Source organism: Mycobacterium sp. NGS67 (assembly GCF_059812185.1).
Genome location: NZ_JCALCF010000035.1, coordinates 1 through 49,118, shown reverse-complemented (window position 1 = coordinate 49,118; position 49,118 = coordinate 1). Strand labels below are relative to the sequence as shown.

At 66.7% G+C, this 49,118-nt stretch carries 35 protein-coding genes and 2 pseudogenes; 18 read left to right on the top strand and 19 right to left on the bottom strand.

Features of this window, described 5'->3' with window-relative positions; genetic code table 11:
- The coding region (locus AC5Y4D_RS23885; RefSeq protein WP_500038387.1) for a beta-class carbonic anhydrase at nucleotides 1-473 on the bottom strand (473 nt) is incomplete at its 3' end.
- Nucleotides 474-631: 158 nt separating this feature from the next.
- Between AC5Y4D_RS23885 and AC5Y4D_RS23880 the strand changes: the two genes are divergently transcribed.
- The 4 genes from AC5Y4D_RS23880 to AC5Y4D_RS23865 are packed head-to-tail and all read left to right on the top strand — an operon-like array spanning nucleotide 632 to nucleotide 6,000.
- Complete coding sequence (locus AC5Y4D_RS23880) at nucleotides 632-1,609, top strand: ABC transporter permease (RefSeq protein WP_500038386.1); 978 nt, start codon at nucleotides 632-634, stop codon at nucleotides 1,607-1,609.
- Nucleotides 1,606-2,505 (top strand): ABC transporter permease, encoded by a 900-nt coding sequence (locus tag AC5Y4D_RS23875; RefSeq protein WP_500038385.1) that lies wholly within the window; start codon nucleotides 1,606-1,608, stop codon nucleotides 2,503-2,505. Before AC5Y4D_RS23880 ends, AC5Y4D_RS23875 begins: the two co-directional genes overlap by 4 nt.
- Nucleotides 2,502-4,337 carry a dipeptide ABC transporter ATP-binding protein gene (locus AC5Y4D_RS23870; RefSeq protein WP_500038384.1) on the top strand — a complete coding sequence of 612 codons (1,836 nt, stop codon included), beginning with the start codon at nucleotides 2,502-2,504 and terminating at the stop codon, nucleotides 4,335-4,337. Before AC5Y4D_RS23875 ends, AC5Y4D_RS23870 begins: the two co-directional genes overlap by 4 nt.
- Complete coding sequence (locus AC5Y4D_RS23865) at nucleotides 4,330-6,000, top strand: ABC transporter family substrate-binding protein (RefSeq protein ID WP_500038383.1); 1,671 nt, start codon at nucleotides 4,330-4,332, stop codon at nucleotides 5,998-6,000. Before AC5Y4D_RS23870 ends, AC5Y4D_RS23865 begins: the two co-directional genes overlap by 8 nt.
- On the opposite strand, the gene AC5Y4D_RS23860 is transcribed toward AC5Y4D_RS23865, so the two are convergent.
- Genes AC5Y4D_RS23860 through AC5Y4D_RS23845 form a run of 4 tightly spaced genes read right to left on the bottom strand, consistent with a single transcriptional unit; the run spans nucleotide 5,990 to nucleotide 12,040 of the window.
- Nucleotides 5,990-6,598 carry a class I SAM-dependent methyltransferase gene (locus AC5Y4D_RS23860; RefSeq protein ID WP_500038382.1) on the bottom strand — a complete coding sequence of 203 codons (609 nt, stop codon included), beginning with the start codon at nucleotides 6,596-6,598 and terminating at the stop codon, nucleotides 5,990-5,992. The genes AC5Y4D_RS23865 and AC5Y4D_RS23860 overlap by 11 nt on opposite strands.
- Nucleotides 6,599-6,623: 25 nt before the next feature.
- On the bottom strand, nucleotides 6,624-8,222 hold the full coding sequence (locus tag AC5Y4D_RS23855) for a GMC family oxidoreductase (protein WP_500038381.1): 1,599 nt from the start codon (nucleotides 8,220-8,222) through the stop codon (nucleotides 6,624-6,626).
- A gap of 48 nt (nucleotides 8,223-8,270) precedes the next feature.
- Complete coding sequence (locus tag AC5Y4D_RS23850) at nucleotides 8,271-10,892, bottom strand: AAA family ATPase (RefSeq protein WP_500038380.1); 2,622 nt, start codon at nucleotides 10,890-10,892, stop codon at nucleotides 8,271-8,273.
- Nucleotides 10,889-12,040, bottom strand: a complete 1,152-nt coding sequence (locus AC5Y4D_RS23845) for a metallophosphoesterase family protein (protein WP_499941133.1) — start codon at nucleotides 12,038-12,040, stop codon at nucleotides 10,889-10,891. Before AC5Y4D_RS23845 ends, AC5Y4D_RS23850 begins: the two co-directional genes overlap by 4 nt.
- A gap of 431 nt (nucleotides 12,041-12,471) precedes the next feature.
- Here AC5Y4D_RS23845 and AC5Y4D_RS23840 point away from each other — a divergent pair, with 431 nt between their 5' ends.
- Nucleotides 12,472-12,978, top strand: a complete 507-nt coding sequence (locus tag AC5Y4D_RS23840; protein WP_499941135.1) for a SixA phosphatase family protein — start codon at nucleotides 12,472-12,474, stop codon at nucleotides 12,976-12,978.
- Here AC5Y4D_RS23840 and AC5Y4D_RS23835 read toward each other — a convergent pair.
- Together AC5Y4D_RS23835 and AC5Y4D_RS23830 are read right to left on the bottom strand one after the other, a co-directional pair.
- Nucleotides 12,975-13,517 (bottom strand): DUF3558 domain-containing protein, encoded by a 543-nt coding sequence (locus tag AC5Y4D_RS23835; protein WP_499990946.1) that lies wholly within the window; start codon nucleotides 13,515-13,517, stop codon nucleotides 12,975-12,977. The genes AC5Y4D_RS23840 and AC5Y4D_RS23835 overlap by 4 nt on opposite strands.
- Nucleotides 13,514-14,059 carry a DUF3558 domain-containing protein gene (locus tag AC5Y4D_RS23830; protein WP_499941139.1) on the bottom strand — a complete coding sequence of 182 codons (546 nt, stop codon included), beginning with the start codon at nucleotides 14,057-14,059 and terminating at the stop codon, nucleotides 13,514-13,516. The genes AC5Y4D_RS23835 and AC5Y4D_RS23830 overlap by 4 nt, the downstream gene beginning before the upstream one ends.
- A gap of 154 nt (nucleotides 14,060-14,213) precedes the next feature.
- On the opposite strand from AC5Y4D_RS23830, the gene AC5Y4D_RS23825 reads away from it, so the two are divergent.
- The 6 genes from AC5Y4D_RS23825 to AC5Y4D_RS23800 all read left to right on the top strand — a co-directional run bounded on the left by AC5Y4D_RS23825 (nucleotide 14,214) and on the right by AC5Y4D_RS23800 (nucleotide 25,802).
- Nucleotides 14,214-15,962 (top strand): ABC transporter ATP-binding protein, encoded by a 1,749-nt coding sequence (locus AC5Y4D_RS23825; RefSeq protein WP_500038379.1) that lies wholly within the window; start codon nucleotides 14,214-14,216, stop codon nucleotides 15,960-15,962.
- Entirely contained in the window at nucleotides 15,959-17,866 is a 1,908-nt protein-coding gene (locus AC5Y4D_RS23820; RefSeq protein WP_500038378.1) for an ABC transporter ATP-binding protein, read from the top strand. The genes AC5Y4D_RS23825 and AC5Y4D_RS23820 overlap by 4 nt, the downstream gene beginning before the upstream one ends.
- Nucleotides 17,867-18,364: 498 nt before the next feature.
- Nucleotides 18,365-19,525 (top strand): ATPase/transcriptional regulator EmbR, encoded by a 1,161-nt coding sequence (gene embR, locus AC5Y4D_RS23815; protein WP_499941144.1) that lies wholly within the window; start codon nucleotides 18,365-18,367, stop codon nucleotides 19,523-19,525.
- A gap of 228 nt (nucleotides 19,526-19,753) precedes the next feature.
- Nucleotides 19,754-21,562, top strand: a complete 1,809-nt coding sequence (locus tag AC5Y4D_RS23810) for a serine/threonine-protein kinase (protein WP_499941145.1) — start codon at nucleotides 19,754-19,756, stop codon at nucleotides 21,560-21,562.
- 17 nt (nucleotides 21,563-21,579) lie between these two features.
- Nucleotides 21,580-23,658 carry an ATP-binding cassette domain-containing protein gene (locus AC5Y4D_RS23805; RefSeq protein WP_499941147.1) on the top strand — a complete coding sequence of 693 codons (2,079 nt, stop codon included), beginning with the start codon at nucleotides 21,580-21,582 and terminating at the stop codon, nucleotides 23,656-23,658.
- Nucleotides 23,659-23,798: 140 nt separating this feature from the next.
- A complete protein-coding gene (locus tag AC5Y4D_RS23800) occupies nucleotides 23,799-25,802 on the top strand; it encodes a serine/threonine-protein kinase PknH/PknJ (RefSeq protein ID WP_499941149.1) in 2,004 nt (667 codons plus the stop codon).
- Nucleotides 25,803-25,814: 12 nt separating this feature from the next.
- Here the strand turns inward: AC5Y4D_RS23800 and abmR are convergent, their stop codons facing one another.
- The 3 genes from abmR to AC5Y4D_RS23785 all read right to left on the bottom strand — a co-directional run bounded on the left by abmR (nucleotide 25,815) and on the right by AC5Y4D_RS23785 (nucleotide 29,217).
- A complete protein-coding gene (gene abmR / locus AC5Y4D_RS23795) occupies nucleotides 25,815-26,366 on the bottom strand; it encodes an ATP-binding transcription factor AbmR (RefSeq protein WP_500038377.1) in 552 nt (183 codons plus the stop codon).
- A gap of 255 nt (nucleotides 26,367-26,621) precedes the next feature.
- Nucleotides 26,622-27,737 (bottom strand): adenylate/guanylate cyclase domain-containing protein, encoded by a 1,116-nt coding sequence (locus AC5Y4D_RS23790; RefSeq protein ID WP_500038376.1) that lies wholly within the window; start codon nucleotides 27,735-27,737, stop codon nucleotides 26,622-26,624.
- A gap of 91 nt (nucleotides 27,738-27,828) precedes the next feature.
- Nucleotides 27,829-29,217, bottom strand: coding sequence for an amidase (locus AC5Y4D_RS23785; protein WP_499941153.1), 1,389 nt, complete (start codon nucleotides 29,215-29,217; stop codon nucleotides 27,829-27,831).
- A gap of 46 nt (nucleotides 29,218-29,263) precedes the next feature.
- Between AC5Y4D_RS23785 and AC5Y4D_RS23780 the strand changes: the two genes are divergently transcribed.
- Nucleotides 29,264-29,692 carry an HIT family protein gene (locus AC5Y4D_RS23780; protein ID WP_499941155.1) on the top strand — a complete coding sequence of 143 codons (429 nt, stop codon included), beginning with the start codon at nucleotides 29,264-29,266 and terminating at the stop codon, nucleotides 29,690-29,692.
- A 154-nt stretch (nucleotides 29,693-29,846) separates the two neighbouring features.
- Nucleotides 29,847-33,839: a diguanylate cyclase domain-containing protein gene (locus AC5Y4D_RS23775; RefSeq protein ID WP_499941404.1), complete on the top strand. Its 3,993-nt coding sequence runs from the start codon at nucleotides 29,847-29,849 to the stop codon at nucleotides 33,837-33,839.
- Here the strand turns inward: AC5Y4D_RS23775 and AC5Y4D_RS23770 are convergent.
- The 3 genes from AC5Y4D_RS23770 to AC5Y4D_RS23760 all read right to left on the bottom strand — a co-directional run bounded on the left by AC5Y4D_RS23770 (nucleotide 33,836) and on the right by AC5Y4D_RS23760 (nucleotide 36,953).
- A complete protein-coding gene (locus AC5Y4D_RS23770) occupies nucleotides 33,836-34,867 on the bottom strand; it encodes an LLM class flavin-dependent oxidoreductase (RefSeq protein ID WP_499941157.1) in 1,032 nt (343 codons plus the stop codon). The two genes, AC5Y4D_RS23775 and AC5Y4D_RS23770, sit on opposite strands and share 4 nt — an antisense overlap.
- 152 nt (nucleotides 34,868-35,019) lie before the next feature.
- On the bottom strand, nucleotides 35,020-36,138 hold the full coding sequence (locus tag AC5Y4D_RS23765; RefSeq protein ID WP_500038388.1) for an FAD-binding protein: 1,119 nt from the start codon (nucleotides 36,136-36,138) through the stop codon (nucleotides 35,020-35,022).
- Between the two features lie 2 nt (nucleotides 36,139-36,140).
- Complete coding sequence (locus AC5Y4D_RS23760) at nucleotides 36,141-36,953, bottom strand: uracil-DNA glycosylase (protein WP_500038375.1); 813 nt, start codon at nucleotides 36,951-36,953, stop codon at nucleotides 36,141-36,143.
- An 82-nt stretch (nucleotides 36,954-37,035) separates the two neighbouring features.
- Here AC5Y4D_RS23760 and tap point away from each other — a divergent pair.
- The 4 genes and pseudogenes from tap (at nucleotide 37,036) to AC5Y4D_RS23740 (ending at nucleotide 41,613) form a co-directional block, all read left to right on the top strand.
- A pseudogene (gene tap, locus AC5Y4D_RS23755) lies at nucleotides 37,036-38,327 on the top strand (multidrug efflux MFS transporter Tap).
- A gap of 20 nt (nucleotides 38,328-38,347) precedes the next feature.
- Nucleotides 38,348-39,667 carry an FAD-binding oxidoreductase gene (locus tag AC5Y4D_RS23750; protein WP_499941408.1) on the top strand — a complete coding sequence of 440 codons (1,320 nt, stop codon included), beginning with the start codon at nucleotides 38,348-38,350 and terminating at the stop codon, nucleotides 39,665-39,667.
- Between the two features lie 123 nt (nucleotides 39,668-39,790).
- On the top strand, nucleotides 39,791-41,032 hold the full coding sequence (locus AC5Y4D_RS23745; RefSeq protein WP_499941160.1) for a cytochrome P450: 1,242 nt from the start codon (nucleotides 39,791-39,793) through the stop codon (nucleotides 41,030-41,032).
- Nucleotides 41,032-41,613 (top strand): TetR/AcrR family transcriptional regulator, encoded by a 582-nt coding sequence (locus AC5Y4D_RS23740; RefSeq protein WP_499941162.1) that lies wholly within the window; start codon nucleotides 41,032-41,034, stop codon nucleotides 41,611-41,613. Before AC5Y4D_RS23745 ends, AC5Y4D_RS23740 begins: the two co-directional genes overlap by 1 nt.
- A gap of 11 nt (nucleotides 41,614-41,624) precedes the next feature.
- On the opposite strand, the gene AC5Y4D_RS23735 is transcribed toward AC5Y4D_RS23740, so the two are convergent.
- From AC5Y4D_RS23735 to AC5Y4D_RS23715, 5 genes are all read right to left on the bottom strand, one after another.
- The gene (locus AC5Y4D_RS23735) at nucleotides 41,625-42,884 is read right to left on the bottom strand and encodes a lysine N(6)-hydroxylase/L-ornithine N(5)-oxygenase family protein (RefSeq protein WP_499941163.1); all 1,260 of its coding nucleotides are present in this window, start codon (nucleotides 42,882-42,884) and stop codon (nucleotides 41,625-41,627) included.
- The gene (locus AC5Y4D_RS23730) at nucleotides 42,871-43,662 is read right to left on the bottom strand and encodes a GNAT family N-acetyltransferase (RefSeq protein WP_499941165.1); all 792 of its coding nucleotides are present in this window, start codon (nucleotides 43,660-43,662) and stop codon (nucleotides 42,871-42,873) included. Before AC5Y4D_RS23730 ends, AC5Y4D_RS23735 begins: the two co-directional genes overlap by 14 nt.
- Before the next feature lie 69 nt (nucleotides 43,663-43,731).
- Nucleotides 43,732-45,294: a DHA2 family efflux MFS transporter permease subunit gene (locus tag AC5Y4D_RS23725; protein ID WP_499990937.1), complete on the bottom strand. Its 1,563-nt coding sequence runs from the start codon at nucleotides 45,292-45,294 to the stop codon at nucleotides 43,732-43,734.
- The gene (locus AC5Y4D_RS23720; RefSeq protein WP_499941167.1) at nucleotides 45,294-46,433 is read right to left on the bottom strand and encodes an acyltransferase family protein; all 1,140 of its coding nucleotides are present in this window, start codon (nucleotides 46,431-46,433) and stop codon (nucleotides 45,294-45,296) included. Before AC5Y4D_RS23720 ends, AC5Y4D_RS23725 begins: the two co-directional genes overlap by 1 nt.
- Complete coding sequence (locus tag AC5Y4D_RS23715; RefSeq protein WP_500038374.1) at nucleotides 46,430-48,127, bottom strand: DEAD/DEAH box helicase; 1,698 nt, start codon at nucleotides 48,125-48,127, stop codon at nucleotides 46,430-46,432. The genes AC5Y4D_RS23720 and AC5Y4D_RS23715 overlap by 4 nt, the downstream gene beginning before the upstream one ends.
- 72 nt (nucleotides 48,128-48,199) lie before the next feature.
- On the opposite strand from AC5Y4D_RS23715, the gene AC5Y4D_RS23710 reads away from it, so the two are divergent.
- Nucleotides 48,200-48,781: an LppP/LprE family lipoprotein gene (locus tag AC5Y4D_RS23710; RefSeq protein WP_500038373.1), complete on the top strand. Its 582-nt coding sequence runs from the start codon at nucleotides 48,200-48,202 to the stop codon at nucleotides 48,779-48,781.
- A 2-nt stretch (nucleotides 48,782-48,783) separates the two neighbouring features.
- Here the strand turns inward: AC5Y4D_RS23710 and AC5Y4D_RS23705 are convergent.
- A pseudogene (locus tag AC5Y4D_RS23705) lies at nucleotides 48,784-49,118 on the bottom strand (hypothetical protein); the annotation flags it as partial.

The following is a 49,118-nucleotide window of genomic DNA, read 5'->3' as shown; positions in this document are numbered from 1 at the left end:
AGCTTGCCGGTCGCGACGTCGAAGATGAACCCGCGCAGCGAGGTGTGCTTGGTGACGAACGGGCTGTTCTCGATGCGGCGCAACGACTGCCGGACATCCTCGGCCAGATCCGAGAACGCCTCGGCCGCCCACGGCGGCTTGACACCGCTCTCCTCCTGGATGCTGCGCTTGAAGTCGTCGTCGGTGAAGGTGAGCATGCCGCAGTCGGTGTGGTGAATCAGGATGATCTCCTCGGTGCCGAGCAACCGTTGACTGATGGCCAGCGACCGGATCGCGTCGTCGGTGACCACGCCGCCGGCGTTGCGGATGACGTGCGACTCGCCCTCGTTGATGCCCAACACGCGATACACGTCGATGCGCGCATCCATGCACGCCAGCACCGCGACGTGTTTGCTCGGCGGCAGCGGCAAGGGACCGTTGAAGTCGCTCGCGTAGTTGGCGTTGTTGGCCAGATAGTCGTCGGTAACCGTCACGCAAGTCTCCTCGGGTTTGCTGCGTCGATCGCTGCCGCGCTGGATCTTAACAATCGGACCGCCGGATTACACTGGTGTGGATCAGCTGGATCGGAATGTCCGAGCGTGCTCGACGGCCTGGATCGTTACCCTGTCCCAATGCGGCAACAGGGTCGGGCATGACGCGATTTCTCTTGCGTCGGTTGCTCAAGTACATAGTGCTGTTGGCGCTGTCTTCCTTCCTGACCTACAGCGTGGCCTCACTTGCGTTTTCACCGTTGGACAGCCTGCTGCAGCGCAATCCCCGCCCGCCGCAGGCGATCATCGACGCCAAAGCGCACGATCTGGGCTTGGACCAGCCTTTTCCGATTCGCTATGCGAACTGGGTTTCGCACGCTGTGCAGGGTGATTTCGGCAAAACCGTCACCGGCCAACCCGTGGGCACCGAACTGTGGCGCCGCGTCGGAGTCACCCTGCGGTTGGTGGTCATCGGTTCGGTGATCGGCACGCTGCTGGGCGTAGCGCTGGGCGCCTGGGGCGCCATCCGCCAGTACCGACTCAGCGACCGTGTCGTGACCATATGGGCATTCGTCACGCTGAGCACGACGTCGTTCGTCCTCGCCACGCTGTTGATCATCGCCGCGCTGCGAGTCAACTGGGCGCTGAGCATCCAGCTCTTCGACTACACCGGGGAGACGTCGCCGGGGGTGGACGACGGGAGCTGGGCGGCCGTAGCCGACCGGTTGAAGCATCTGGTGTTGCCCACGCTCACCCTGGTGCTGCTCAGTGCGTCTGGCTATAGCCGCTACCAACGCAACGCCATGCTCGATGTACTCGGCCAGGATTTCATCCGTACCGCGCGCGCCAAAGGGCTGACCCGAGGTCGCGCGCTGGTCAAGCATGGCCTGCGTACCGCGTTGATACCGATGGCCACCCTGTTCGCCTACAGCGTTGCCGGTCTGGTCACGGGCGCCGTCTTCGTCGAGAAGATTTACGGCTGGCACGGCATGGGCGAATGGTTCATCCGCGCCGTTGCTACTCAGGACACCAACATCGCGGTGACCATATCGCTATTCACCGCCATCGCAACATTGCTGGCAGGCCTGCTGTCTGACATCTTCTACGCTGCGCTCGACCCGAGGGTACGAGTGTCATGACCGTCATCAACCAGGCGACACCGACGCAGTTCACCTCACGTCGCACCCTGGTACTGCGGCGGTTTCTGCGTAACCGCTCCGGGGTGGTGGCGCTGGTAATCCTGGTCATGCTGTTCGTCGGCTGCTATGCATTGCCCCCGGTGCTCCCCTACTCGTATCAGGATCTCGACTTTGATGCGTTGCTACAGCCGCCGAATACGCGGCACTGGTTGGGCACCAATGCGATAGGCCAGGATCTGCTTGCCCAGATTCTGCGCGGTATGCAGAAGTCGATGCTGATCGGTGTCTGCGTCGCGGTGATCTCGACCGGTATCGCCGCGACCGTCGGGGCCATCTCGGGATATTTCGGGGGATGGCGCGACGCGGCGCTGATGTTTGTGGTTGACCTGATGCTGGTGGTGCCGTCTTTCTATCTGATTGCCATCATCTCGCCGCGAACCAGGAACTCCGCGAACATCATCACGCTGGTGGTGCTGCTGGCCGGCTTCGGCTGGATGGTCAGCTCTCGCATGGTGCGCGGGCTGACCATGAGCCTGCGGGAACGCGAATTCATCCGAGCGGCAAGATATATGGGAGTTTCCAGCCGCCGTATCATCGTCGGCCACGTGCTACCCAACGTGGCTTCGATTCTGATCATCGACGCCACCCTCAACGTCGGAACCGCCATCCTCGCTGAGACGGGATTGAGTTTCCTCGGGTTCGGCGTCCAGCCACCGGACGTGTCGCTTGGCACCCTGATCGCAGACAGTACCCAGTCCGCGACCACATTTCCCTGGGTCTTCCTGTTTCCGGCTGGGGTGCTGGTGCTGATTGTGTTGTGCGCCAACCTCAGCGGCGACGCGTTGCGGGACGCGTTCGATCCGGGCGCCAGAACTCTGCGGCGTGGTGGCGCATGAGGCCGCTGCTCGAGATTTCCGGTTTGTCCGTCACCTTCCCTACCGACACGAAACCGGTCAGCGCGGTACGCGGCATCAGCTACCACGTCAACTCCGGCGAAGTAGTCGCCATGGTGGGAGAGTCGGGCTCCGGTAAGTCCGCGGCGGCGATGGCGGTGGCGGGCCTACTGCCTGAGTACGCCGAGGTAGGAGGCTCAGTGCGGTTGCAGGGCACCGAACTGCTCGGACTCGACGACACCGCGATGTCGAAGTACCGCGGCAAATCCATCGGCACCGTGTTCCAGGATCCGATGTCCGCTTTGACGCCGGTCTACACCGTCGGCGATCAGATCGCCGAGGCGATCCGGGTTCATCAACCCGACGTCGGCAAGAAGGCCGCGCGGGTGCGGGCTGTGGAGCTCCTCGAGCTGGTGGGCATCACCCAGCCGGAGCAACGGGCCCGGGCCTTCCCGCACGAGTTGTCCGGCGGCGAACGCCAACGCGTGGTGATCGCCATCGCGATCGCCAACGATCCCGACCTGTTGATCTGCGACGAACCCACCACCGCCCTCGATGTCACCGTGCAGGCACAGATCCTCGACGTGCTCAAGAAGGCCCGCGACGTCACCGGCGCCGGAGTACTCATCATCACCCACGACCTCGGGGTGGTCGCCGAATTCGCCGACCGCGCCCTGGTGATGTACGCCGGGCGGGTCGTCGAGTCAGCATCGGTGGGTGATCTCTACCGAGACCGTCAAATGCCTTACACCATTGGACTTTTGGGGTCTGTCCCGCGCCTGGATGCCGCCCAAGGTACCCGACTGGTCCCCATACCCGGTGCGCCCCCTTCGTTGTCGGGCCTGGATCCGGGATGTCCATTCGCACCACGCTGCCCGCTGGCCATCGACGAATGCCGCGCCGCGGAGCCGGAATTGATCGAGGTCGGCCCCGGTCACCGGGCCGCGTGCATTCGCACCGATCAAGTGATCGGACGCAGTGCCGCCGAGATCTACGGCGTCGACACCGGACGCGGCGACGCGGTACCCGACGACGCGAGCGTCGTGGTGCGCGTGCGCAATCTGGTCAAGACCTATCCGTTGACCAAGGGTGTGTTGCTGCGGCGCAAGGTGGGCGAGGTCCGGGCAGTGGACGGGGTGAGCTTCGAGTTGTCGCAAGGCCGCACGTTGGGCATTGTCGGCGAATCGGGGTCGGGCAAGTCCACCACGTTGTATCAGGTCCTGGAACTCGTTGCGCCGCAATCTGGTTCGATCGAGGTACTGGGTGCCGACGTCGCGACTCTGACCACAGGCAGCCGACGGGCGCTGCGACGGGACATCCAGTTGGTGTTCCAGGACCCGGCGGCGTCGCTGGACCCCCGTCTTCCCGTGTCCGATCTGATCGCCGAACCGTTGCTGGCCAACGGGTTTACCGAAAGCGACACCACGGCCCGCGTCGCGGAGTTACTCGACATCGTGGGACTGCGCCGCGCCGACGCCGACCGTTACCCCGCCGAGTTCTCCGGCGGGCAACGGCAACGTATCGGCGTCGCACGGGCGCTGGCCCTGCAGCCCAAGATCCTTGCTCTGGACGAGCCGGTCTCCGCCCTCGATGTCTCCATTCAGGCCGGCATCATTAATCTGTTGCTGGACCTACAAGACGAGTTCGGCTTGTCGTATTTGTTTGTCTCTCATGATCTTTCCGTGGTCAAGCACCTGGCCCACCAGGTGTTGGTGATGTTTCGCGGGGCGGTGGTCGAGCAGGGTGACAGTCAGCAGGTGTTCGGCAATCCGCAACACGAGTACACGCGTCGGCTGCTGAGTGCCGTACCTCAGCCGGAGCCAGATCATGCGTAGGGCAGTGGTGCACCGCCTGTGCAGCGCAGCGCTCATCAGCGCTTTGTTGCTTTCTGGTTGTTCCGCGCCGACCCAGACCACACCTCCGGTTGCCGGAAACGCCGGGCTGGGCACGAACAGCGACATCAACCCGCGCAACCCTGCGACACTGCGCGATGGGGGCAATTTGCGGCTTTCCCTCAGCGACTTGCCGCCCAACTTCAACATCTTGCACATCGACGGCAACAGCGCCGAAACCGCAAACATGCTCAAGGCCACCCTGCCTAGCGCGTTCATCATCAGGCCGGACGGGTCCAGAACGGTCAACACCGACTACTTCACCAGGGTCGAGCTCACCGGGACCAATCCGCAGGTGGTCACCTATACCATCAACCCCAAGGCGGTCTGGTCCGACGGCAGTCCGATCACCTGGCAGGACATCGCCAGTCAGATTCACGCCGTCAGCGGCGCCGACAAAGCCTTTCAGATCGCGTCGACCGGGGGCGCCGAGCGGGTGGCCTCGGTGACCCGCGGTGTCGACGACCGGCAGGCCGTCATGACCTTCGCCAAGCCCTACGCCGAATGGGAGGGCATGTTCGCCGGCAACGGAATGCTGTTGCCCGCCAGCGTGACCGGTACTCCTGAAGCGTTCAACACTGGCTGGCTCGACAGACCCGGTTTATCCGCCGGCCCGTTCATGTTGACCGGGCTGGACCGGGCCAAGCAGCGAATCACGTTGACGCGCAACCCTAGATGGTGGGGTCGTCAACCGCGCCTGGATTCGATCACCTACTTGGTGCTCGACGACATGGCCCGATTGCCGGCGCTGCAGAACAACACGATCGACGCCACCGGAACAGGCTCGCTCGACCAACTCGTCATCGCCGAGCACACCAGAGGCGTCTCGATCCGGCGGGCCCCCGCACCGAGCTGGACGCACTTCACCATGAACGGCGCCAAGGGTTCGATCCTGTCCGATCCGGCACTGCGCCTAGCCATCTGCAGGGGGATCGACCGCAAGACTATCGCCAAAGTCGCATTAAACGGCTTGACGGCTGATCCGGTACCACTGAACAACCACATCTTCGTCGCCGGGCAAGAGGGCTACCAGGACAACAGCTTTCCCTACAATCCAGAACAGGCTCGGCGAGAGCTGGACGCGCTGGGATGGAAGCTGAACGGGAAGTTTCGAGAGAAGGACGGGCGTCAACTCACCGTCCGATTGCTGTTCTACGAGACGCCCAACGCCAAGGTGTTCACGCAGACCGCCCAGCACAGCCTGGCCGAGATCGGCGTCAAGCTCGAGCTTCAATCCCGGTCGGGAAGTAATTTTTTCAGCAACTACGTCAACGTCGGCGCGTTCGACATCGCACTGTTCGGCTGGCAAGGCGACGCGTTCCCGCTGTCCGGGTTGACCCAGATTTATGCCTCCTACGGGGAAAGCAATTTCGGCAAGATCGGCAGCCCGCAGATCGACGACGTCATCGAACAAACACTCGGCGAACTCGATCCGGTCAAGGCCCGGGCCTTGGCCAACGAGGTCGATCGCCTCGTCTGGGCAGAGGGGTTCAGCCTGCCGCTGATCCAGTCCGTCGGCACCATCGCCGTCCGCAGCGATCTGGCCAACTTCGGCGCGCGGGGGCTGGCCGATCTCGATTACACCGCAATAGGTTTCATGCGCTGATCCGCAGGACCGCAACGAGGAAATCGGAGTCCTCGTCGAACGGCCGCAGATCCCACGTGGACAGCAGCAGATCGGGCGCCAACCCGGCGGCTGTTGCGTGGTCGAGGAAGTCGGCGAACTCATAGCCTCGGCCGGCGCCGAAGCCGACCGCTAAGCGGCCGTCGCTGGCCAAGTGGGCACGCAGTCGGCGCAGCACCTGGATGCGGGTGCTGGGAGCGAGGAAGGTCATGACGTTGCCGGCCGAGACGATCACGTCGAACGGCGCGCTGATGCCGCGGGCGGGGAGGTCGAGCTCGGCGAGATCGCCGACGAGCCAGCGGGGCCCCGGGTGGTCCTGTTCGGCTGCTTCGATGAGCACCGGGTCGGCATCGACACCCACGACCTGGTGGCCAACGGCCGCCAGATACCCGCCCAACCGGCCGGGACCGCATCCGGCATCGAGAATGTGGGCGCCCCGGGACGCAATCGCATCGACGAAGCGCGCCTCACCGTGCAGATCCTCGCCGGCGCGCGCCATCGTCCGGAAACGCTCGACGTACCAGTGTGAATGCCCCGGATCGGCCGCAACCTTCTGCATCCAGAGGCTTTGTTCGACCATGCGAACATTGTCTCAAGCGCTCTGGTCACCCGCGGATCAGGTCCGCGGCCTTTTCTCCAATCAGCACCGACGGCGCGTGCGTGTGTCCGCGGATCGTGCTGGGCATCACCGACGCGTCGGCGACGCGCAGCCCGTCGACCCCGCGGACCCGCAGCTGCGGATCGACGACGCTGGCCTCGTCACTGCCCATCCGGCAGGTGCCCATCGGGTGGTACAGGGTGTGCGAACACTGGTTGAGCGCCGTCTCGAATGTCTCTTCGTTGAGCTCGGTGCAGTTGCGTGGTCGCACGACGGATCCGAGCACATCGCGCAACGACGGGGCTTGCGCGATCTCGGCGCAGATCCGCAGGCCCGTCATCATCGCAGCACGGTCCACGCCGCCGGGATCGGACAGATACCGGGGGTCGATGATCGGTTTGTCGTGCGGGTCGGCCGATCGCAACGTGAGCTGTCCGCGGCTTTCCGGGGCGACCAGGATGGGCCCGAACACCACGCCGTGCCCCGCCGCGGGCTGCAGCGCCTCGTCATAGAAGGGCGCCGGCGCGAAGATCAACTCCAGGTCCGGCAGGTCGAGGTCGGGCCGGCTGCGCACGAATCCGTAGGCTTCGCCGACGTTGGAGGTGAGCATGCCGCGCCGCCGCAGCAGGTAGCTGATCAGCTGCCTGGGCTTTTCGGCGGCGAACAAGCTGCCGTCGTCGACGTCGAAGCCCACCGGCGTCACCAGGTGGTCGAGCAGGTTCTGGCCCACTTCCGGCGCGTGATGGAGGGTTTCGATGCCGTGCTCGGCGAGGTGGTCCCGGTCGCCGATGCCGGAGAGCATCAGTAGCTGGGGGCTGTTGACGGCGCCACCGCAGAGCACCACCTCTTTGCGGGCGTGCACCACCGACGTGTGGCCGCCGCGCTGATATTCCACCCCGACTGCCCGGTTGCCCTCGAAGAGGATCCGCGTCGCGGTGGCCTCGGTGAGCAGGGTGAGGTTCTTGCGGCTCAGCGCCGGGGTCAGGTAGGCGTCTGCCGTGCTGTACCGGGCACCGCGGTGCTGCGTGACAACTGTCTCGCAAAAACCCTCGGGGGCAATGGAATTGGGCTGCACAGCCGGGTAGCCGCATTCCCGGGTGGCGGCCAGCCAGGTCGCGGTCAACGGCCGGGGGCTGCGCTGACGGGAGATGTGCAGCGGGCCGGTGACTCCGCTGTCGTCGCCGCTGACGAAGTGCCACGCCGCGCTGACGTTCTCGATGCGGCGGTAATACTCGAGGATCTCTGTCGCCGACCACTGCGGGTCAGCCAGCCTGCCCCACTCGTCGTAGTCGGCGCCGAAACCACGCACCCACATCATGGCGTTCATCGACGAGCAACCGCCGAGCACTTTGCCTCGCGGCCAATAGATCTGGCGTCCGTCGAGTTCGGGCTGCGGCTCGGTGAGGTAATCCCAGTCGACCTCGGTGCGGAACAGCTTGGAGAATGCAGCCGGGATTCCGATGAACCTGTTGGTGTTGCCGGGGCCGGCTTCCAGCGCCGCCACTTCGGTGCCCGGATCGGCACTGAGTCGGTCGATCAGGACAGCGCCGGCTGAGCCGGTACCGATCACTACGTAGTCGCGCGAAATGTCCCGCGAAATGTCCATTGTGCATCCCCGTTTTGGGCTGAGTTTAGGCTTCGGGCGGGCTCGGCACTACACATTGAGATCGATGCGATTCGCGCCGGTGACGCCGTCGTACCTGGTGGGACTGCACGTCAACACGATCACCTGCGCGTGCGCCCCAACGGTGTCGAATACCTGGCTCATCTTCGCCAACCGGTCCGGGTCGGTGAACCCGAGCGCGTCGTCGATCACCACGGGAACGCAGTCCTCCTTGGCGACCAGAGCCGCACCCGCCAAGCGCGCCAGAATGCCGAGCTGTTCCTTGGCTCCGCCCGAGAGCGACTCGTAGGGCACGGTGACGCCGTCCAGGGTGCGGCTCAGGATGCACAGGTTGCTGTCCACCTCGACTTCGAAGGTGGGTCCGAAAACCGGGCGTCCCAGCCGCTGCAGTTCGTTGCGATAGGGCTCGACGTAACGCAGGCGGGTGGTGTCACGGTGTCTGGACATCACCGACCGCAGCAGCTGCGCGGCCCTTGCCCGCTCGCCGATTCGGGCATGCTCGCTGGTCGCGTGCTCGAGTTCGGTCTCGGCGGCGTCGAGCTTGCCTTTCCGTCCCTCGCTGCGCAGCACCGCGAGTTCGATGCCGATCTTCTCCAGCGCGGCGACCGCGTCCTCGTGACGCTTGCGCAGGGTGCGCGATGCATCCGTCGCCTCGGCCAGTTCGGCGGCAATCGCGTCGGGCGCCGCGGCGGCGAGTGCCTGATCGAGTTCGGTCACACGCAGCTCGGCGGCTTGCGCCGCCCGACGCTCGCTGTCGGCCACCGAGGCGAGCACCTCGTCGCTGACCCCGGCCCGGTCTCCGGCGAGCCGGGCGGTCACCGCGTCGAGTTCGGTGCGTTGTGTCGCCGTGTTCTTCTGCAAATTCGTTGTGTGAGCGGTTATTTCGGCGCATTGACGGGCGGCGCTGGCAGCGGCCTGCCGCCGGGCGTCGCAATCAGCCTGGGCTGTCGCCCGGGCCGCATCGGCTTCGTCGCGTTCGGTCCTGGCGGTCACGGTGTCGATGGCGAACAGATCGGACTGCGTGGGTTGCCCGGCTTGCAGCTGCGCCAGCCGGGCACGAAGCGTCTCGGCTTGCTCGTCGCCGCACAGTCCGGTCAGCGTTGCGGTCAGCCGGTCGCGGCTACCGTGTAGTTCGCGACGGCGTTGGTCGAGCGCACGGGCCGCAGGCACATCAGCGGCACCGACCGCTTGCAACGCATCAGCCAGATTCCGTTGCGCGGCATCATATTCCGCCTGAATATCGAGCGCGGTGGCACCCGGAATGACCCGCGCCGTCAGCACGCCGGGGACCTCTATGTCGGTGGACTGGGTGGCGGTGATCGACCAGCTCTGACCCGAGGTCAGCGAAACCCGTTCGGCGCCGACGGTCAGCTCGATGTCGGATTGGGCAGTGAACTCCACGACCGCGGAGATCAACTCCAGCTGGCAGCCGGCGCGATCCACGGCGGCGGCCGCGGTGTCGATTCGTTGCAGGAGTTCGTCGGTGAGCACGATCGCGGACAATTCCTGGTCGATGCTCTCGAGTTGACCGTAGGCGTCGTCGATCCGGGCGAGTCGCCCGCGCAGCCGCTCGGCCTCTTCGCGTTCGGCGATGCGGTCGAGGTGACTTTGTGCGGCTTTGGCGCGATCTTGCGCTGCCGTGAGGGTCTGAGCCGCGGCGTCGGCGGCGGCTTCCAGCTCAGCTGCTGCGGCGGACGCCGTCGCCATCGCGGCCGCGGCTTGTTGCGCTTCAGCACTTACGGCAGCGACAGCTACTGTGCGGCTTTCGATTTCGGCGACCAACGCCAGCCGGCCCGCGTGCGCGGCCAACGATGTGGCACTGGTTGCGACGGCGGCGGCCGCGACCAGTTTGGCTTCCTTGACCTGGTCGGCCAGTGCGGTAACGCGATCCGCGGCGGCTTGCGCGCCGGCAAGGCGGGGCGCGGCGGCCTCGCACTGCCGCGACAATTCCGCCACTTGCCCGGTCAGCTCGGCGTGGCACCGCACCCGTTCGTCGACCTCGGCCATGGCCGACACACACTCAGCCACAACGACTTTTGCTTCGTCCAATCGCTTGACCGCGGCAGCCCACTGCCCGGTGGCGCGCCCGGTGGCGGTGAAATAGCGCGCACACTCGTCATCGATGCGCTCGACGAGCAGCGGCTCGGTGCCCGAAAGCGCCGCGCTGTCACCGGCAGCGATGTCGAGCGCCCTCGACAGCGCATCGCAGCCGGACAGCTCGACTGCCGCCGTCGAGGTCGCCTGCAACACCCGCTGGGCACGCCACAATTCGGTGTCCACCGTCTCGGCCAGCATCGCCCGAACCCGGTCGTGCGCGTCGTCACCGGTCAGTTGCTCGCGCCGCGGCGCCAGCACCGTCAACTCCGTCTCCGGTTTCTTGTGGAACCGCTTGCGGTAGACGAAACGATAAGGGCCGCTGCTGATCTCGGCCGTGACTTCGGAGCCGACGTCGGCGTTGGTCGGCTTGACCTGCTTGACGTCTTTCTTCGTCGAGCGGTCCTTGGATTCCAGCAGGAGGTCCAGCGCTTCGATCATCGACGACTTGCCGATTTCGTTGGCGCCGTGGACGACCACCACGCCGTGGTCGGGAAACCCGATCTCGCGGTGCGCGACGCCGCGGTAGTTGTTCATGACCAACCGGTGCAGTTTCATGCGGCACCCCGGTCGGCGAGGCGCAGCAGCAGCGCCAAGGCGGCCTGGGCATCCAGCGCCGTGTCCGAATCGCCTGCCCGAGCCGTTGCGATCAGCTCGTCGACCGCGGCGGCCGCGAAGCCGCCGATGCCCAGGTCGGCGAACTCGCCGTCCGCGGGCACGACCGCGAGGTCGGTGTGACTCTCCCAGGGATGCAGCCAGGCAAATAGCCGGGAGTACCGGTCCAGGCTGGCATCGAGTTTCGCGCGGTCGGTGACCGTCAATGAGCCGGTGAGCGCCACTCGCACCACAGTGCGTTCCTTGTCGGTCATCAGGTCCAGGTTCAGGTCGAGGTCCGCGATGTCGCGGCTGTTGTCGACCTGGCGGTGCAGCGTGATGAACCGCCACCGGCCGACGCGACGGGCCTGGACACTTACCGGACGCCGCGGGTCGGTTTCGCCGATGTCGACGACGAGCACATGACCGGGGTCGGGCTCGACGTCGTCGTAGTTGGTGACCTCCGGCGAACCCGAGTACCAGACGCGGCCGCTGCGGCCGACCTCGGTGCGTGAATGCTTGTCGCCAAGGGCGACATAGTGAATCGTGCTGTCGGACAACGCCTTTTCGACGCCTGCCAGGCGGATCAGCGACGGCTTGTCGCGGTCCGGGTCGAGAATGTCGACACCGCCGTGCGCGACCAGCACGCGGGTGGCGTCGCCGGCGGGCAGACCGTCGAGCACCTCAGCGACGAGGTCGGTGGTAGGCACTTTGGAGCTCCACGGGGCCGCGACGATCTCCAGTCCCGGCCGGACTTGGTGAATGCCAGCCCGGTCGAGCACCTTGACGTTGTCCGGGCATTCGGCGGTGAACAGCGGACCGGTGTAGACCGACGATGCGTCCAGCGGGTCGTGGTTGCCGGGCAGCAGATAGACCGGAATCTTGATGGCGCGCATGGCTTCCAAGGACTGGCCGATCACCTGCGGTGCCAGTTGGTTGTGTTCGAAGACGTCGCCGGCTACGACGACGAACTCCGCACCCACTTCGACGGCCAGCGCGCCGAGCCCCGCCACCGCATCACGGCGAGCCGCCGAATAACGAGGCTGGGCATCGCCGGCCAGGAAGTGTCGCGTCATGCCCAATTGCCAGTCGGCAGTGTGCAGGAACCGCATGTCGGGGACCCCCTTCCGGAACCGTGATTTCCAAGGCACCGCGAGTGTAGGTCGGAGCTCCGACAAGTCCGGGGAAGTCGACCGGCAGGTCTGAACGGGAGTCCATGGATGACGCCCGATCCGACCCAGTTATCCAGAGTTCGACGTTTATCCACATTTTCGCTTCACGGTCGACGACGCGTCGGTGCCCGGCGATATCATTCGAACATGTTTTCGAATACCCGTGAGGATTGGACGGCGGCGTTCGATGCGCTGCGGGACGCGGTCTCGCGGGTGGTGTCGTTGAGCGCCGAGCCACTGACGACTCCGGAGTGTATGGGTTTCGCTGAGGCGTTGGATCAACTCCTTCCACCACCCCGAGAAACTGCTGATACCCGAAGACGACGAAGACCCGTAGCGCCGGCGCTGATCTGGTGGCTAACGTGTGTCCGGTGACAGGACGGCAGCTCACTCTCGTGCTGATGCGGCATGCCAAGTCGGACTACCCCAGCGGAGTGGCCGACCACGACCGGCCATTGGCGCCGCGGGGCCGGCGCGAGGCAGCGCTGGGTGGCGACTGGTTGCGCGCCAACCTGCCCACCATCGACAGGGTGCTCTGTTCAACCGCTACCCGTGCCCGGGAAACGTTGACATGCACCGGAATTGAGGCCGGGGTCAACTATGTAGCTCAGTTGTACGGCGCGACCCCGGGAACGCTGATAGAGGAGGTGAACAAAGTCGACGAGGCCGATGTCAGCACCCTGCTCGTCGTCGGACACGAGCCGACGATCTCGTCGGTGGCGCTGATCCTTCACGACGGCGACAACAATATCCAGGCGGCGGAACGCATTTCGGAGAAATACCCGACGTCGGGGATCACCGTGCTGCGCGTCCCCGAACGGTGGGCAGAGCTGGAACCCGGGAATGCCGCGCTAGTCGAATTCCATGTGCCGCGTTAGGCGTTCGTCGCCAGCGTCAGTTCCATCAGCTTGATCGCCTGCCCGCATGCGTCGATGCCGGGTGCCTGCGGGTTGACCCACCAGCCGACCACTCCCGCCGCGTCGCTGGCGACACCGCAGGCGCCGTTGGGATCGTTCGGCCGCATCACGATGGAATCGATGCCCTGGATGGAGCGGGTCTCGATCTGGTACTTGAGCCCCTCGGCGACCTTGCGTTCGTTGCTCAAGCTGCCCTGCTCGAACCAGAACCGGGTGATGTCGATCAGGCCGGCCGGATTGGCGGCCTGCCACCGGCAGATCGCGCCGACGAACGTGCTCTGAATGTCCAGCGGATCGGCGCCGACGGTCTTGGCCAGAATGTCGGTGGTCAGCACCTCACATTCCTTGAGCAGGTTCGGGTACTGCTTCTCGGAGTTGTCATTGCGCGGGACACCGGCCCCGCCCGCCTTGACCGCCGTCCCGTCGACGGACCGGGAACAACCCGTCAGCACCGCCAGCACGGCCAGCAACGCCGCGCCGAAACGCATCCACCTACTCATTTGGAGTTCGCAATCGACTGCCGGGTCAGTTCCTTGGCGATGTCGCAGGGCGGCGGGAACGGCTTCTGGCTGAAGCTGATCGACCATTCGATGAAGTCGTCCTGGAACTGGATGCCGACCTCACACAGCGAGTCACCCAGACTGGGCTCGTTGCCGACGGCGATGAAGCCGCTGTGACCGTTGATGTTGATGTCCTCGACACTGGCACGCGAGAGTTCCTCGGTCTTGCGTTCGCGCCCGATCGGGCTGCCGCGATACCAGGAGAAAGAGAAGTGCGGGCCCGAGATCCCGCCGCCCGCCAGCCACTGACATCCCACCGAGTTCTTGGCGGTGTTGATCAACCCGGTGATCCGGGTCTGCTGAGTCACCGTTTCGTCAGTGACACCGCCGCATTGCGGGAAGAACGGCCCGTGCTTGCCGTCGTTCTTGCCCGGCGTCGAGGAAATCGTCGCACCCGGCTTGTTATCTCCGGAATCCGAACACCCCGCAACACCGAGAATGAACGCGATCGCGGCCAAGCCCGCCACGAGTCGCGTCGCCAAATTACGCCGCACCGCTACCTACCTGCTGCCGCTCCACACGATGCACTGTAGCCGCAGCCCCGTAGGTCAACCACCGACACGCCATCTGAGCAGGCATTTCGGACTTACCGGCGACAGCGGTACCCGCACCCGGCGGGTGTGCGACAGTTACCCCATGCTCCTGGCACTGCTGCGCCAGTACATCCGGCCTTATCGTCGGCTGGTCGCGGTGTTGATGGCGCTGCAGTCGATCAGCACCCTGGCATCGCTGTACCTTCCGACGCTCAACGCGGCGATCGTCGACGACGGCGTCGCCCGAGGTGACACGGCCACCATCGTCCGGTTGGGCGTGCTGATGCTGATGGTCACCGGGCTGCAGGTGCTGTGCGCGGTGGGAGCCACCTACTTCGGCTCCCGGACCGGGACCGGGTTCGGCCGTGACCTGCGCGCGGCGATGTTCGAACACGTCATCACCTTCTCCGAGCACGAGACGGCCCGCTTCGGTGCGGCGACGTTGTTGACCCGAAGCACCAACGACGTCCGGCAGATCGTGTTCCTGGTCCAGACGGCGGCTACCGTCCTGGTCACCGCGCCGATCATGTGCGTCGGCGGTGTCGTCATGGCCATTCACCAGGAGGCCGCGCTGACCTGGCTGCTGCTGGTCAGCGTGCCGGTCATGGCGACGGCCAATTACTGGATCATCTCCCACATGCTGCCGCTGTTCCGCAACATGCAGCGCCTGATCGACGGCGTCAACCGGGTGCTGCGCGACCAGCTGTCCGGCGTCCGGGTGGTCCGGGCGTTCACCCGCGAACAATATGAGCGCGAGAAGTTCGCGCGGGCCAACCGGGCGTTATCCAATGCCGCTCTGGGCGCAGGGAATTGGCAAGCGCTGATGCTGCCCGTGACCACCCTGACCATCAACCTGTCCAGCGTCGCGCTGATCTGGTTCGGCGGTTTGCGCATCGACCAGGGCCAGATGCAGGTCGGGTCGCTGATCGCCTTCCTGTCGTACTTCGCCCAGATCCTGATGGCGGTCCTGATGGCGACCATGACGCTGGTCGTGTTGCCGCGCGCGTCGGTGTGCGCCGAGCGCATCACCGAGGTGCTGTCCAGCGCACCTGCGGTCCGCGACCCCCAGCATCCCGTGTTCCCGCCGCAGGGGATCACCGGCGCGATACGCCTGGACGGCGTCACCTTCAGCTATCCGGGAGCCGATTGCCCGGTGCTGCAGAATATTTCGTTGACCGCACAGCCCGGCACCAGCACCGCGATTGTGGGCAGCACCGGCTCGGGCAAGTCGACATTGGTGTCGCTGATCTGCCGGCTCTACGACGCCACCGACGGTGCGGTGCTCATTGACGAGATCGACGTCCGCGACTATCAGACCGAGCGACTCTGGTCGGCGGTCGGCCTGGTACCGCAGCGCGGCTTCCTGTTCACCGGCACCGTCGCCGACAACCTGCGTTACGGCGCGGCTCCAGGACAGGCAGTGGGCGACGAGGAAATGTGGGAGGCACTGCGCATCGCTGCCGCCGAGGACTTCGTGCGACCGTACGGGTTGCAGATGCGCGTGGCGCAAGGCGGGATGAACTTCTCCGGCGGGCAGCGCCAACGACTGGCGATCGCGCGCGCTGTCATCCGCCGCCCGGCCATCTACCTGTTCGACGACGCGTTCTCCGCGCTCGACGTGCACACCGATGCCCGCGTCCGGGCCGCGCTACGCGAAGAGGCGGCCGCTGCCACGATGATCATTGTCACACAACGGATTTCGACGGCTGCCCAGGCCGACAAGGTAATCGTCGTCGACAACGGCAGGATTATCGGCACCGGAGACCACGAGTCGCTGCTGGCCGACTGTCCCACCTACGCCGAGTTCGCCGCATCCCAGGCGGTGGGCGCCGAAGCCGGGAGGGCGCAATGACAGCGCCGATGAACGCCCGCCCGCGTGGTGCCGCCCCCGCCCCGCCCAACATGCGGTCCCGGGACTTCTGGGGATCGGCGGGGCGACTGATCCGGCGACTGTCCCCGCATCGTCGACTCAGCATCGCCGTCGTCGTGCTGGGTGTCGCCGGCACCGCCGTCGGAGTCGCGGTTCCGCGCATCCTCGGCCACGCCACCGACCTGCTGTTCAACGGCGTGATCGGCCGCGGTCTGCCGGCCGGCACCAGCAAAGCGCAAGCGATTTCCGCTGCCCGCGCCCGCGGTGACGACGCCTTCGCCGACCTGCTGTCGGGCATGAACGTGGTTCCGGGCACCGGCGTGGACTTCGGTGCGGTGCTGCGGACTTTGGCGCTGGCTCTGGTGCTGTATGTGATTGCCGCCGCGCTGATTTGGGGCCAGGCGCGACTGTTGAACAGCACCGTGCAGAAGACCATCACCAGCTTGCGTGCGGATGTCGAGGACAAGATGCACCGGCTGCCGTTGTCCTACTTCGACCGGCAACAGCGCGGCGAACTGCTCAGCCGGGTGACCAACGACATCGACAACATGCAGTCGTCGCTGTCGATGACTATCAGCCAACTGGCGACATCAGTCCTGACGGTGGTGGGCGTGTTCGCCATGATGCTGTGGATCTCACCGCTGTTGGCGGTGATCACCGTGCTCACGGTCCCCCTCTCGCTGCTGGCGACGCGGGCCGTCACCCGTCGTTCCCGGCGGCTCTTCCTGGCTCATTGGACCAGCACCGGTCGGCTCAACGCGCACATCGAAGAGACCTACAGCGGCTTCACGGTGGTCAAGACGTTCGGACACCAGGCGGCCGCGCGGGAACAGTTTCGTCGCCTCAACGACGACGTCTACCAGGCCAGCTTCGGTGCCCAGTTCTTCTCCGGCCTGGTCGGACCGGCAACGGGATTCATCGGCAACCTCGGCTACGTCGCGGTGGCCGTGGTGGGCGGCCTGCAGGTGGCCACCGGGCAGATCACGCTCGGCAGCATCCAGGCATTCATCCAGTACGTCCGGCAGTTCAACAACCCGATCGGCCAGGTCGCGGCGATGTACAACACCCTGCAGTCCGGCGTGGCCAGCGCCGAACGCGTCTTCGACCTGCTCGACGAACCCGAAGAAAGTCAGGACCGCCAGCCGATTTCGCCCGCCGCGCCCGACCGCCGCGGCAAGGTCGAGTTCCAGCACGTGAGCTTCGCCTACCACCCCGGGCACCCGGTGATCCACGACCTGTCGCTGGTCGCCGAACCGGGCAGCACGGTGGCCATCGTCGGACCGACCGGCGCCGGCAAGACCACGTTGGTGAACCTGTTGATGCGGTTCTATGACGTCGAGTTCGGCCGCATCCTGCTCGACGGAATCGACATCGCCGCACTGGACAGGCAGGCGCTGCGCTCGCGTATCGGCATGGTGCTGCAGGACACCTGGCTGTTCGACGGCACGATCGAGGAGAACATCGCCTACGGCCGCCCGGAGGCCAGCCCGGACGAAGTGGTCGCGGCCGCCAAAGCGGCCTACGTCGACCGGTTCGTCCACACGCTGCCCGCCGGATACCAGACCCGGATCAGCGGCGACGGCGGCAACATCAGCGTCGGCGAGAAACAGCTCATCACGATCGCCCGCGCTTTTCTCGCCCGCCCTCAGCTGTTGATCCTGGACGAAGCGACCAGTTCGGTCGACACCCGGACCGAAGTGCTGATCGCCGCTGCGACCCGCGAACTTCGCCGCGACCGGACGAGTTTCATCATCGCCCATCGTCTTTCGACAATTCGAGACGCCGACCAGATCGTCGTCGTCGAGGCGGGTCGGGTCGTCGAACAAGGTAGCCATGCCGAACTGCTGGCACGCCGGGGCGCCTACTACGAGATGACGCGGGCCTGAGCGTCGAAAGCTTGCCGAACAACCGGGTTCGGTTGTGACTGTCCCGGGCGGCGCTGGCTCTGCAGGACCTATGCTCAAGGCGGCAACCGACGTGATACGCAATGTCACCGGAATACACGGATTTGTGTTGCGACGGCGCTGTGTTAACCCTCGCCGGTGTTGAATGCCAGCACTTTTCAGCAGCACACGCGTCGAACCCGTCCATTCGGCCCGCACCAGACGAATCTCGTTAGCGGTCAGCAGGATTCGAGGGGAAGGCAAATGATCGTCTTGCCAGAACCGGCATTTCGGCTACTCCGGTGACCCGGCATGGCCGGCCTGTCCGGTCGCATCCGCAGAAAACGGGTGCGGCTGGATGCGCGAACTTCGCCGCGAAATGCCCCACAATGACAGGACCCAGTGAAACGATCCACGAAGGCCGAGACAAAATGATCAGGAAGGGCGCCGAATCGGCACCTTGCTTTTCGGAAGGCACCGGAATGCCGCGGAGGACCCGGAATGGCTGGTAGCGCGATGGTGGACAAAAGTCTCGAGTTCGGTGTGCTCGGACCGCTGGAGATGAAGATCGACGGCACATTGATCCCGTTGGGCACTCCCAAGCAGCGCGCGGTGCTGGCCACGCTGGTCATCAACCGCAACCGGCCCGTCGGGGTCGATGCGCTGATCACCGCACTCTGGGAAGAGTGGCCGCCGTCGGGCGCGCGGGCCAGCATCCACTCCTACGTGTCGAATCTGCGCAAGCTGGTCAGCGGCGCCGGTGTGGACCCCCGGGTGGTGTTGGCGGCCGCCCCGCCGGGGTACCGGCTGACCATCCCGGAGAACACCTGCGATCTCGGGCGGTTCATCGCCGAGAAGACTGCGGGTGTGCACGCCGCGGCGGGCAGCCGGTTCGAAGAGGCCAGCCGGCACCTGTCGGCGGCGTTGAGTGAATGGCGCGGGCCGGTGCTCGACGACCTGCGGGACTTCCAATTCGTCGACTCCTTCGCCACTGCCCTGGTCGAGGACAAGATCCTGGCGCACACCGCCAAGGCCGAAGCCGAGATCGCCTGCGGACGAGCCTCCGGTGTGATCGCCGAGCTCGAGGCGCTGACTGTCGAGCACCCCTACCGGGAACCTCTGTGGGCACAGTTGATCACCGCCTACTACCTGACCGACCGTCAATCCGACGCGTTGAACGCCTACCGGCGGGTGAAGACGACACTGGCCGACGACCTGGGGATCGACCCGGGTCCGACCCTGCGTGCGCTCAACGAGCGGATCCTGCGCCAGGAGTCCCTCGACACGAAGAAGAACGCCAAAGTCACTGCCGCGGCGACCGTCACGGCGCTCGACCAACGCACACTGGCCGCCGGGCAGAAGGTCTTGGCGTACCTGCACGACACCGCCACCGGTCACGATTACCAACTGCGCTCCGCGGCAACCCGGATCGGTCGGCTCAGCGACAACGACATCGTGCTGGACAGCGCGAACGTCAGCCGTCACCACGCGGTCATCGTCGACACCGGCACCAACTTCATCATCAACGATCTGCGGTCCTCCAACGGAGTACATGTGCGCCACCAACGGATCCGCGTCGCTGCGACGATCGGCGACGGCGACCACATCCGGATCTGCGATCACGAATTCACCTTCCGGATCGCCGCGCACACGCAGGCCTGACGATCTTGCAAAGTTGCGAATTACGCTGGCGGGCAACGGGATTGGCAAGCGTTGTCGACAAAGGACTACCCGGGCGGCCAGGCGTGTCGTTGCTGCGACGATCCCGTCGGTCTGCTGGTCGGCAACGCCCGGGCTCACGGCTGCTGGACTCGGTGTTCGCGCTCGATGCGATACCTGGAAGCTGTTGGTAGTGTCGGCGGGATTCGGGCTTTCTGAGGAGGATCAGCGATGAGCGAGGCACCAGACTCGCGGGTGGGTTCGATGTTCGGGCCCTACCACCTCAAGCGGTTGCTGGGCAAAGGCGGGATGGGTGAGGTCTACGAGGCCGAACACACCGTCAAAGAGTGGACTGTCGCCGTCAAGTTGATGACGGCCGAGTTCAGCAAGGACCCGGTCTTTCGCGAACGGATGAAGCGCGAGGCGCGCATCGCCGGCCGCCTGCAGGAACCGCACGTGGTGCCCATCCACGACTACGGCGAGATCGACGGGCAGATGTACCTCGAGATGCGCATGATCGAGGGCACCGACCTGGACAACATCCTCAAGCGCTTCGGCCCGCTGACCCCGCCGCGCGCGGTGGCCATCATCACCCAGATCGCCTCGGCACTCGATGCCGCGCACGCCGCGGGCGTCATGCACCGTGACGTCAAGCCGCCCAACGTGCTGGTCACCCGCGACGACTTCGCCTACCTGGTGGACTTCGGCATCGCCAGTGCCACCACCGACGAGAAACTCACCCAACTGGGCACCGCGGTGGGCACCTGGAAATACATGGCGCCCGAACGCTTCTCCAACGACGAGGTCACCTACCGCGCCGACATCTACGCGCTGGCCTGCGTGCTGTTCGAATGCATGACCGGCGCCCCGCCGTATCGCGCCGACAGCGCGACCACGTTGGTGACGGCCCACCTGATGGACCCGATCCCGCAGGTCAGCGCCGCGCGGGCGGGTATCCCGAAAGCCTTCGACGCCGTCATTGCGCGCGGGATGGCCAAGAGGCCCGAGGACCGCTACGCCAGCGCCGGCGACTTCGCCCGTGCCGCCCACGACGCGCTCAGCGACCCCGACCAGGACCACGCCGAGAACATCCTGCGCAAGAGCCGGGAATCCACGCTGCCGGGCACCGCCGCGGTTTCGGCTCCGCAAGCCCTCACCGGCAGCCCGCCGCCGGGTGCCCCGGCGCAGTATCAACCGCCGCCCGGCTACAGCGAACCGCAGGGTCAGCCGGTCGCCAGTGGGCCGAGCTGGACCCCGGGCGTCGGCCCCAGCCAGGCGCCGAGCGGTCCCATTTCGGGTCCGAGCGGTCCCACCCCCACCCCGGCGTATTTCCAGAGCGGAGGCTGGGGCGGCACCGGCGGCACACCCCCTCCGAGTGGACCAACCCCCTGGAATCAAGGCGGTCCGCCACCGGGCAAGAAGCGCAGCCCCTGGCCGTACGTGGCCGGCGCCGCCGCCCTGGTCGTCGTCCTGGTCCTCGCCGCTGTCGGCCTCTGGATGGCCTTGGGTTCCGACGACACCCGAAAGGCTGATGACACCACGACGTCGCTGACATCCAGCTCCGCAGCCCAGTCCACCTCCATCAGCCAACCGTCGTCCGCGACCAATACCCCGCAGGCCAAGCTGCTCTCGATGCTGCCACCCGGCTACCCGTCCGGGGTCTGCAAAGCGACCACGCCCAAGCCGAACAGCGTATGGACCGGCACGGTGGCGATGGTCGACTGTGGGCAGAACAGCAACTCCGGCGGTCCGAGCCGGGCGATCTACGGGCTGTTCCCGACCGTGGACGCGCTCAAGCAGGCTTTCAATGACGACGTCTCCGCGGTGCAGTTGGCCAACTGCCCAGGTGAGGGACCCTCTCCGGATGGCTGGCACTACGACCGGGATCCGTCGGTGACCGCCGGGATGATCGCGTGCGGCACGTACAAGAACCACCCCAACCTGATCTGGAGCAACGAGAGCAAGCTCATGCTCAGCGACGTGTTCGGGGACCCGGCCACTCTGGAGGACCTGCACAACTGGTGGGCCAAGTACGGCTGATCGGAACGGGCTGACATATGAGCCGGCCGCCGGGTTCTGCCGGCGACGGGTCACGGATCGAAGATGCCACCAGCACCGTGACCCCGGTTCCGCCAGCGCCGCAGCCGTCGGGCACGTCGACCGAGCGCACGCCGACGGCCGTGCACGCCATCGATCAGGTCGCGGTCACCATCGGGCGCGCTCCGGACAACACCGTCGTGCTGCACGACTTGCTGGTCTCGCGGCGCCACGCCCAGCTACGCCGTTCGGGTAGCCAATGGGAGCTGGTCGACAGCCACAGCGCCAACGGCACCTACGTCAACGGCAACCGCATCACCCGCGCGGTCATCGGACCCGACGACATCGTCGGCATCGGCCACCAACGGCTGCGGCTGTCCGGCGACCGCCTCGTCGAATACGTCGACACCGGCGACATCTGCTACGAAGCAGTCAACCTGCGTGTGGCCACCAAGAACCGAATCCTGCTCGACGATGTCAGCTTCGTGCTGCCGCAACGCAGCCTGCTGGCCGTGGTCGGACCATCGGGGGCGGGAAAATCCACTCTGCTCGGGGCGCTGACCGGATTTCGTCCCGCCACCGGCGGCACCGTTCGGTACAACGGCCGCGACCTGTACGACAACTACGAAGAGCTGCGCCACCGCATCGGTTTCGTCCCCCAGGACGACATCCTGCACACCGCGCTGACCGTGCGCCGCGCGCTGGATTACGCTGCGCGGCTGCGCTTTCCGCAGGATGTCGACGCCCGGGAACGTCAGGACCGTATCGACGAGGTGCTGGCCGAACTGGGTTTGACGAGCCACGCCGACCAACGCATTGACAGCCTCTCGGGCGGCCAACGCAAACGCACCAGCGTGGCCCTGGAACTGCTGACCAAACCGTCGCTGCTGTTCCTGGACGAACCCACCTCCGGGCTGGATCCGGGCTACGAGAAATCGGTCATGCAAACCCTGCGCACGCTGGCCGACGACGGACAGTCAGTGGTGGTGGTCACCCACAACATCGCGCACCTGAACATGTGCGACCGGCTGCTGGTGCTGGCGCCCGGCGGCCGTCTGGCCTATTTCGGCCCGCCCCAGCAAGCGCTGGCCTACTTCGACTGCACCGACTTCACCGACCTGTTCATCCTGCTGGAAAACGACAAAGACACCGATTGGACCGCCCGCTACCGAAAGTCGCCGCTGTACGGCGCCTCCGCTCCCCAAACTCCCGAGCAACCCGGTGCCCCCGCCGTCAGTACCGGCAAACCCAGGGCGCAACAGAACCCGGTGGCGCAATTCGCCATCCTGTGCCGCCGCTACTTGGCGGTGATCACCGCCGACCGCCAGTACGCCCTCTTCCTGCTCGCCCTGCCGGTGCTGCTCAGCCTGTTCGCCTATGCCGTCCCCGGCGGCGCCGGACTGTCACTGACCAAAGCAATCGAGAAGTCGTCCTCTCAACCCGGCCAGCTTCTGGTGTTGCTGATCATCGGCGGCGCGCTGATGGGTTGTGGCTCCTCGATCCGCGAAATCGTCAAGGAAGAAGCGATTTATCGGCGCGAGCACGGCATCGGCCTGTCCGCCGGCGCCTACCTGGCTTCCAAACTCACTGTCCTCGGTGCGATAACCGGCACGCAGGGTCTGCTGCTGGGGTTGTGCGGGGTCGCTCTGCTGCCGCCGCCGGACCAGTCGGTGGTCTTGCCGTGGCCGCGACTGGAAGTGGCGGTCGCGGTGCTGGCCGTGACGGTTGTGTCGATGATGCTGGGTCTGCTGATATCGGCGCTGATCGGACACGCCGACCGTGGTATGCCGCTGCTGGTGCTGGTGGTGATGGCCCAATTGGTGCTGTGCGGCGGCATGTTCGCGGTCAAGGACCACGTCTTGCTGGAACAGCTGTCCTGGCTGTCACCGTCGCGGTGGGCCTACGCGATGGCCGCGGCCACGGTGGATCTGAACGACCTGCGCCGCACCGTCGGCGGCGACCGGGATCCGTTGTGGACTTACAGCGTCAGCAGCTGGTCGATCGCCGCGGCGGTATGCGCCGTGCAGGCGGTGGTGTTGGTGACCTGCACAGCATGGCGGCTGCGCCGTCTGGGCCCGCAGCGTCGCACCCGCAAGTGAGTCAGATGTGCTTGAGCACGAATGGAACCCCGCCGACGGCTGAGAAGACGACAGTCGCGTCCCAAGGGAATTTGTTTGGCGTTTCGCCTGAGAGTTGTTGATAGTGTCGGCGGCATTGGGCTTGATTGGGAGGATCAGCGATGAGCGACGCGCAGGGCTCACGGGTGGGTTCGATGTTCGGGCCCTACCGCCTCAAGCGGTTGCTGGGCAAAGGCGGGATGGGTGAGGTCTACGAGGCCGAACACACCGTCAAAGAGTGGACCGTCGCCGTCAAGTTGATGACCGCGGAGTTCAGCAAGGATCCGATCTTTCGCGAGCGGATGAAACGCGAGGCGCGCATCGCCGGCCGATTACAAGAACCCCACGTGGTGCCCATCCACGACTACGGCGAGATCGACGGCCAGATGTACCTCGAGATGCGCATGATCGAGGGCACCGACCTGGACAACATCCTCAAGCGCTTCGGACCGCTGACCCCGCCGCGCGCGGTGGCCATCATCACCCAGATCGCCTCGGCGCTCGATGCCGCACACGCCGCGGGAGTCATGCACCGCGACATTAAGCCGCCCAACGTGCTGGTCACCCGCGACGACTTCGCCTACCTGGTGGACTTCGGCATCGCCAGTGCCACCACCGACGAAAAACTCACCCAACTGGGCACCGCGGTGGGCACCTGGAAATACATGGCGCCCGAACGCTTCTCCAACGACGAGGTCACCTACCGCGCCGACATCTACGCGCTGGCCTGCGTGCTGTTCGAATGCCTGACCGGTGGTGCGCCATATCGTGCCGACAGCGCCGGCATGCTGGTCACCGCGCACCTGATGGATCCGATCCCGCAGGTCAGCACCATTCGCGCGGGTATCCCGAAAGCCTTCGACGCCGTCATCGCGCGCGGGATGGCCAAGAGGCCCGAGGACCGCTACGCCAGCGCCGGCGACCTGGCACTGGCCGCCCACGAAGCGCTCAGCAACCCCGACCAGGACCACGCCGACAAGATCGTGCGCCGCAGCCAGGAAGCCACCCTGCCCGGTCCCCCGACTGTGGTCCCCCCGACCATGCCGGCCGGTGCCGTGGGGTCCCCGCCCAAGACCCCGCCGCCGCGGTCGACCCCACCCCCGACCACCCCGCCGCCGGGGCCCCGCCCACAGCCGCCGAACCCGCAATACGCAGGCGGTTCCGGCCCGTCGGGGCCGATACCGCAGCAGCGACCGGCCTCGCCCGGGTGGACACCGGCGAGCGGCCCGATCTCCGCGCCGACCCCGTCGTTGCAGAAACCTCAGCACTACCAGGGCGGCGGCTGGTCCGGTGGTCCACCGAGCACGCCGATACCGCAGCAACCCTCCGGCCCCGTCCCCGCCGGCCCCGTCCCCTCCGGCCCCGTCCCCTCCGGCCCCGTCCCCTCCGGCCCCGTCCCCGGCTGGCACCAGGGGCAGCACCCGCCGGCACCCCGCAAGCGCAACCCGTGGCCCATCGTGGCGGCCGCCGCGATCGTGCTGGTCGTCCTGGTCGTCGGCCTGATCATCTTGGTCATCCCGGATTCGTCAAAGCCCAAGCCGAAACCGCCCATCTCCGAAGAACGGCTGAGTTCTCTGTTGCTGAGCTCTTCGGAGATCAACTCGATAATGAGTTCTTCGACCATGCAACCGGGTAAGGCGATCACCACGATGGACAGCTCAGCGGTGACCCTGTCCGACCCTGACTGCCAGGGTGCGATGTACACCAGCCAGGGGCCGGTCTACGCCGGATCCGGCTACACGGGACTCAACGGGCTGATCCTGTCCGAACCGGGTGACAACAACGACCACTGGGTCAACCAGGCTGTGATCGCGTTTCCGACCGCCGACAAGGCGCGCTCGATCCTGCAGGCGCAGCTGACCAAGTGGAAGGCGTGCGCAGACAAGACAGTCACGGTCACCAACAAAGGCAAGACCTACCGGTGGACCTTCGCCGACGTGCTGGGCGCCGTGCCCAAGATCACGGTGCTCAACACCCAGGAGGGCGCCAACGGCTGGGAATGCCAGCGCGCGATGGCCGTGGAGAACAATGTGATCGTCGACGTGAACGCCTGCGGCTTCCGGATCACCGACCAGGGCGGCGAGATCACCGACAGAATCGTCGCGAAGGTCGAGAAAGAGAAGTAAGCCGGGAACGTATCAGCGCAGGTCTGGTCCCTGCGCACGGAGATCGTCGACGGCCGACATGGCCGAGCGCAGCTTGGCCAGCCATTCCTCGGTGTGCTCGCCGACTAGTCTGACCGACCATGCCAGGGCGTCGGCACGAGAGCGTGCCACGCCGGCATCGACCAGGGTGTCGAGCACCTGGCGTTCGGGTTGTCGAAGGCGCGTCATCACCGGAACGGCGATGTGGGTGAACAGCTTTCGTTCACCGTTCACCTCTACGCCCCACGACACCTTGCGCCCGTAGCGGCCCTGGGCCTCCTCGGCGATGGCCATTCGTTCCGAGCGGGTCTCTTCGCGGAACCGCGAAGCGCGGCCTTCGGCCCGCGCGGCGCTCTCGTCGACTCCGGCGAGCTTTCCGACCACCGTGATTTCCTCTCGGTCGACCACCACCGAGGGATCCCCGTCGAACCAGGTCTCCGGGACGCGCCCGGCGAACCATTCGGCCGCACCGGTGGCGTCGGGTTGGTCGGCCTGTTGCCAGCCGCCGGGGCGACCGTGCCGGCGCCCATGATGATGAAGATTCATGATTACATGATTACACCTTTGCACCGTTACGCCAGCCGGTTTCGCCGCGGGCGAACTCAACCGCACCGGCCATAGCCGACGCTGGACCGGCGAAAACCGTTGCTATCAGGCATTTGCAGTTGTATTTTTGATACCGAAGCAGGCCCGGAAGTGACCGAATCGCAAGAGCCGGAAGAGGGGAAATCCCGGCCGCGGCCGACCCGCGTAAGACGGAGTCAGCACGCCCCCAGAGTCACGCCGGGCCTGCCCAATGCGTTATGACGTTCGCCGAACCCGATACAGCTTTGTCTCGTTCTTGATGCCCTTGAGGCGTCGCGCCCCGGCAAAAGACCACTCGAACCCCACCTCATCGGACGTGGCTGCCAGCGCGTCGCGCACCGACTCGGCGACCAGGACCGTACCTGGCCGCGCAGCCCCGGTGACGCGGCTTGCGGTGTTGACGGGACTGCCGAACCAGTCGCCGGCCCGGCTCACCGCCATACCGGCGGCCGCCCCGGCGCGGAGGCGCGGAAATTCGTCGTCGGTGTCGATGACCTCGACCAGCTCCAGCATGGTGCTCAGCAGCGGCGCCGGCTCGGGGCAGACCAGCATCACCGCGTCGCCGATCGTCTTGATGAAGCGCACGGGCGGAGCGGTCAGATCGCGCGCCCGTTCGGCCAGCCTTCCGGCGAGGTGGCCCAGCTCCTCGGCCGAGACCACCTCACCCAGCTTGGTGAACCCGACCAGGTCGGCAAAGGCGACGGTGACCGAACGCGCGCCCGGCAGCGGCTGACCGGCGGCCCGCTCCCCTGCGTTGACGGCTTCGGTCTCCATCATGTGCCGCAACTGCATGAACAGCATGTCTTCGATCATCGGTCCGAGCAGCGGCGCGATCTGGCTGATCAGCGCCTTGGAAGCCATTGCGATCTGCACTTCGCTGAGCCCGGGACGCATGATGGCCGACAGCGCGGTGTAGCGCATCACCTCGGCGGCGTGCGACAGACCTTCGGCGAGTACGCGCACCACGGCTACCACTTGATCGGGCGGTAACCCGAATTCGATGAATCGCTGCGCGGAGGCGGCGGCCTCGACGTCGGCTCGCATGTGCACGACGGCGTCCGGGTCGTCCACCCGGGCCAGGCCGATGGCGCGTTGGACGCGTTGCAGCAGTTCGAGATCGATGCCGTGGCTTTCGCTGACCTCCCGGCTGGACACGTAGGTGCCGTCGTCGCCGATTAGGTGCCGGCTGGCCAGCAACAGCGGCGGGGTGGTCGACCGGATCTCCTCGGCGCTGATGTCCTGCTCGAGCAACCATTCGATCAACTCGGCCCGCTCCGCGCGCTGCGCGCCCTCCAACCCGGCGAGCAGGTCATCGTCCACCGGGTCGGCCATGGGGCCAACGTATAACGAAGGTCTGCGATCCAGCCCGGCCCACGCGGTCAAACCGGGCGTGAAACCGCCCGCCTGGCGGGTGATCGACCCGTCATGACACCGGCGGTCGTCGTTGCGCCCACGGCCGCGCCGCTTCGATCTGCGCCGACAACGACAACAGCGTTGCCTCGTCGAAGGGCCGCCCGACCAACTGCACCGACATCGGCAAGCCCTCGTCGTCGAAGTCCCAGGGCACGACGGCGGCAGGCTGACCGGTCAGATTCCACACCTGCTGAAACGGCACCCGCTGTCCGACCAGCAGCAACGTAGACACCCCGCCGCGGCGTCGGTAGGCGCCGATGCGTGACGGGCCCGCCGCGGTACCCGGGGTGACGACGACATCGACGTCTTCGAAGATCGCCTGGATCCGACCGTTCAACCCGATCTCGGCCTCGCGCAACGCGGCCATCCGCCGGTCGGAGAAGAACGAACCCAGCCGCGCGATGTTGCGCGTTCGCGGCTCCAGTCGCTCGGGATGGGTCTGAGCATCCGCGTCGTCACTGATGCCGCGCAACATCCGGGGCAGGTAGTTGGCGTACAGCGACGCCGGATAGTGCGGATCCCGGACGATCACGTCATGGCCCAGGTCGCGCAGTAAGGCACCGGCCTGTTCGACCGCGGTCAACTGCGCCCTACCCACCCGGACCGGCATCGGCGTAGGCACCTTGGTGCTCAACGCAATTCGCAACGGCCCGGGCCGGCGCTGCGCCGCGGCGACGAATTCGGCTTCGGGTCCGGGCACCGTCGTCGTCGCGTCCAGGACCAGCGCCGCGTCCAGCACCGAGCGTGTGATCGGACCGTTGACGCTCAGTCCCCACCAGGCGTCGTCATGCGGCTCCAGCGAGATCCGCTCGCGTTGCGGTTTGAGCCCGAACAGGCCGCACCAGGTGGCCGGGATGCGAATGGATCCGCCACCGTCAGATCCCAACGCCACCGCGGCCAGCCCGGCCGCGACCGCCGCCGCGCTGCCCCCACTGCTGCCGCCCGGCGTGCGTCGCGGGTTCCACGGATTGCGCGTCGCCCCGAATGTCAGCGACTCGGTGAACGGCATGATCATCAGCTCCGGCACCGCGGTCTTGCCGATGATCACCGCGCCCGCCGCCCGCAGCCGGCGAACCACCTCGGCGTCATCGGTCACCGCCGGGCCGTGCGCGCCGCTGCCGTAGGTGGTGACCTCGCCGGCGACGTCGACGTCGTCCTTGATCGCGATCGGCACGCCGAGCAGCGGTCGGCGCTCCCCGGCGTCGAGGCGCCGCTGAGCGTTCTCGGCTTCCGCGCGGGCGGCGTCGTAGCGGACCACCCGGTAGCTGCGCAGTTCGCTGTCCAGCCGCTCGATGCGCTCGAGGTAGACCTCGAGGAGTTCCGGCGCCGTGATTTCGCCGTCGGCCAGCATGCGGGACTGCTCGGCGGCACCGGCAAAAGCGAGATCGCTGGGGTCCACAGCCGCAGCGTATCGCTGGCCTCTTCGCACCCAGTACGGTGACGGCATGTCCTGCGTGTTCTGTGCGATCGTGGCCGGCCAAGCTCCGGCCATCCGGATCTGCGAAGACGACGACTTGCTGGCGATCCTCGACATCCGGCCGTTCAGCCGTGGCCACACCTTGGTCATTCCCAAGAAACACAGCGCGGACCTGGCCGACACCCCGCCGGAGACGCTGGCCGGGATGGTCAGGATGGGCCAGCGCATCGCGCAGGCGGCCAAAGCGACCGAACTGGCCGACGCCACCAACATCGCGATCAACGACGGGCGCGCGGCTTTTCAGACCGTCCTGCACATTCACCTGCACGTGTTGCCCCGCCGCAGCGGCGACAAGCTGTCGCTGGTCAAAGGGATGGTGTTGCGCCGCGATCCGGACCGGGAAGCGACCGGACGCATCCTGCGCGACGCAGTGTTACAGATCGAGGCGGATCAGTAAATCGCCGTTTCATACTCGGAGACGGTGATTTCGCGCTAAAACAGACCGGTAGTACAGCCGGAGTAGGTGCGGCGGTTTATCCTGTGGATGCGCGCTTCGCCTGCATGCGCGCGCGTGCGAGCTGGAGCTGGGAATGATGCGCTGGACGGGACGGATGTGCCCGCTCTCCGGACTGACCATGGGCGTCAGCTGTGCCATCCTCGGCGGTTACGGCGTCGCCGGACTCCTGGTCGTGATCGCCTCGCTCAGCGGCTGGCAGGGTGCAGATGCGACCCGGCCGGTGGTCCAGGTCGTCACCTTCGTGTGCATCGCGTTCGCAACCGTGTGCGCTGCCCAGGCGACTCGGCACGCGATCGGGCGGCGCAAGTTCGGCTGGCTGGCGATGATGGTGGCGCTAAGCGGCTGGGCGGTCGGCGAGGTCATCTGGGCGGTTCTGGACGTGCGTCCCGAACTCGACCACGCCAGTCATCCGGCCGCGGCGGAGTTCGTGCTGCTGCTCTACCCGATCGGCGTCTTGACCGCCTTGCTGCTGCTGTTCAACCCCGCGGGCCACAATTTCTGGCGGCTCGTGCTCGACGGAATCATCGTGGCGACTTCGCTTTTCGTCGCCGCGTGGGTGTTCGTCCTGGACGACTTGCTGCGTACGCGCAGCAGTTCGCGACCCACCACGGTGGTCCACGTTTTCGCCGACGTCGCGCTCATGACGATGGCGATTCTGGTGTTGTCACGCGGACGCCCCGGCGGGCGGCGCAGCATGACCCTGCTGGCCGGCGGCATCGCGACGATCGGCCTGACCGACCTGCTGGTGTTGTTCCAGACCGGCGTGGGCAGCTACCACACCGGCGACCTGGTCGACGTGAGCCGAGTGGCGGGCTTGGGCCTTGCCGCGCTGGCGGGACTGGTGAGCATGCACGAAGCCGCCACCGACACCGCCCGGGACGAGATCACCTCGCGGGTGCGCCTGTGGTTGCCCTACCTCCCGTTGCTGCTGGCGGCCGCGGTGGGGCTGGGCCACGCGTTGCACATGATGCGGCACGGGCCGCTGCTGGCCGCGCTCGGAATCCTGGTCGCGACGGTGCTGATACGCCAGTTGCTGGTGCTGATGGAAAACCAGGGCCTGCTGGTCGAGGTGTCCCAAGAAGCATTCCGGGACAGTCTGACCGGACTCGCCAACCGCGCCAACTTCCTGCACACGTTGGAACTGGCCATCGCCCGTCGTCGTCAGGACGCTGCGCCGATCGCGGTGATGTGCCTGGATCTGGACAACTTCAAGTCGGTGAACGACGCCCTGGGCCATCCGGCCGGCGACGAACTGTTGGTCCGGGTCGCCGGACGGCTGACCACCGTACTGGGGCAGACGGGCACCGTAGCCCGCCTGGGCGGTGACGAATTCGCCGTACTCGTCGAGGGTCCGATCGCGGAGTCGCACGCGGTCGCCCAACGAGTCCTGGAAGCTTTCAATGCGGCGATCGTGATCGACGGCGTTCCGCTGGCCGTGCGTCCCAGCATCGGTTTCACCGCGGCCGCCCCCGAGTCGAACGTCACCGTCGACGAACTGCTGCGCCATGCCGACTTGGCCATGTATGCCGCCAAACGCGAAGGCGGCCAATGCATTCGCAGCTTCGTACCGGACCTGCCGCTGCCCTACGCGTTGCCCGAACTCGCCGACACGGCGATCTCGGCGTTCGACAACGGCCTGGAAGGTCTCCAGGACGGCCGGCTGCCGCGGGGGGCGCCGAGCGCGTTCGGCCCAACGGGCGGCTCCGCCGGCGCGACGGCACTGACGCGCACCATCCAACCGCTCGTTGCTGCGACCAAGCCGAGGCCCGACGGTTCGCACGACCTACCGTCCAGCGTGCGGTGGCCACCGACCTACATCCGAATGTCGTTCGTGGCGTTGGCAATTGGCGTCATCGTGTTCGCGGCCTCGTGCTGGCCCGACCCGCGCGCCGATCACACGCCCTTCTTTGCCGACGTTCTGTACCCGGCCTTGAACGCGTTCGCCGCGATCCTCATCGCCATCCGTGCCTATCGCGTCACCGCCGACCGGGCCGCCTGGTCGCTCATCGCGATCGGCATGCTCAGCTCGGCGCTGGGTGACGTGATCTACGCACGCTGGGTCCCGGATGGTCAGTCCCCGTCGATCGCCGACCCGGCCTATCTGGCGTTCTATCCGTTCGCCTACATCGGCCTGTTGCTGCTGATGCGGTCGCGCTTGAAGCGGGTGCCCGCCTCGATCCGACTCGACTCCCTGGTGTGCGGGTTGGCCATGGCCGCGGTGGCCGCCGGCTTGATGGCAGGACCCATTCATGCGGCCGCTACCCGAGCGCCGGCCACCGTGCTGGTGGGGTTGATCTACCCGTGGTCTGACCTCGTCCTGCTGGCGCTGGCCGCCGGAATGCTGCCGATACTGGGGTGGCGACACGAGTTTCGCTGGGGATTGCTGGTGGCGGGGTTCGTGCTGATCGCGGTCGCCGACACCGCCTACCTTTTCGAGACATCCGGCAGCGGTTACCGGGTCGGCACGCTGCTCGACGCGGGCTGGCCTGCGTCGTCGCTGTTGATTGCGCTGGCCAGTTGGGCCGCCTGGTCGTCGGCGCCGCCGATGCCAAGGCGTGGACTCGGCTCTTACGCGGCCCCGGTGGCATGCACCGTCGTCGCGCTCGCCGTCACCGCGGTGGGTCCGGAGACTCGCGCGGCTCAGGTGCTGGCAGCGTTGAGTCTGATCGCGGTGGCGGCCCGATTCTCGGTGACGTTCCGCGAAGTCAGCATCATGGCCGAGAACCACAAACAGGCCATGACCGACGAATTGACCACGCTGCCCAACCGCCGGTCGCTGGCCACGGTGCTGACCGAGGTGCCCACCTTCGCGCCGCCGGCGATCGTGCTCGGACCCCAGCCGGCCACCAAGGCTCCGGCTCGTCGCGCCCTGCTGTTGCTGCAACTGCACGAATTCCAGGAGATCACCGACTCCGTCGGTCCCCACTTCGTCGACGAGTTGCTGTGCCAGATCGCGAATCGACTGTCCCACAACGTCCGTCGCGAAGACCTGCTCACCCGCGCCGGCGACGACCAATTCGCGATCCTGCTTGCCGAGGGCGCCGACCTGATCGCCGCACGCGCCCAGGCGGGCCGTTTGCTGGAAGCGTTGACTGAGCCGTTCAAGCTGGATCCGATGACCGTGCAGGTGGATGCCCGCATCGCCATCGCGCTCTATCCCGACCACTGCGACCATCCGCAGGAGTTGCTCAACCGCGCCGAAATGGCACTGCCGCACGCGATGTCGGCCAGGGGCAAGATCGCGGTGTACGACGCGGCTTTCGAGTTCTATCGCGAGAACGACCCCAACCTGATCGAGGAACTGCGCGCCGCGCTGATCGACGGCTCCGAGTTGACCTGCCACTACCAACCCAAGATCAACGCGGACGACGGCAGCGTGCACAGTGTCGAGGCGCTGTTGCGCTGGCACCATCCCAGTCGCGGACTGCTGCTACCGGAGGAGTTCCTGCCCGCCGCCGAACGGGCCGGCCTGATGCGCAAGGTCGCCAACCTCACCGTCAACCTCGCCCTCCAACAGGTCCGCTCCTGGCGCGAGCAAGGGTTGTCGCTGACCGTGGCGGTGAACCTGTCCACGACGAATCTGCTCGACCTCGACCTCGTCGGCACCATCGAGCGACTGCTGCACACCCATGGCCTGCCGGCCGACGCGCTGATCATCGAGATCACCGAGAGCACGCTGGTCGACTCGGCGCGTTCACGCAGCACCGTCGCGGCGTTGCAGCAATTGGGCGTTCGCATCTCGTTGGACGACTACGGCACCGGATGGTCGTCACTGGCGCGGCTGCAAGATGTTTCGGTCGACGAACTCAAGCTGGACCGGGTGTTCGTGGCGCGGCTTGCCCAGGACCCGCGGTCGGTGGCCATCGTGCGATCCACGGTCGCGCTGGCCGAAAGCCTGGGCGCCGACCTCGTTGCCGAGGGAGTCGAGGACGAGGCGACGTTGCGCGCGCTGCGGCAGTACGGGTGCACCATCACCCAGGGGTTCGTGCACAGTCCGCCGTTGCCGGCAGCCGACCTGCAGGAGTGGATAAGCACCCACGTCGCCAACCCCGCCGCGGCCAATCCGCAAGCGGGCGTGCCCGACTAGAAAAGCTCCTTGGCCAGCAGTTCCAGCGTCGCGACCCGGGCGGGCGCGGTGTCGGGGTCGGTGCCGCGATGCGCCGAGGCGACCGGGTGCACCATCACCTCGTCGACGTCGAATTGTTCGGCCAGTGCGCGCAGCTGGTCGGCGGCCTCGGCGGGAGCGCCGACCACGGCCCGTCGCAGCCCACTGTCGACAATGCGCTGCTGCGGCGACGTCAGCTCGGCTTGGCGCGCCTCTTCGACCAGTTGCACCGGACCCAGTGGCTGGCCGGTCCGCAACCGGGCCATCATCTGCAGGTTGGGCAACATCAAAGCCGTTGCCTCATCCCGTGTTTCGGCCACCACCGCATTCACCGTCAGGAACGTCACGGGCTCTTGGACAAGGTCACTGGGCCGGAAATGCGAGCGGTAGTAGGCCAGCGCCTCTTCGGTGCCCTGACCGGAGAAGTGATGAGCGAACACGTACGGCAACCCCTTGGCGGCTGCCAGCCGCGCGGAATACATCGACGAGCCCAGCAGCCACAGCCGTGGTTCGCTGGTTGCCGCCGGCGTCGCTTTGAGCGTGTAATCCCCGGATCGCAGCGGCACCCGCACACCGCGGGAGCTCATCAGCGCGGCCACGTCGTCGAGGTACTGCGGGAAGTTCTGGATGTCACGTTCGTCGTTGCTGCCGCGCAGCATGTAGGAGGTGACGGGGTCGGAGCCGGGGGCGCGGCCGATGCCGAGGTCGATGCGGCCCGGCGCGGCGGCCTCCAGCAGCGCGAACTGTTCGGCGACGGCCAGCGGCGCGTGATTGGGCAGCATCACCCCGCCCGAGCCCAGCCGCAGTTGCTGGGTCTGCGCGGCGAGGTAGGCCAGCAGCACCGGCGGGCTGGTAGCGCCCACCGAGGGCATGTTGTGGTGTTCGGCGACCCAGTAGCGGGTGAAGCCCAACCGGTCGGCGGTCTGCGCCAGCTTGACGGTGGCCGCCAGCGCGTTGCCGGTGGACTGGTCGGTACGCACCGGAACGAGATCGAGAACGGAAAGACGCACGCTGGGTGCAACGCGTTCGGGCGCCGGAAGCTTCCCGGCCCGTGGCCCGGGGTGTGGCGGGGGTGCCGGGGGTGTGGCGGGGTGTGGCGAGCAGACGCAAAAGCCCCTGATTTCGGCACGAAATCGGGGCTTTTGCGTCTGCTCGGCAGGGGTCAGTAGTTCATCAGGGTGATCGAGTTCACGATCAGTTCGAACTGCTCCTGCGAGATCGGCGCGCCACCCGGGATGCTGTCGGTGGCCAGGAACTGGGTGCGCTCGGTGTAGGCGTGAAAACGCTTGAAGTAGTTGGCAAATCCGAGGCCATGGTCCACGCGGTCCAGTTTGAGTTCACCGGCCAGGACGGTGGCGCCCAGCAGCGCGAGGCTGGTCCCCTGACCGGACAACGGCGACGCGCAGTGCGCGGCGTCACCCACCAGCGCCACCCGTCCGATCGACCAGTGATCCATCACGATCTGCGCCATCTCATCGAAATAGAAATCCGGCGCGGACCGCATCATCTGCAGCAGCTGCGGCCGGACCCAGCCGTCGTCGGCCATCCGCCGTTCCAGTTCGGCGAACTGAGCTTCGGTGTCGCGGTAGTCGATTCGCAGTTCGGAGTCCATGAATCCGAGCATGGCGCGGGCCTCGGAGTTGTTGCGCGCGCTGTAGACGCCGGCCATGCTGGTGTCGCCGTAGTGCCACATCTGCCAGTAGTCCAGGTCCAGAAAATTGGGCACCGTGAAGATCGCGGCGAACGTTCCCAGCCTCTTGATGAACCGCTCCTCGGGCCCGAAGACCAGCCTGCGCACATTGGAATGCAGGCCGTCAGCCCCGATCACCAGATCGAAGCTGCGCGGATCCGCCTGTTCGAAGGTGACTTCCACGGCCGGGCCGAGATTCTCCAACGTGACGATGCTGTCGTCGAACAGGAACTCGGTCTTCAATTTCGTTTCGTCGTAAAGCAATCCGACCAGATCGTCGCGCAGCAGTTCGATGTCTGGATTGTTGATCGGCCCGCCCGTCGGCGTCGATTCGGTGTCGCGGGACAACTCGTTGCCGTCGCGGTCGACCACCGACGATCCCCGGATACGCGTTTTAAGCTCCTCGGCGGGAACCCGCAACCCCATCCGGTCCAAAACCTCCAGCGCGGGGCCGCGCACATCGATTGCCTGACCACCCGGCCGCAGTCCCGGGTAGCGCTCGACCACAGTGACCGAATAGCCGTTGCGCTCAAGCCAATACGCCGCGGTGAGTCCCGCTACGCTGGCCCCGGAGACCAGCACCGATTCCACCATTACTTGATCCCTGCCAGCTTCTTTGCGTCAGCGAAGACGTCGTCGAGCATTGCCGGAGTCAACCTACCGGTGAACATGTTCTGCTGGCTCGGGTGGTAGCAGCCGAGAAGGCGCTTGTCGGACGGCAGCTCGGCGACGACGCGGTGGCCGAACTTCGGTTTGGGTTTGCCGGTCGCGCCTGTCATAGCCAGGGCGATCTGCCAGGCGAAGCCGCCGAGCGCGACCAGCACCCGGACGTGGGTGGCGACCAACCGCCACTCGGCCTGCAGCCACGGCGCGCAGGTGTCGCGCTCGGCCGGCGTCGGCGCGTTGGCCGGCGGCGCGCACCGCACCGGCGCGACAAGACGAATCTGCTTGGCCCGCAACCCGTCCGCGGCATCCACACTGGTCGGTTGGTTCACCAGTCCGGCGCGGTGCAGGGCCGCATACAGCTGATCGCCGGACCGGTCGCCGGTGAACATCCGGCCGGTCCGGTTGGCGCCGTTAGCGGCGGGCGCCAGGCCCACGATCAGCAGCCGCGGCCGCTCCGAACCCCACCCCGGCACCGGACGGCCCCAGTACGGCTGGTCGGCGAACGACCGCCGTTTGACGACGGCGACATCCTCACGCCAGGTGACCAGCCGGGGACAGGCCCGGCACACGCTGCTGGCGGCGTCCAGCTCGGTGAGGGAGGTTGCCGCACTCGCCAGCGTGGCGACCCCGGCCGCGTCGGTGGCCACCGGCGTCTGCGGTGTCGCCTGATCGCCCGGCCAGCCGGACCCGGGCACGACCGGTGAGTCGAACGCCTGGCCGGTACGGGGATGACGGAGCACAGCTACATCCTGCCCGGTCTCGGCGACCGGAAATTCAGTGGTCCGGACTGGGGTTTGCGGTTAGATTCAGCCGCGATATCCCATGAACGGCAAGAAGCCTTTGAGCAACAAGAGCCCGGCATTGCTGGTCCTTTTCGCCACGCTGATGGCGTGTGCGGGCGACGGCATTTCGATCGTGGCGTTTCCGTGGCTGGTGTTGCAGCGCCAGGGCAGCGCGGGGCAGGCCTCGATCGTGGCCGGCGCGACGACGCTGCCGCTGCTGTTCTCCACGCTGGTCGCGGGCACCGCGGTGGACTACTTCGGTCGCCGGCCGGTGTCGATGGTGGCCGACTTGTTGTCCGGGGCCGCGGTGGCAGCGGTGCCGGTGGTGGCGTGGGCGTTCGGCGCCGAGGCGGTCAATGTCTGGGTGCTGGCCGCCCTGGGGGCGTGCGCGGCCGCCTTCGACCCGGCTGGGATCACCGCCAGGCAGTCCATGCTGCCCGAGGCGGCCGCCCGGGCCGGGTGGTCGCTGGACCGGGTCAACAGCGTCTACGAGGCGATCCTCAACCTGGCGTTCATGGTGGGCCCGGGCATCGGCGGGCTGATGATCGCGACGGTCGGCGGAATCGCCACGATGTGGATCACCGCCGCGGCGTTCGCGATGTCCATCCTGGCGATCTCGGTGCTGCGGCTGGAAGGCGCCGGCAAACCGCTGCACACCACCCGGCCGCAGGGGCTGCGGTCGGGGATCACCGACGGGCTGCGGTTCGTGTGGAGTTTGCGGGTGCTGCGCACCCTGGCCCTGATCGACCTGACCGTCACGGCGCTGTATCTGCCGATGGAAAGCGTGCTGTTCCCGAAGTACTTCAGCGACCGCAACCAGCCGGGCCAGCTCGGCAGCGTCCTGATGGCGCTGTCGCTGGGCGGCCTGGTGGGCGCGCTGGGCTATGTGGGACTGGCCAAGCGGATGTCGCGCCGGGTGATCATGCTGACCGCGGTGCTCTCCCTCGGTGTCGCGGCGGCGGTGATCGCGCTGTTGCCGCCGCTGCCGGTGATTCTGGCGTTGGTGGCGCTGGTCGGCTTGGTGTACGGGCCGATCCAGCCGATCTATGCCTACGTGGTGCAGACCCGCGCGCCGTCGCACATGCGCGGCCGAGTTGTCGGGGTGATGACGTCGCTGGCCTACGCCGCCGGTCCGCTGGGCCTGCTGCTGGCCGGTCCGTTGACCGATTTCGCGGGACTGCATGTGGCGTTTCTCGCTTTGGCGCTGCCGATCCTGCTCGCCGGCTTGATCTGCACCAGGTTGCCGTCGTTGCGGGAGCTGGACCGCGCGCCGGAGTTCGCCGTCGAAGCCGCGACGTAGGATCGGCCCGGTGGACGTGCTGGATGGCCTGATCGGCGAACTCCCCGACGGGATGGTTGTTGTCGATCCCTCGGTGACCGAGGGATACCGGCAGGACCGCGCGCTGGACCCGTCGGCGGGCAAGCCGCTGGCCGTGGTCCGGCCCCGGACCACCGAGCAGGTGCAGACCGTGCTGCGGTGGGCTGCGGCGCATCGGGTTCCGGTGGTCACGCGGGGCGCCGGCAGCGGCCTGTCCGGCGGGGCGACCGCGGTGGACAACGGGATCGTGCTGTCGACGGAGAAGATGCGCGACATCACCGTCGACCCCGTGACCCGGACCGTGGTCTGCCAACCGGGTCTGTTCAATGCCGAGGTGAAGAAGGCCGTCGCCGAACACGGTCTGTGGTATCCGCCGGATCCGTCGTCGTACGAGATCTGCAGCATCGGCGGCAACATCGCCACCAACGCCGGCGGACTGTGCTGTGTGAAGTACGGCGTCACCAGCGACTACGTGCTGGGCATGCAGGTGGTGCTGGCCGACGGCACCGCGGTGCGACTCGGCGGCCCGCGCTTGAAAGACGTTGCCGGACTGTCACTTACGAAGTTATTCGTGGGCAGCGAGGGAACGCTGGGCGTGGTCACCGAGGTGACGCTGCGACTGTTGCCCGCTCCTAACACCTCCAGTGTCGTGGTGGCCAACTTCGCGTCGGTGGAGGCGGCCGTCGAGGCCGTGCTCGGGGTCAGCGCGCGGTTGCGCCCGTCGATGCTGGAGTTCATGGATTCGGTGGCGATCAACGCCGTCGAGGACACCTTGCGAATGGACCTGGACCGCTCGGCCGCCGCGATGCTGGTGGCCGGGTCCGACGAGCGCGGGCGCGCGGGCAGCGAGGACGCCGAGCTGATGGCCGCGGTGTTCGCCGAAAACGAAGCGACCGAAGTGTTTTCGACCGACGACCCGGAAGAGGGCGAGGCGTTCATCGCGGCCCGGCGGTTCGCGATCCCGGCGGTCGAAGCCAAGGGTTCGCTGTTGCTGGAAGACGTCGGGGTGCCGCTGCCCGCGCTGGGCTCACTGGTCACCGGGATTGCGCGCATCGCCGAGGAGCGTGACCTGATGATCTCGGTGATCGCACACGCCGGGGACGGCAATACCCACCCGTTGCTGGTGTTCGACCCCGCCGATGCCGCGATGGCCGAACGCGCCCAGGTGGCCTACGGCGAGATCATGGACCTGGCCGTCGGCCTGGGCGGCACCATCACCGGCGAACATGGGGTCGGTCGGTTGAAGCGGCCCTGGCTGGCCGACTATCTGGGACCCGACGTGATGGACCTGAACCGGCGGATCAAGCAGGCGCTGGACCCGTTGGGCATTCTGAACCCCGGAAGCGGGATCTGAGCTCTGGCTTCTGCTGCGAGCAGACGCAGAATCGCACGGGAGCGGCGTCGATCGTGCGATTCTGCGTCTGCTCGGCTGTCAGGGCGGTTGACACATTGGGGATTGCTGTCGTATCAATAAGACATGACCGCAGTTGTGTCTCACGAAGCTCCCGCCAAGTTCGAGCTGGCCACGCCCGAGACGTGGCCGAACCGCTGGCCGATGTACAAGGCGCTGCGCGACCACGACCCCGTGCACCACGTCGTCCCGCCCGCGCACCCCGAGCACGACTACTACGTCCTGACCCGGCACGCCGACGTGTGGTCGGCCGCCCGGGACCACGGGACGTTCTCCTCAGCGCAGGGCCTCACGGTCAACTATGGCGATCTGGAAATGATTGGGCTGCAGGACAATCCGCCGATGGTGATGCAGGACCCGCCAGTGCACACCCAGTTTCGGAAACTGGTGTCGCGTGGGTTCACGCCACGGCAGGTCGAGGCCGTCGAGCCCAAGGTGCGCGAGTTCGTCGTCGAGCGGATCGAGAAGATTCGCGCCAACGGCGGCGGCGACATCGTCACCGAGCTGTTCAAGCCCCTGCCCTCGATGGTCGTCGCGCATTATCTCGGTGTGCCCGAAGAGGACTGGGCTCAGTTCGACGGATGGACGCAGGCCATCGTCACGGCCAACACGGCCGAGGGTGGCATCGTCAGCGCGCTGGAGACGGTCGGCGACGCAGTGGGCACGATGATGGGCTACTTCACGGGGCTGATCGAACGCCGCCGCGCCGAACCCGGGGACGACACCATCTCGCATCTGGTGGCGGCCGGGATCGGAGCCGACGGCGACATCACCGGGGTGCTGTCGATCCTGGGTTTCACGTTCACGATGGTCACCGGCGGGAACGACACGGTGACCGGAATGCTCGGCGGCTCAATGCCTTTGCTGCACCAGCGACCCGACCAGCGCCGCCTGCTGACAGACGATCCCGACCTCATCCCCGATGCCGTCGACGAACTGCTCCGGCTGACCTCGCCGGTCCAGAATCTGGCCCGCACGACCACCCGCGACGTGACGATCGAGGACACCACCATTCCGGCCGGGCGGCGGGTGCTGCTGGTGTACGGGTCGGCCAACCGCGACGAACGCCAATACGGCGAGGACGCCGCAGAACTCGACGTCACCCGTCGACCCCGGAACATCCTGACGTTCAGCCATGGTGCACACCACTGCCTGGGCGCTGCCGCCGCGCGGATGCAGTCGCGGGTGGCGCTGAACGAACTGCTGAGCCGGTGCCCGAGGTTCGAGGTAGATGAATCCGCGATCGTCTGGGCCGGTGGCGGATACGTCCGGCGTCCGCTGTCGGTTCCGATCACGGTCAACACCTGATGCCACGCGGAGACTGGCTGGCCGAACACCGCTCGGAGGCGGCCGCCGACCGGATCCTCGACGCCGCCGAACGGCTGTTCACCGAGCAGGATGCGGCCACCGTCGGGATGAACGAAATCGCCAAAGCCGCAGGGTGTTCGCGTGCGACGTTATACCGCTACTTCGACAGCCGGGAGACGCTGCGCAGCGCCTACGTACACCGCGAGACGCATCGCCTCGGCCGGGAGATCCTGCAACTCATCGAGCGCGTCGAAGACCCGGCTGAACGGCTGATCGGAAGCATCGTCGCCACGCTGCGCATGGTTCGCGAAAACCCGGCGCTGGCAGCGTGGTTCGGGTCCACCCGACTGCCGATCGGCGGCGAGATGGCCGGCCAGTCGGACGTAATCATCGGCCTGGTGTCCGGATTCCTCGAGTCGCTGGACCCCGACGAACCGGCCGCCCTCGAACGCCGAGCCCGGTGGGCGGTGCGGGTGATCATCTCGCTGCTGATGTTCCCCGGCAAAGACGAGGCCGACGAACGGGCGATGATCGAAGAGTTCGTGGTCCCGGTGGTGACACCGATTTCGGCTCGCAGGTAACCGATTCGGTGTCAGCTCGCCACCCGCGGTCCTCGTGTCCGTTCGTCGACCGCGGCAACGGACGCGACGATATCTCCCGCCCGCACTGCGACATTGGACAGCAACGACGACGCCAGACCGTGGGTGTGCTCGACCGCACCGTTGAGATAGATGTCGCCGGGCGCCCCCGGCTTGGCCGCCAGGCGGTAGTCGCGGGTGACCACCGCGAGCCCGTCCGCGTCGAACTCGTAGTGGCCGGACAGCTTGCCAAGAAAGCGCCGGACGTCCAACGGCGCGTACCCCGTCGCGTAGATCACCGCATCGCAGTCCAAGATGAGTTGTGACCGGTCGATCAAGTTGGCAACCGTCACCCGCACACCGTCGGAATGTTCCTGCGCGTCAACGACTTCCGAAGCGTTGTGGATGAACAGCCGGCGCCTGCCGGCCACCCGTTCGGCGTATTCGCGCGAATACAGCTCTTCGGTCAGCTCCAGATCGACCGCTGAATAATTAGTGGACCGGTGGTAGTCGAGCAGTCGCTGCCGGACCTGTCGATCGGCGTAGTAGATGTCGTCGACCGCGGCCGGATCGAAGATCCGGTTGGCGTAGGGATTGTCGTCGGCGACGCTGTATCCGTACCGGGCGAACACCGCATGTACCTGCGCCTGAGGATAGGTCTGATGGAGGTAGCCGGCGACTTCGGCCGCGCTCTGCCCGGCGCCGACGACGGCGAATCGTCGTGGGGTGAACATATTGCCGGTCGCCAGTCGATGAAGCAGCGCATGACTGTGCCACTGCCGAGCGGTTTCCACCGTGCCGGCGGGCAGCACCGGAGACAGTCCGGCGCCCAGGACGAGGGTCTGCGCGTGCAGCACCGACCCAGCTTCGGTCCGCACCACGAAACCGGACTGGTCGGCGTCGACGCCGACCACGAGCTGCCCGTACCGGACCTCCGCGCCGACGCGGGCCGCGGCCCATTCCAGGTAGTCGTGAAACTCCATCCGGCTGGGGAACATCGTGTGCCGGCCGATGAACTCGACGAGCCGATCGCGCTCGCTCAGATAGTTCAGAAAAGTGAACTCGCTCTTGGTGTTTCGCAGCGTCACCAGGTCTTTGAGGAAAGGGATCTGCATGCGCGCACCCGGCAGCAACATACCGCGGTGCCAACCGAACTTCGGCTGCGCGTCCACGAACACCGCGCCCAGACCGCGCTCTGCCAGCGCGATCGCCAGAGCGAGGTTCGACGGCCCGAACCCGATGCCGAGCAGGCCTGTTCGGTCAAGCGTGGACATAGGAACGTGTCAACCGTTCGAGGTAGCGTTCATGCATCATCGTCCGATTGATCAGGACGACGAAGTCGGCCATGTCGAAGTCCGCATCGTATGACGGTTCACCGCAGATCATTCCGCCCACCCGCAGCGACCCTTGCACCATCGGCGGGATACGCACCCGTCCCGGGTCGGGTAGTTCGGAAAGACTCAAGCCGTTGACCTGAACCGGATTCCGCGGTGTCACCCGGTATTGCGGTGGCGCGGGACGGATCTTGAAGGCCGCGTCGCGCACCCCCCGCACCAACGCGCCGCGCGGCAGGCCCCCTTCCATGCGCACCGACAGACAGCCGATCCCCCATTCGTGGCCGGTTATCTCCTGGTACTTGAGGATCCCCGACCACAGCAGTCCCATCACCGCACCGTTGCGGTGCTCGACGTGTACGCTGGCGCGGCCGAGTTCGACCAAACTGGAACGCAACTCGTTCAAACCACCGATGTCGAAGATGGTGTCGGCGAAGATCCCCCCGGCGGCCGCCGCGCCTTCGGGCGGAAGCAGCCGATAGCAGCCGACGACCTGCCCGGTCGCCTCGTCCTTGGCCAGCAGGTGCTCGCTGTAGGGATCGAACTGGTCGACGTCGATCATCTCTCCGGTCAGCGGGCCGCGAACCGCGCGCGGCAGGCTGGCGCCCATCTCTTCGGCAAAGGTCTGATACCGCAGCCGTTGGGCGGCTTCGACGTCGGCGGGATCGGTGGAGATCATGACGCTATAGCGCGCGCCGTCGGCAGCGGGAATCAACATTGAATCGCCAAGCATGGTAGAGCCCAGGTTACTCAAATGTCCGGTGAGCAAATAAGTAACTCAGGCCAACTACACAGAATGGTCATCGGGTTCGCAATGCGAATTCGCTCCAACTGCAACGAGAACCAACGCCGCGACCGCGGATACCGTCGCTGCGACGGCCGCTGCGACCAGCGCGGCCTGCATGCCGTCGGCGCTGGCCTGACGGGCGACCCGGGCGATCGCCGGCAGCACGGGCCGCAGGTCGCCGGGCAGGTAGTCCAGGACACGCAGACCCGCGCCCGCGGACAGCCGGTCGACGAGCGTGTGCGTCGGCCCCGGACCGAGTGGCAAGCCGGCCAGCCCGGCGGAAGCACCGTCGGCCGCGTGCCGGCTGAACAAGGCCCCCAAACCAGCGACGCCGGCCAGGATGCCGATCTGCCGAACCGTGCTCACCGCGCCGGTGGCCATCCCGGCGTCGTCGACCGGGACGAACTGCAGCGCGATGTCCGACGTCAACGCGAACAGGCCACCCAGGCCGAGGCCGGCGACGATGGACCCGGCGATGAAGTGCGTCCACTGCGTGTTCTCGGTGACACCGGTCATCAGCCACAGTCCCGCCGCTATCAGGACCACCCCGCCGGGGATCGACAACCAGGCCGGCGCGTACCGGGCGGCCATCATGGCCACCGGTGCGCCCAGCACACAAGCAACCGTCAGCGGCAGTGCCCGCAGACCGGACTGGAAGGGGCTGTATCCCAACGTGTTCATCAGATACAGCGCCAGGTAGTTCGTGGACGCGATCAACGTCCCGGCGGCCGCGAACGCCGCGATCGACACCCCGGCGAAGCCTGGGCGCCGGACCACACTCAGGTCGAGCATCGGCGCCTCGACGCGGGACTCCCACCAGCAGAACACGACCAAGCCCACGACACAGACCGCGCCCAGCGTCAGGATCAGGGTGTCGGTCCAGCCGCGATGATTGCCCTCGATCAACACGTATACGCCGGCGAACAAACCGGCCGACAAGATCGCGGTGCCGGTCAAGTCGAGCGGACGGGATTGTGCGGCACGGGTTTCCGGGACGAAGCGCAACGCGATGACAAGTGCGAGGACCCCGATCGGCACATTGATCAAGAAGATGGATTCCCAGCCGAAAGCACCGACGAGAGCGCCGCCGAGCAGCGGTCCGACCGCGGCAGCGGCACCCATCACCGCGCCGTAGATCGCGATCGCGATGCCCCTGCTGCGCCGTTCGGGGAAAGCCGCGGCCACCATCGGCAACGACACACCCAGCAGCAGTGCCCCGCCCGCCCCCTGCAACGCCCGGCTCCAATTCAGTGACTCGATGCTGCCGGCCAGCGCGCAACCTGCCGAAGCCAGCGTGAACACTGTCATTCCGACGGCATAGAGACGCCGCCGTCCGAGCCGGTCGCCCAACGTGGCGGAGGTGAGCAGCAGCCCCGCCATCGGCAGTGCATACGCATCGACCACCCATTGCAGGCCGCTGAGTTCGGCGTCCAGAGCAGCCTGGATGTTGGCGAGGGCCGCGGACACGATGGTCATGTCCAGCAACAGCATGAAGACCGCCAGACACACCGCGAGCAGCGTCAGGCGCGGATGGGTCGAGGTCGTGCGATCCGTCGTGGACATCAGTTCTTGACCCGGGTCAACCGGTGCAGCCCCCAGGCCAACGGAATCGTCACCACCACCGTCGCGACGAACAGATACAGCATCGGGCCGGTGTACACGTGCGCTCGCACGATGTAGACCATCGCGAACTCCATCGTCACCAGATGGATCAGGAAGATCTCGTAGGAGATTTCACCCAGCCACACCATCGGCCGGCTGGCGAGCAACCGCGAATACCAGCCCTTGTCCCCGAGGGCCAGCGGCGCCACCGCCAGGGTCGCGATCACCGCGTAGAAGACCGTCTTCCACAACGCCTCGGGCAGCGAAGCCGGCGAGGTGGTGGGCGCGCCGGCGATCGGCGTAGAGACGATGAAGTAGCAGACGACCGCCAGCGGTATGGCCACCGCCGCGTAGGCGCGCACGCCCATCGCCTGCAGCACGGTCAGCAGCATGCCGCCCAAGAACCAGGCCAGGTAGGTCGGCAGCCACAGCCGGGCACCGTCGGGGAACAGGTGGTCGGTGTGTACCAGCACCAACCAGCCCGGGCTGATCAGCGTCAGCGCCAGGATGGTCGCCACCAGTAGCCGGGGCTGCCAGCGCCGCCGGCACATCAGCACCAGCAGCAGGTAGGCCAGCCCTGGCAGCAGCACATAGAACGACGCCTCGACCGCCAGACTCCACATCTGCGTCAGTCCCTGGTGCAGGTATTTGCCGAGGTAGCCGTCGGTGTAGATCTGGGTCAGCGTCAGGTTGCGGATCAACCCCAGCCAGCTGTGCCCGGGGTTGGGCCCGGCCTCCCGGAAGTGATACAGCACGTAGGCGATCAACACCGTGATCACGTAGGCCGGCATGATGCGCCGAACCCGGTGTCGCGCATAGCGACTCAGTGACGGCGGCGGGCCGCCGGTCTTGGCTGCCTTGACCCAGGGCCGGAACAGCAGGAAGCCGGACAGCACGAAGAAGATCGGAACGCCGATCTCCATCCGGGAACCGACCAGACCCCAGTAGCCGTGGGTGTACTTGCCGGTGGTGTAGGCGGCGTGGGTACCGACCACCAGCAGGGCGGCGACGGCACGGACACCGGTCAGCGACGCGACCCTATCGACGTGCGCGACCTGTTCGAGACCGCCTTGGGCGTCTTGTTCTTCGGACAGCGTCATTTGGTGTGCTTGCGACGTGGTCTGGCGCCGTCGTTGCGCGGTGCCCGTCGGTCGGGTCGCAGATTGATCAGCACACCCGAGATGCGGGTGTTCTCCAGCTTTTTCAGTGCCGCCCGGGGCAGCTTGACCGGCAGTTCGACCAATGAGAAGTCCGGCCCGATCGCGATGTGGCCGAAGTCGCTGCGGTGCAGGCCGCCCTCGTTGGCGATAGCTCCGACGATCGCGCCCGGGCCGATCTTGTGCCGCTTGCCGACATCGACGCGATAGGTGGTGAATGACCTTGTCTGCCTGGGCTTTTCGGTACGCTCCCGACTATCGTCGCGGTCCCGCTTGTCGCGGCGCTGCGGTGGTGGGTCCGGCGCCAGGAGGAAAGCCTCTCCGTCGCGGGACTGCAATGCCAAGGCCGCGGCGATGTCGGCCATCGGGACGTCATGCTCGCGTTCGTAGTCCTCGACCAGCCGCCGGAACAGTTCGATGCCCTGACCGCCGAGTGCGTCGGTGATCGAGTCGGCGAACTTCGCCACCCGTTGGGCGTTGACGTCCTCCACGGTAGGCAGCTCGGCTTCGGTCAGTGATTGGCGGGTGGCCTTCTCGATTGCCTTGAGCAGGTGCCGTTCCCGCGGCGAGACGAACAACAGCGCCGCTCCCGAGCGGCCCGCCCGCCCAGTGCGCCCGATGCGGTGCACGTAGGACTCGGTGTCGTGCGGGATGTCGTAGTTGAGCACGTGGGATATGCGTTCGACGTCCAGGCCACGGGCCGCGACGTCAGTGGCCACCAGAATGTCGATGCTGCCGTCTTTGAGTGCGGCGATAGTCCGCTCGCGGGCGGCCTGGGGAATGTCACCGTTGATGGCGGCTGCGGAAAACCCTCTGGCACGCAGCCTTTCGGCCACCTCTTCGGTGGCCTGCTTGGTGCGCACGAAAACGATCATCGCCTCGAACGGTTCGACCTCCAGCACGCGGGTCAGCGCGTCCATCTTGCGCGGCCCGGCCACCTGGATGTAGCGCTGCGAAATGTTCTCTGCCGTAGCCGTTTTCGCCTTCGAGGTGACTTCCAGCGGATCGTGCAGGTACTTGGTGGTGATCTTGCGGATCGCCGGCGGCATGGTCGCTGAGAACAGCGCCACCTGCTTGTATTCCGGGGTTTCGGAAAGGATGCGGTCGACTTCCTCGGCGAAGCCCATGGTCAGCATCTCGTCGGCCTCGTCGAGCACCAGGTAGTCCACCCGCGACAGGTCCAGCGTGCCGCGTTCCAGGTGGTCGATGACCCGACCGGGCGTGCCGACCACGACTTGGGCTCCCCGCCGCAGGCCCGCCAACTGCACACCGTAGGACGCCCCGCCGTAGATGGGCAGCACGTTGAGTCGCGGCAACTGCGCGCCGTACCGGCTGAACGCCTCGGCCACCTGCAGCGCCAGTTCCCGGGTGGGTGCCAGGACCAGCGCCTGGGTGGCGTTGCTGGCGACATCGATCTTGGACAGGATCGGCAAGGCGAAGGCCGCTGTCTTTCCGGTCCCGGTCTGCGCCAGACCGACGACGTCCGATCCCGCCATCAGGGCCGGGATGGTCGCAGCCTGGATGGCCGTCGGCGACTCATAGCCGACGGCGGCGATTGCCCGCACGACGTCGGGATGAATCTGCAGGTCGGCGAAGGTCTCGTGCGGCGCTGCGGGAGCGCTGTCGGGGATTGCCATCAGAAGATGAAGTCTAGAGCGTGTCGAGGGTCCGGCCGTGCCTGCGGCACCCGCCGGGCGGCTGACGGTACGGTGCCCGGTGTGTTGTCGCTCGCCCGTCGTACCGCAGCCCTCGCCGCTATGGCGATGACCGTCACGTTAGCCGGGTGCGGATCGGGGGACTCCACCGTCGCCAAGACGCCGCAGGCGACCAAGCCGTCGGCGGTGGTCACCTCGGGTGCGCCGGCGAGTCCGCCGCCCGCCTCAGTGGCCCCATCCAGTAGCGCCGTTCCGGCCGACCCGTGCGCCGTCAACCTCGCCTCCCCCACGATCGCGCGGGTGGTCTCCGAGTTGCCGCGCGATCCGCGCAGCCAACAGCCGTGGAATCCCGAACCGGTGGCCGGCAACTACAACCAGTGCGCGCAACTGTCGGCGGTGATCATCAAGGCCAACACCAACGGCGACAATCCGACGACCCGGGCGGTGTTGTTCCACCTCGGCAATTTCATCCCGCAGGGCGTGCCGGACACCTACGGCTTCAACGGCATCGATGCCGCGCAGAGCACGGGCGACACGGTGGCGCTGACGTATCCGAACGCGCTGGGGGTCGGCAGCGTGGTGAAGTTCCGGTGGAACGGCAGTGCGGTGGAGCTGATCGGCAACACCGGCCGCTGAGCTCACGCCGGGTTGTTTGCGCCGTTCGTACCCTGGACGTTTTCGATCAGCACCCCGTCGACGGCGATGATGTCGCCCTCGGTGCCGTTGCCGCCAGTGCCTGTCACAACGCCGTTGCCGCCGTTGCCGCCATTACCGCCGTGCACTGTTTGGTTATCCAGGTGCGACTCGGCGCCGGGGTTGTTACTGGCCGCGATGAGGTTGCCGTCCAGGCCGTTGCCGCCCACGCTGCCGACACCGTTACCTATGCCACCGCTGCCGCCCGTGACGGTACCGCTCGCGGTGTTGTTCGTGCCCAGGGCGCTGATCCGGCTGGCGCCCGGCCCGTGGCCGTTGG

Excerpts from the sequence above, each read along its gene's own strand:
- AC5Y4D_RS23880 (WP_500038386.1), top strand. The coding sequence starts at position 632 with ATGACGCGATTTCTCTTGCGTCGGTTGCTCAAGTACATAGTGCTGTTG.
- AC5Y4D_RS23875 (WP_500038385.1), top strand. The coding sequence starts at position 1,606 with ATGACCGTCATCAACCAGGCGACACCGACGCAGTTCACCTCACGTCGC.
- AC5Y4D_RS23870 (WP_500038384.1), top strand. The coding sequence starts at position 2,502 with ATGAGGCCGCTGCTCGAGATTTCCGGTTTGTCCGTCACCTTCCCTACC.
- AC5Y4D_RS23865 (WP_500038383.1), top strand. The coding sequence starts at position 4,330 with ATGCGTAGGGCAGTGGTGCACCGCCTGTGCAGCGCAGCGCTCATCAGC.
- AC5Y4D_RS23860 (WP_500038382.1), bottom strand. The coding sequence starts at position 6,598 with ATGGTCGAACAAAGCCTCTGGATGCAGAAGGTTGCGGCCGATCCGGGG.
- AC5Y4D_RS23855 (WP_500038381.1), bottom strand. The coding sequence starts at position 8,222 with ATGGACATTTCGCGGGACATTTCGCGCGACTACGTAGTGATCGGTACC.
- AC5Y4D_RS23850 (WP_500038380.1), bottom strand. The coding sequence starts at position 10,892 with ATGAAACTGCACCGGTTGGTCATGAACAACTACCGCGGCGTCGCGCAC.
- AC5Y4D_RS23845 (WP_499941133.1), bottom strand. The coding sequence starts at position 12,040 with ATGCGGTTCCTGCACACTGCCGACTGGCAATTGGGCATGACGCGACAC.
- AC5Y4D_RS23835 (WP_499990946.1), bottom strand. The coding sequence starts at position 13,517 with ATGAGTAGGTGGATGCGTTTCGGCGCGGCGTTGCTGGCCGTGCTGGCG.
- AC5Y4D_RS23825 (WP_500038379.1), top strand. The coding sequence starts at position 14,214 with ATGCTCCTGGCACTGCTGCGCCAGTACATCCGGCCTTATCGTCGGCTG.
- AC5Y4D_RS23820 (WP_500038378.1), top strand. The coding sequence starts at position 15,959 with ATGACAGCGCCGATGAACGCCCGCCCGCGTGGTGCCGCCCCCGCCCCG.
- embR (WP_499941144.1), top strand. The coding sequence starts at position 18,365 with ATGGCTGGTAGCGCGATGGTGGACAAAAGTCTCGAGTTCGGTGTGCTC.
- AC5Y4D_RS23810 (WP_499941145.1), top strand. The coding sequence starts at position 19,754 with ATGAGCGAGGCACCAGACTCGCGGGTGGGTTCGATGTTCGGGCCCTAC.
- AC5Y4D_RS23805 (WP_499941147.1), top strand. The coding sequence starts at position 21,580 with ATGAGCCGGCCGCCGGGTTCTGCCGGCGACGGGTCACGGATCGAAGAT.
- AC5Y4D_RS23800 (WP_499941149.1), top strand. The coding sequence starts at position 23,799 with ATGAGCGACGCGCAGGGCTCACGGGTGGGTTCGATGTTCGGGCCCTAC.
- abmR (WP_500038377.1), bottom strand. The coding sequence starts at position 26,366 with ATGAATCTTCATCATCATGGGCGCCGGCACGGTCGCCCCGGCGGCTGG.
- AC5Y4D_RS23790 (WP_500038376.1), bottom strand. The coding sequence starts at position 27,737 with ATGGCCGACCCGGTGGACGATGACCTGCTCGCCGGGTTGGAGGGCGCG.
- AC5Y4D_RS23780 (WP_499941155.1), top strand. The coding sequence starts at position 29,264 with ATGTCCTGCGTGTTCTGTGCGATCGTGGCCGGCCAAGCTCCGGCCATC.
- AC5Y4D_RS23775 (WP_499941404.1), top strand. The coding sequence starts at position 29,847 with ATGTGCCCGCTCTCCGGACTGACCATGGGCGTCAGCTGTGCCATCCTC.
- AC5Y4D_RS23750 (WP_499941408.1), top strand. The coding sequence starts at position 38,348 with ATGGTTGTTGTCGATCCCTCGGTGACCGAGGGATACCGGCAGGACCGC.
- AC5Y4D_RS23745 (WP_499941160.1), top strand. The coding sequence starts at position 39,791 with ATGACCGCAGTTGTGTCTCACGAAGCTCCCGCCAAGTTCGAGCTGGCC.
- AC5Y4D_RS23740 (WP_499941162.1), top strand. The coding sequence starts at position 41,032 with ATGCCACGCGGAGACTGGCTGGCCGAACACCGCTCGGAGGCGGCCGCC.
- AC5Y4D_RS23735 (WP_499941163.1), bottom strand. The coding sequence starts at position 42,884 with ATGTCCACGCTTGACCGAACAGGCCTGCTCGGCATCGGGTTCGGGCCG.
- AC5Y4D_RS23730 (WP_499941165.1), bottom strand. The coding sequence starts at position 43,662 with ATGTTGATTCCCGCTGCCGACGGCGCGCGCTATAGCGTCATGATCTCC.
- AC5Y4D_RS23725 (WP_499990937.1), bottom strand. The coding sequence starts at position 45,294 with ATGTCCACGACGGATCGCACGACCTCGACCCATCCGCGCCTGACGCTG.
- AC5Y4D_RS23720 (WP_499941167.1), bottom strand. The coding sequence starts at position 46,433 with ATGACGCTGTCCGAAGAACAAGACGCCCAAGGCGGTCTCGAACAGGTC.
- AC5Y4D_RS23715 (WP_500038374.1), bottom strand. The coding sequence starts at position 48,127 with ATGGCAATCCCCGACAGCGCTCCCGCAGCGCCGCACGAGACCTTCGCC.